The organism is Enterobacter cloacae complex sp. I2, assembly GCF_014896205.1.
In the GTDB taxonomy this organism is placed as follows: Bacteria; Pseudomonadota; Gammaproteobacteria; order Enterobacterales; family Enterobacteriaceae; genus Enterobacter; species Enterobacter quasihormaechei.
On the sequence record NZ_JADBRA010000003.1, the window covers coordinates 57672 to 113434 of the forward strand.

Below are 55763 nucleotides of genomic sequence, written 5' to 3' on the forward strand. Positions count from 1 at the left end.
AGCGCGACCCTGACGGATGATTTAACCCATGTTGAAATCAAGGCCCGCCTGAATGCCGGCATGGAAAAACTGCTTCATGAAGATTCCGTTTTTTGGGTGGTGAAACCTCAGGTCGGAAGAGAAGGCATCAGCGGTTTAGGGACGCTGCTTTCAGGGGCTTACATTGAACTCCAGCCCGGCAGCAAAGGTACCCAGCCAGCAGACTATCAGCTGCTGGATTCACCGCCGCTTGCGCCGCCGGATGCAAAAGGGATCCGCGTTATTCTGGACAGCAAAAAAGCGGGTCAGCTCTCGCCGGGCGATCCGGTGCTGTTCCGTGGGTATCGCGTCGGTTCGGTTGAAACAAGCACCTTCGATCCGCAAAAACGGACCATCAGCTATCAGCTTTTTATCAATGCGCCTAATGACCGCCTGGTGACCAGCAACGTTCGCTTCTGGAAAGACAGCGGGATCGCGGTGGATCTGACCTCTGCGGGTATGCGCGTTGAAATGGGCTCGCTCACCACGCTGTTTGGCGGGGGCGTCAGTTTCGATGTGCCGGAAGGCATGGATCTCGGACAACCGGTGGCGGAGAAAACCGCCTTCAGGCTGTTTGACGATCAAAAAAGTATTCAGGATGCGCTCTATACCGATCACATTGACTACCTGATGTTCTTTAAGGACTCCGTACGCGGCTTGCAGCCAGGGGCGCCAGTCGAGTTCCGCGGTATCCGTCTGGGGACTGTGGGACAAGTGCCTTACTTTGTTCCGGGCCTTAAGCAGATGCTTGATGATGATTATCGAATTCCGGTGCTGATCCGCATTGAACCTGAGCGTTTGATTAACCAGATAGGTGAGGATCAGGATATCGGGGAGCACATCAGCGACCTGCTGAACCGCGGCCTGCGCGGCTCGCTGAAAACCGGCAACCTGGTGACAGGGGCGCTGTATGTGGATATGGACTTCTATCCTAAAGCGCCTGCCATGACGGGTATCCGCGAATTTGGCGGCTACAAAATCATTCCTACGGTCAGCAGTGGTCTGGCGCAGATCCAACAGCGTCTGATGGAAACGCTGGATAAGATTAATAATCTGCCGTTGAATCCTATGCTTGAAGCCGCGACGGGTTCACTGCATCAGAGCCAGGCGACGATGCAACGCCTGCAAACCACGCTGGATAATATCAACAAGATCACTGCTAACCAGTCCATGCAGCAGCTGCCGCAGGATATGCAGAAAACCTTGCGCGAGCTGAACCGCAGCATGCAGGGCTTCCAGCCGGGCTCGGCGGCCTACAACAAGATGGTGGCGGATATGCAACGTCTTGATCAGGTTTTACGCGAGCTACAGCCCGTTCTGAAAACGCTCAATGAAAAGAGCAACGCGCTGGTGTTTGAAGCGAAAGATAAAAAGGATCCTGAGCCTAAGAGGGCGAAACAATGAAAAAATGGCTAATCATCGTGGGCGCACTGGTATTAACGGCCTGTAGTTCCGGAAGCGACAACAAAAGCTACTACCAGTTGCCGCTAAGCGCGCAGCCGGGTGCGCAGAGCAGCACCTCGCAGGGCAGTCGTCTGCTGTGGGTTGAACAGGTTGCCGTGCCGGATTATCTGGCGGGCAATGGGGTGGTCTACCAGACCAGCGATGTGCAGTACGTTATCGCCAACAATAACCTGTGGGCCAGCCCGCTGGATCAGCAGCTTCGCAATACGCTGGTGGCGAACCTGAGCAGCCAGCTTCCTGGTTGGGTAGTCGCCTCACAGCCTCTGGGAAGCGATCAGGACACGCTGAATGTTAACGTGACGGGGTTCCACGGCCGCTATGACGGCGCCGTGGTTATCAGCGGAGAGTGGCTGTTGAATCATCAGGGACAGCTGATGAAGCGTCCTTTCCATCTGGAGCTTAAGCAGCAGAAAGATGGCTATGACGAAATGGTGAAAGTACTGGCACAGGGATGGGCACAGGAGTCGGCAGCCATTGCCAGAGAGATTTCCCGTCTGCCATAAGTAAAATTCATCGACAAAAGCCGCACTCAGCGACGCGCTGATGGCGGCTTTTTTTTCTTTTTGCGTTCAGGCTGTTACTTGTGCCGCATCACATTTTTTGTACAAACGATCTTCCATGTAGCTCACAAATATGACACCCGTATGAATTTTGAACGTTGACGCTGAAGCTGATTCGGGGTATTCGTTAACTGTGCTTGCACATATTGCAACCACTGTTTTCTTTCCACCAGACAAAAGAATGAGGGAAACGAGGCATGAAGAGACAGAAACGAGATCGCCTGGAAAGGGCTCATCAACGTGGTTATCAGGCTGGCATCGCCGGACGTTCTAAAGAAATGTGTCCCTATCAGGCCCTGAATCAAAGGTCCCAATGGCTAGGGGGCTGGCGAGAAGCCATCGGAGACAGGGCAGTACTTGCCTGATACCGTCTCTTTAAAAAGAAACCTCCGCAATGCGGAGGTTTCGCCTTTCTGGGAGGCGCTAAAAGCCGTTATCAGAAAGCAGAGGTATCCTGGAACAGACCCACTTTCAGATCATTTGCGGTATAGATCAGACGACCATCTACCAGCACTTCGCCATCCGCCAGGCCCATGATCAGACGGCGGTTAACGATACGCTTGAAGTGGATGCGGTAGGTGACTTTCTTCGCGGTAGGCAGAACCTGACCGGTAAATTTCACTTCGCCTACGCCCAGCGCGCGGCCTTTGCCTTCACCGCCAAGCCAGCCCAGATAGAAGCCTACCAGCTGCCACATGGCATCGAGGCCCAGGCAGCCAGGCATTACCGGATCGCCAATAAAGTGGCAACCGAAGAACCACAGGTCCGGGTTGATATCGAGTTCTGCTTCTACGTAACCCTTATCAAAGTTGCCGCCGGTTTCGGTCATTTTCACGACACGGTCCATCATCAGCATATTTGGGGCTGGTAACTGCGGGCCTTTCGCGCCAAACAGTTCACCGCGACCAGAGGCAAGAAGGTCTTCTTTCGTATAGGATTCGCGTTTATCTACCATGTTCTCAGTAAGCCTTATTTTAGTGAAGCACGCAGGATAGCTAACACGTGTACGCTGAACAAGTCCGATCAGTTTGAACTAAACCAACTTAACCAGCGCAACGGCCACGGATAACGATGACGAGCATCCTGCTGTGTCGCCTGAGCTATACGTTCCTGAATGGTCTGCATCAGGGTTGTCTGGCCTTCGCCGTCCCAGACCAGGTTCGTCAGTAAGGGTAGTGCATCCTCAACGCCTTCGATGGCCCAGACGGTGAATTGTTCCTGCTCTACCGCATCCAGAATCGCCTGGCTCAGGCTCAAATGGCGAGCGTTAGGTGCCGGAATAATCACGCCCTGTTTGCCGTTTAAACCGCGCTGCTGGCAGATAGCAAAGAACCCTTCGATTTTCTCATTCAGTCCGCCTACCGGTTGGGCACGACCAAACTGATCCACGGATCCGGTAATCGCAATGTTCTGGTTAATCGGCACGTCTGCAAGCGCGCTGATCACGGCGCACAGCTCCGCCATGGAGGCGCTGTCGCCGTCGACTTCGCTGTAGGACTGCTCAAAGGTCAAGGAGGCAGAGAAGGGGAGCTGCTGCTCAAGCTGGAGTTCAGACATCAGGAATGCCTGCATGATCATCATGCCTTTAGCATGAATATTTCCGCCCAGTTCCGCCTTGCGTTCGATATCGGTAAATTCGCCGTCACCAATGTGCACCACACAGCTGATGCGGGAAGGCTCGCCGAAGGCGCGCGGGTGTCCAGGGAACTCGATGACGGATAAGGCGTTAATTTGCCCGATACGTTCGCCCTCGGTCTCCACCAGAATCTGTTCCAGCAGAATTTCATCCTGCATACGGTCAGCAAGATAGCCTTCGCGCCATTCGCGCTGGGCCAGCATCTGGCTAAGCTGCTCGCCGGTAAACGTACCGTTGCCGCTGATTACGCCGACTTCACGCAGCTGTTTACCGATCCAGAGCGGGCAGAGCGGCAGGGTTTCCTGATCGCCGGTGTAGCGTACGGCCTCGCGGATTAAGCCAGGCCACGCATCGCTGGCAGGCGAGGGCAGCGCAAAACGTTCCGCCACGGCCATCACCCACTGACACCACTGCGCCATGTCATCGGCATCAGCAATCTGAATATTGTCTTCAAATTCGCTGTAAACAGCCTGCTCCGCGAGTTCTGGCTCCATTTCCTGGAAGTCCGCCAGCGATTCGCGATCGCCCGTCAGCACGACGGTCAGCGACAGCGGCATCGACGGGATGGAGACCGGCAGAGGACGTGAATCGTCGTAGCCTACCCAGTCAAAACGTTGCTGCGTCACTACCGTTTTCAGGCGCATCCACAGCAGCGGCTGCGCAAGCAGCGTACGCAGGGAAATGAGCAGCACGCCGCCGTTCGCGCGGTGTACCAGCCCGGGTTGCAGTGACACCTCGCCATTGAACTGACGAAGGCAGCCGAACAGCTGTTCGGCTTCCGCCCAGCTGGCAGTAATCACTTCGCCTTTGGCAGCGAACAGCCCGTCGGCCTGTGCGGCGGGTTCGAACGTCACGTCGCGTCCGGCAATATGATACTGACCACCAAAAACGGCGTTCGTTTTTGGCTGCAACTGGCGCATGGCATCACCGAGAAGCGTCAGATACTCGGCTTCTTCCGGGGCTTTGAGCAGCATGAAGGGAGATGTGGCCCATGGGGATGACATCTGCTCCAGCGCATAATGCAAACGCGGTTGTGTCTCGCTAAGTATGTATTCGTGTTCTTTTGTGAGGTCTGGCTGTGTAAACAGTTCCTGATAGCTTTCGGTATCCGGAACAAGGTCACGCCATGCAAGTTTCGTAATGGTCAAAGTTGATGTTTTTTAGTCAGAAGTAAAACCGTGGAGTATACCGTAAGCGGCGCACTCTGCCCAATCAGGATTCGGGTTTTCATCATGCGGACTGCCGCAGCGTTTCACAGGATATGATTTCTTTTCAGCAGATTGCTAAAAAACTGATATTCTGAACTGAGTTACACGGTAACACTGAGATCGCAATGAAATATCAACAACTGGAAAACCTCGAAAGCGGCTGGAAATGGAAGTACCTGGTCAAAAAGCACCGTGAAGGGGAGCTGATCACCTGCTACATCGAAGCCAGCGCGGCACAAGAAGCTGTGGATATGTTGCTGACCCTCGAAAACGAACCGGTACAGGTCAACGGCTGGATCGAGAAACATATTAATCCGGCCTTGTTGAACCGGATGAAGCAAACTATCCGTGCTCGTCGTAAACGGCATTTCAATGCCGAGCATCAGCACACCCGTAAGAAATCTATCGACCTGGAGTTTATGGTCTGGCAGCGTCTGGCCGGGCTTGCGCAACGGCGCGGGAAAACGCTGTCGGAAACGGTGGTGCAGTTGATTGAAGATGCCGAGCATAAAGAGAAGTATGCCAGCCAGATGTCGACGCTGAAGAACGATTTGCAGGCACTGCTGGGTAAAAAATAACGTTTTTGCTTTTGTTCAGATAATAAAAAACCCCGCATGGCGGGGTTTTTTTATAAGACGATAACTTATGCCGCAGGCTGAGTTACAACGTCTTTGATACCTTTAACTTCGATCTCTACGCGACGATCTGGTGCCAGGCAGTCGATCAGTGCAGCGCGTGGTTTCACGTTGTCACAGGTAGAACCGGTAACTGGGTTAGATTCGCCCATACCACGTGGGGAGATCTTGTTAGCTGGGATACCTTTAGATACCAGGTAATCAACTACAGACTGAGCACGTTTCTCAGACAGACCCTGGTTGTAAGCGTCAGAACCGATACGGTCGGTGAAGCCCAGAACCACTACAGAACCGTCTTTAGGATCCAGGTTGCTCAGCTGGGTGTACAGCTGATCCAGTGCCTGCTGACCTTCTGGTTTCAGAGTAGCTTTGTTGAAGTTGAACAGAACGTCAGACTTCAGAGTGAAGTGCTTGGTCTGTACTTCTGGAGCTGGAGCCGGCGCTGGAGCTACGACTGGCGCATCTTCCTGCTGACCGAAACGGTAAGAAACACCAACGCTCAGCATGCCGTTGTCTGGACGAACGCCAACGGTAGCACCGTCACCGATGTTGTTAACCCACTGGTATTCCAGACGGGTAGCGATGTCGCGGGTCATTGCCCACTCAACGCCGCCAGCGAATACTGGGGAAACGCCAGTGTCGTGGTCGTCACCAGCGATGCTGTTGCTGGAGTCTGCACGCCATACCATGCCGCCCAGACGGGTGTACACGTCCAGATCGTCAGTTACTGGGTAACCCAGTTTAGCGGTCAGCTGAACGCCTTGAGCTTTGAAAGCGCCATTTACGTTGTCGCCTTTGTACGGCATACGACCTAACCAGTCGTAACCCATTTCAAAGCCAACATACGGGTTAACCTGATAGCCACCGAACGCACCTGCACCCAGCTGGCTCTCGTGAGTAGGGCCATCGTTGTTCAGGCTGCTGTTGTACCAACCGGTGTCATGGAACTGAGACCAGCCCAGTTTACCACCTGCATACCAGGTATTATCTTTCGGAGCGGCCTGCGCTACGGTAGCGAAGCCAGCCAGTGCCACTGCAATCGCGATAGCTGTCTTTTTCATTTTTTGCGCCTCGTTATCATCCAAAATTTGCCATGAATATCTCCATCGGAGAAATCACGGTTAAATCCTTCACCGGGGGGCGTGGTCAAATATAAACCTACCGATATCTTCGGCTTAGGCCGAGCACCCCTGGCGATGTAAAGTCTACAACGTAGCTGAAAACTTACAAGTGTGAAGTCCGTCAGGCATATGAAAAAAAAAGTTCCGTATACCTAATATTTAACATTTTTTGAACGATTTTTGTGCAGTAAAATTAACGAGAACCGCGTCAGACAAGCCTTGCCGCAGTTTTGGCGCATTGAACTTTTTTTGCATACTGCGGTCGAAAAAAATTCCAGGAAAACTCTTAAAATGACTCAATGGTACACATTTGAGTGAATTTTTAGCCCGGGATGTTGTCCTCTGCGATAGGAATCTTCACGAACCGGCCGCATGATGAACCCCATCGCGTTACCTTCTTCAGCAGCTTCAGACAGACGCAAATGTTCCTCTTGCGACAGATCTTCAGGTAACCATCCAATCACGACGCTATAGTTCCCGGTACGTAATGCCCGAACCATCGACTCAACCGTATCGCAAGGGGAGAGTTGATTGATCTGCATTACCTTCGCCAACGGCAGACCCGCCGACTGAACCCATTCACGACTTAGTTTCTGCTGTGGCGTCAGCCAGAGCTGCCAGCGAGACTGTTGGCCGAGCTGCTGCAAAAGCGGCAGGAGTAACAGTTGTGTTAACAGCGGCTGGTCTTCACGGTAAACCACTTCACTGATAAGCCCTGTCGATACACGCCCGATAGAATTCTGCGCAACATTGCCTGCGGCAGAAGTAGAAGGTGTTAAGTGATTTGCATAGCCTGAAGTGTACATGTTCATTCCAGCCCTGTAGTTACTGTATGGATATACAGTAACCCCTGTGTGCATAAAGATCAACCTCATTTTCGGAAAGCGACTCGCAAATTTCATCCATTCCCGGTGAACCTGAAAAAATCATCTTGCCCAACGGCAATAAGTTGCCTATTTTCCTGCTAACGGATCCGTTAGTAAGAAATATCGTGTTTACTCTATGATTTTAAATGGAATTATCATGAAAAAGATATCCTATGAGCGGATTTATCAATCGCAGGAATACCTCTCTCCGCTGGGTGAAATTCACCATCGAGCCCTGTTTGGCGGTTATACCCTGGCCGTGGATGAAGCGGTGTTTGCAATGGTGTCTGACGGTGAGCTTTATCTTCGCGCCTGTGAGCAGAGTGCAAAATACTGTGTAAAAAATGCCTCCTCTTTTCTGACGCTGATGAAACGAGGACGTCCTGTTCTGCTTAATTACTATCGTGTGGATGAGGGGCTTTGGCAAAACAGGGAAAAACTGCTTCAGCTCTCCTCGTTTGCGCTCGATGCTGCCAGGAAAGAGCGCTACCAGCGCCATCAGCGTAACCGGCTAAAAGACCTGCCAAACCTGACTTTTCAGATTGAGGTCCTGCTGATGGAAGCGGGCATCACCAATGAAGAGACGCTACGACAGCTGGGTGCGAAGACGAGCTGGCTGAAAATGCGCTCCAGGAATAAGGCGCTGAGCATCCGGGTTTTGTTCGCGCTTGAAGGCGCCATCGAAGGGCTTCACGAAGCGGCACTCCCGGCGGATATTCGCCGGGAGCTTACGGAGTGGTTTAATGCGCTGCCTGAGTCGCAGGGGCATCATTCCGCCAGGTAGCAATCTGCTGTCGCAGTCGACAAATTTCCGGCAGCAAAGCGATAAGCAGGCCAATTTGCTGTAGGACCAGCGGAGCTTTGTTGTCGGTGCCCGGATCCAGGTGTGCAATACGCTGCACCAGTTCATCCAGTGCCTGGTGCACCCGCGGCTCATCCGCAGGTTGATGATGAAGCGCATCATCAACGTAGCAAACGGCATCGTCCAGCAGCGCCAGGATCCCCGGATTGGTCAGCTTCTCACGGTGGGCGCCCAGGGTAGAGATATAGCTGGTGAACGTATGGTTCAGGCACAGCAGCCGGAAGGCCGTTTCGCGAATTTCTGCCGTGGCGCGCGGCTCTGTTGACATATTAGAGACGACTGAAGCCAGCTCTGCGTCAGTATTATGCGCGTCGCGGCGGGCAATGCGATAGGCCAGACGGTTATCGCGGCCCTGATGGTACTGCTCTAGAATGGCGTCCAGATAGCGGCAGTTAGCGTTCATTGCTCTGTCGGAGACGCGCGGTAAGTTTCGAAAACGCCAGTCAGGCCAGATGAAGCTCACCGCTGCCCAGGCAATGGCGCAGCCGATTAGCGTGTCGATCACGCGGGGGAGGGCCACTTCAAATCCTTCCCCCAGCAAATTGAAGCAGAGCAGCACCAACAACGTGATGAACATTGTGGCGTGAGCGTACTGCACATTGCGGAAGGCGAAGAACAACACGCCGGTGATCACAATAAGGATAAGCTGTCCTTCTACAGAAGGCACAAAATAGAGCACCGGCAGCCCGATGGCGACCCCGACTAACGTCCCGACAATACGCAGCGCGAGTCGATGGCGGGTAGCGTTATAGTTCGGCTGGCAGACGAACAGGCTGGTCAGCAGGATCCAGTATCCGTGATGCAGCCCTGTTATCTGGATAAACGCATAGCCCACGCACAGCACCAGCGACATCCTCACCGCATGGCGAAAGAGGGCGGAATCCGGCGTAAAATGACGGCTCAGGCGCAGCCAGATATCGCTGAAGCCGTTCAGACTGTCATCCGCAAGCCGGTTGTCAGCATCGTTGGCCGGCATCGCCATCGCCTGTTCAGACTCAATGGTGGCCAGCTGGGCATCAATGGCTCGCAGGTTGTTGAGCAGGAATCCCAGGGCTTTGAACTGCTCCGGAGAGGTTCCGCTGGCCTGAACGCGATCGAGCGCCGCATCCAGGTGACTGAACGCGCGCTCAAAGCGAGGATCATGCTGATAGGGCGTGCGCAGCAGTATTGAGCGCGCAAGCTGCTGGCAGGCCTGAGACTGCATCGACAGCAGGCGCTGGAAGCGAAACATCACGTCGCTGTAGCGGAATTTCTCGCGCAGGTCAGCGTACTGCACATGCGAGGAGCTGGCGCGCTCGTGAATATCCTGGGCGACAAAGTAGTAGTGGAGGGTGCGTCGGGTACCGCGCTGACCGCGATCGCCGCGCAGACGGGTGAGCAGAGACGCTTTGGTCTGGTTCAGCGTAGCGACCAGTTGGCCATTTGCCAGCGCCAGATCGTACAGCGGCGCCTGGCTATCCTCTTCGATATCCGGATCGAACAGCCGCGACTTCAGCTCCAGATAGTGGGCCAGCTGCTCATAGCTGCGGGCAAGGTTGTCCTGCAAGGCACGGACCGGAAAAATAAGATGCCCGGTTAAGGTCAGCAGGTTATACCAGATAGCACCCAACAGCAGCAGGACTGGCTGCTGATACCACTGATCGTAAAGGGAGACCCCCAGCATGGTGTAAATGGCAATCAGCAGGGCGCCGAACGCGATAGTGGCGTAGCGTTGCCCGAGGCCGCCGAGCAAAATGAAGCCGCTGGTCGACACCGTCAGCCCTAAGGCAAACAGCCAGGGCCAGGGGAAAAGCAGCTCCACGGAGGCGGAGGCAATAAAGAAGCAGACCAGCGTGATGACCAGGTTACGCAAACGTCCGGCCAGGCGGTCGTCGAGATCGGCCAGCGCGCCGGCCACCACCCCAAGCGTGAGGGGAATGGTGAGCTTAACGTCATTCAGCCACCACGGCAGCGCCACGGTGCCGCAGAGAGCGATAAAGATCCTGACGTTATACAGCCAGTTACTGTTCCACGTATAGCGACGAATCAGGGGGCTTAGCATGAGAGCGGCCAGTCCTTATTACTGAAAACGACGACGGGCATTGGCTTCACGCGCGGCTTGCGCCACTTCGACCGGGACAACGCGGCGTCCGACCGGCCACAGGGCGATGGTGGCAATCTTGAAATTAGCGATGCCAACCGGAATGCCAATAATCGTAATGCACTGGGCGATACCGGCGAAGATATGCATCAGACACAGCCACCAGCCAAAGAAGATCAGCCACAGAATATTCAGCAGCGTGCCGCCGGTATTCATCAGGGCATTTTTTCTTTCCGGCTCCAGCTCATCCACGTGTACGGCTTCGTTTCCATAAGGAACGAGGGACAGTTTGGTGATTTCCCAGCAGGAGCGCGTCAGCGGAAGCGTAAAGATGAGCACAATGCTCACCAGGGTGGCGAAAAGCCAGGAAAGGGTGGTGGCAAAACCGCCAAGGACAAAATTCAACACATTCAGAACGGTACGCATAAACCCTCATTTCCTTCGATATGATTAACGCCTGGTGATTGTAACGTTTTTTTGGGCTGGAGCACCTTAAAACTGGCAGTTAAACTGTCTGACAAATTATTACCTCGTGGATCCGGCAGGATATGGAACTGAAAGCTACTTCAATGGGCAAACGCCTGGCGCAGCACCCTTACGACAAGGTTGTCCTCCTCAATGCGGGAGTGAAAGTCTCCGGTGAACGCCACGAATACCTTATTCCGTTTAATCAGCTGCTCGCCATCCACTGCAAGCGTGGGCTGGTGTGGGGCGAGCTGGAGTTCGTCCTGCCGGCAGAGAAAGTGGTGCGACTCCACGGGACGGATTGGGCTGAAACCCAGCGCTTCCATCATCATCTGAACGCGCGCTGGCAGCAGTGGAGCCAGGAGATGAGCGTGATTGCCGCACAGGTACTGCACCAGGTGCTGGACGATATCGCGTTAAGCAATACCCAGCAGAAGTGGCTGACGCGTCAGCAAACCGCCGGGCTTCAGCAAAAAATCACCCAGGCGCTGACGGCGTTGCCTTTACCCGTGGCGCGGCTGGAGGAATTTGATAACTGCCGTGACGCGTGGCGGCAGTGTCAGGCATGGCTCAGCGATATTGAGAAAAGCCGTCTGGCGCACAACCAGGCCTGGACCGATGCGATGCTTACGCAATATGCCGATTTCTTCAGCACGGTGGAATCATCGCCCCTCAATCCTGCCCAGGCGCGCGCCGTGGTGAATGGCGAGCAGTCTTTGCTGGTGCTGGCAGGGGCCGGTAGCGGCAAAACATCGGTGCTGGTGGCGCGCGCGGGCTGGCTTCTGACGACGGGCGAGGCGGTTGCCGACCAGATTTTGCTGCTGGCCTTTGGCCGCAAAGCGGCGCAGGAAATGGACGAACGCATTCAGGCGCGTTTGCATACCCAGGATATCTCGGCGCGCACGTTCCACTCTCTCGCGTTACATATCATTCAACAGGGCAGCAAAAAAGTTCCTGTGGTCAGCAAGCTGGAGAATGATGCTCAGGCTCGCCAGGCGCTGTTTATCAAGACATGGCGTCAGCAGTGCAGCGAGAAAAAGGCGCAGGCGAAAGGCTGGCGTCAGTGGCTTGAAGAGGATCTGAACTGGGCGGTGCCGGAGGGCAGCTTTTGGCAGGATGAAAAGCTGGCGCGCCGGCTGGGTTCCCGTCTCGACCGGTGGGTAAGCCTGATGCGGATGCACGGCGGCTCTCAGGCCGAGATGATAGAAAGCGCACCGGAAGCGATCCGCGCCGTCTTCTCTAAGCGGGTTAAGCTGATGGCGCCGATGCTCAAAGCGTGGAAAACCGCGCTGAAAGAGGAAAACGCGGTCGATTTTTCCGGGCTGATCCATCAGGCCATTATCATTCTGGAAAAAGGGCGCTTCGTTAGTCCGTGGAAACACATTCTGGTGGATGAGTTTCAGGATATCTCGCCGCAGCGCGCTGCGCTGCTTTCGGCGCTGCGGGCGCAGAATAAACACACGTCGCTGTTTGCCGTGGGCGATGACTGGCAGGCAATCTACCGTTTCAGCGGGGCGCAGCTTTCCCTCACCACGGCTTTCCACCACTATTTTGGTGAAGGCGACCGCAGCGATCTCGACACCACCTACCGCTTTAACGCGCGAATTGGTGAAATTGCCAACCGCTTTATTCAGCAGAACCCGCATCAGCTGTCGAAGCCGCTTAACAGCCTGACGCCGGGGGATAAAAAGGCCGTCACCCTGCTGGCCGAGGATCAGCTGGAGCCGCTGCTGGACAAACTGAGCGGCTATGCGAAACCCGATGAGCGGATCCTGGTGCTGGCGCGTTACCACCACCTCAAACCCGCGGCGCTGGAAAAAGCGGCGACGCGCTGGCCAAAACTACAGCTCGATTTTATGACCATTCACGCCAGTAAAGGGCAGCAGGCTGATTACGTGATTGTGGTAGGTCTAAAAGAGGGGAGCGACGGTTTCCCGGCACCCGCGCGGGAATCCGTGATGGAAGAGGCGTTACTGCCGGTTCCCGAAGATTTCCCGGATGCCGAAGAGCGGCGTTTGTTGTACGTGGCGATAACCCGCGCGCGGCATCGCGTGTGGCTATTGTTCAACAAAGAGGAGCCGTCGGTGTTTGTCGATATTTTGAAGAGTATTGACGTGCCGGTAGCGAGAAAGCCGTAACATGTCGGCCCGGTAAGCGCAGCGCCACCGGGCAAAAAACTACTTCAGCCTTTCCGCAAGATAGCGCGGGTAATCCGGGATCAAAATCTCTACCGGATCGTTAAACTGCGGTGATTCAATGATGAAATCGGCCGTTGAAAGATTTGTCGCCACCGGAATGTTCCACACTGTCGCCAGACGCAGCAGCGCCTTAACGTCCGGGTCATGCGGCACCGCGTTCAGCGGATCCCAGAAGAAAATCAGTACGTCGATTTTGCCTTCCGAAATCTGAGCGCCGACCTGCTGGTCACCCCCCATCGGGCCGCTCAGCATGGCATTCACTTCCAGACCGGTTTCGCGGTGGATCAAATTACCGGTTGTCCCCGTGGCGGAAAGGGCATGATGCTGGAGAAGAGGCTGATGGCGACGAACCCAGTTAAGCAGCATTTGTTTACAGTGATCGTGCGCAACCAGAGCAATGTGCTTGCGCGCCGGAAGTGTGCGTGTTGTCAGTTCCATAATCTTATCCGTGAAGTTACCTCGCTACACGATGACGGGAACTGACTGATGCTGCAAGAGAAAGGACGAAAAAATGTGGCTTACGAAGACGGTTGTCGTTTCACCCATTGCAGAAAACGGGCCCGCGTATCCGTATCGGCATTCTGGAACCAGAACCTGAGGCGTTGCTCGGTGAGCGTCTGCGACTGAGGGGGAAGCACATCCAGTTCCGATACGCCCGAAAGCAGGGTGCTGCCGTCTGCCATCACGGTAGCGAACTGAGGCAGGGAGGCGGGCCGGCTGGCTCTGTTATAGATCGCCGTGTCTGCTTCGTAATCCGTTCCTTTGGGCCTGTTTGTCAGCGCCAGGATATCCAGCTTTACCGGGATGGGCATGGAATCCCCGTCCACCAGTTCAATGCGTGGCGAAGCGTCAAAGGCCTGTGACTCTTTCTCTGTATTGAGACGCGGAAGCCTGAAGTTGACCTTACTGATACGCTGCGTGTTAAAGCTGACGACCAGAGGCGGAGAAATGTACATATGCTGTTCGTTGTCGGCGAGGCGAATCGTCTTTTCCACCCGAAAAACGACCTGATGCGGACCGTTATCCAGCTCGATGCTGTCTGCGCCTCGCAGCAGGGAGCTGGAGACTTTTTTCCCGTCCAGCACCAGCAGGTCAACGTCCGGTGAGAGTCTGAGGGTGGTTGCGAAAACACACACCGGCATGATCAACGCAACCACAGCCGAGGCAATGCCGGTTTTCATAGCAGACTCCTGTAGACAAACTACCCATGTAAGAATGTATCAAATTTTTTCGATAATCACGTTTACTAACATATAGACATATTCTGCCGTTTTGCCCTCATACTTCTGTAGGGACAGCGTGGTTGAGATGGCTGCTTTGACGTACACTTTGAAAAAAACCAGGAGGAAGAGCATGAAAGAGAACGACATTGTCGAGATCCTGACGTCCACGCGCACTATCGCGCTGGTTGGCGCGAGCGACAAACCGGATCGTCCAAGCTATCGGGTAATGAAATACCTTCTGGATCAGGGTTATCACGTGATCCCAGTCTCGCCGAAGGTGGCGGGAAAAACGCTGCTGGGCCAGCAGGGCTATGCGACGCTCGCGGACGTGCCGGAAAAGGTGGATATGGTGGACGTGTTCCGCAATTCTGAGGCGGCCTGGGGCGTGGCGCAGGAGGCAATCGCCATTGGTGCGAAAACGCTGTGGATGCAGCTGGGCGTGATCAATGATCAGGCGGCCGTGCTGGCACGCGATGCCGGGCTTAAGGTGGTAATGGATCGCTGTCCGGCAATCGACATCCCCCGTCTGGGGCTCGCAAAATAAAAAAAGCCCGCTTGACGGGCTTTTTTACACCTTTAATTTCGCAGTCTTGGTGCCTGTAACTGTTTGCGGATGGTCTGAGCAAGCTCGTCCATAGTGGGTTGTTCCGGATGCTCATCCTGTAATTCACCACTCAACTGCGCTTCGGCAAGATAGGTATGGACAGGCTGACCATCGTCGCCCTCCATGACCACATGATACCAGGGCGCGGCGCGAAGCTCTGCGTCAACCGCCAGCTCGTCTGCTGACGGTTCATCAAGGGAATACTCCGGGTCGATATCCACGACCACACCCAAATATCCAAGCAAGGTGTGGCGGACCTGCTGGCCGATACCGAATTTGCTGGCAATCATAGTCACCTCCCGGGAAACATCACATACACACTATGTGCGGGCAATATTTCTCTTTTCAAGTTACATGACGCGACAGGCAAACCCTTTCAGATACAGCCCTTCCGGGTAGGTGGCGATCACCGGGTGATCGGCGGCCTGACGGAACTGCTCTATAAATTGTACATCACGACCCGCATCTATTGCGGCATCGGCGATGATTTTTTGGAATAAATCTGTCGTCATCAGGCCAGAGCAGGAGAATGTCAGCAGTACGCCGCCCGGGTTCAGCAGCTGGATCGCCAGCATGTTAATGTCTTTATAGCCACGGCAGGCGCCCATCAGCTGGCTTTTGTTTTCCACAAATTTCGGCGGATCCATTACGATGACGTCAAATTTCTCGCCCTGATCGCGGTATTTACGCAGCAGCTTAAACACGTCGTCGCGCACAAACTCCGCTTTGCTCAGATCCAGCTTGTTCAGCTCGACGTTCTGCTTCGCCACGTCCAGCGCTTCCTGGGAGGTGTCGACGCTGACAACCTGGGCACAGCCGCCCATCAGAGCAGAGACCGCAAAGCCGCCGGTATAGGAGAAGCAGTTCAGCACGCGCTTATCGGCAACGTACTGGCGCGTTGCCAGACGGCTGTCACGCTGGTCGAGGTAATAACCGGTCTTATGGCCGCCCTGGATGTCCACCAGCAGCTTCATGCCGTGCTCCTCGATAGGCAGCAGGGCAGGCGGCAATTCACCGGTGACCGGGCCTTGCGTCAGCTCCATGCCCTCTTTTTTACGTACCGCCACGTCGCTGCGGTCGTAAATGGCGCATGACGGGAACAGCGCTTGCAGGGCGCTGATCAGCGCAGCACGCTGGTATTCCGCCCCGGCGCTCAGCAGCTGCAACACCAGGAAATTGCCGAAGCGGTCGATGGTCACGCCCGGCAGGCCGTCAGACTCACCGGCAATCAGACGATAGCTGTCCAGTCCGTCGCGCTTTGCCAGCCACTCGCGCCACTGCTGCGCCTGTTGCAGACGGCGGACAAAGAAATCGATATCGATGGTTTCATCTTTATCGAACGTCCAGACGCGCGCGCGGATCTGAGAGGCGGGCGAGTATGCGCCGCGTGCTAACCATTTCCCCTGATGGTCAACAATATCGATGGTTTCGCCGAGGCTGGCTTTGCCTTCCATGCGGGCAACCGCGCCGGAGAAGACCCAGGGATGGCGGCGCAGTAATGACTTCTCGCGCCCTTTGGCTAACACTAAACGTACGCTCATAATTTGCTATTCTGTCGATTCCAGTAAAATGGCCGCCATTTTCCCGACTTCAGTGAGGAAATGCAACGCGCCAGTCGGATAAGGAGAAGGATGATGTCAAATGTTTGCACCATTGCCTGGGTCCACGGCCTCGTACAGGGCGTCGGTTTCCGCTACAGCACCCAGCGCGAAGCTCTTCAGCTCGGGCTGACGGGGTATGCACGTAACATGGATGATGGCAGCGTGGAGGTAGTCGCCTGCGGTGATGCGGATAAGGTTGAGAAGCTGGTGGCGTGGCTAAAAGCGGGCGGACCGCGAAGCGCGCGGGTTGATAAGGTTTTAACGGAACCGCATCAACCCGGCCGGGAATACGCTGACTTCAGTATTCGCTATTAAATGCATTTTACCGGTTTTGGCAGGCCGGCAATTTTTGTCGCCTGTTTTGCCGGGCCTTTCGGAAACAGGCGATACAGATAACGGCTGTTGCCTTTCTCTTCGCCAAACTTATTCGCCATGGCTTTGACCAGCATGCGGATCGCCGGCGACGTGTTGAATTCAAGGTAAAACTCGCGCACAAAGCGCACCACTTCCCAGTGCTCAGGGGAGAGGGTGATTCCTTCGTTTTCCGCAATTTTCTCCGCCAGCGCTTCGCTCCACTGGCGGCTCTCTTTCAGATAACCGTCGTTATCGGTTTCGATCTCTTTGCCTTCAAAACTCAACATAATCATTCACGCGTTAGTCAAAAACCGCATCAGTTTACCAAAAAAACAAAGCCCCGCATAAGCGGGGCCATGTTCACAGCACGGTGGGTTAATCGCGGCTGGCGAAGCCCAGGATGCTCAGCAGGCTGACGAAGATGTTGTACAGCGACACGTACAGGCTCACGGTCGCGCGGATGTAGTTTGTCTCACCGCCGTGAATGATGTTGCTGGTTTCATACAGGATTGCGCCGGATGAAATCAGGATAAACACCGCGCTGATTGCCAGATGCAGAGCAGGCAATTGCAGGAAGATGTTCGCCAGCATACCGACCAGCACAATCACGATACCCGCCATCAGCATACCGCCGAGGAAGGACATGTCCTTACGGGTGGTCAGCACGTAGGCCGAGCAGCAGAAGAACACCAGCGCGGTGCCGCCCAGCGCCATACCGATCACGTCGCCCATTCCGGCAGACAGATAGGCGTTCAGGATTGGCCCCAGGATGTAGCCCAGGAAGCCCGTAAAGGCGAACGCGGAGAGAATACCCACCGGCTTATCCGCAGTTTTATAGGTCAGGAACATCAGACCATACATACCCACCAGCGTCAGGATCAGGCCCGGAGAAGGCAGCATCAACACGGTGCTGGCCGTCGCGGTGATCGCTGAAAACGCCAGCGTCAGGCTGAGCATGAAATAGGTATTGCGCAGCACCTTATGCGTGCTGAGTAGCGATGTGCGGTCGCGTGAAGAAGAAATTATACGATCCATGAGTCACTCTCTTATGACAGATGTAATTAGCGCAAAGAATAAGAAACGGCGCGGCAGACGCAAAGTGGTTTTACCCATCTTTACTCAGCCCCTTAGGGATTATGCTGGTTTTTTCTTCTGAAAAATCGCTTGTCCTCAGAATGAAGTGCGGTTTGCAAAGCGGATACAGATCAACCTCTTATAGGTTACTGAAAAATATTGCGTTATTTCCCTAAGGCCGCTAAGAGTTATTTCCGGATCGTCATAAAAACAGACAATAAGGCGAAGGAAATGAAACCACAAACATGCACGCACTTTACGCTCTCTTTGTTAACCGCGGGGATCCTGTGCGCCAGCACGGCAACCTGGGCGGCTAACGTGCCGGCAGGAACCCAGCTGGCAGACAAGCAGGAACTGGTCAGGAACAACGGCAGTGAACCCGCCTCGCTCGACCCGCATAAAGTCGAAAGCGATGTCGAATTTAATATTATCAGCGATTTATTCGACGGGCTGGTCAGCGTCTCTCCAACAGGTGAAATCCAGCCGCGCCTGGCGGAGAAATGGGAAAATAAAGATAACACCGTCTGGACCTTTCATTTGCGCCCGGGCATCACCTGGAGCGATGGAACCCCCATCACCGCAGAAGATATCGTCTGGAGCTGGCAGCGACTGGTCGACCCGAAAACCGTTTCACCGTATGCCAGCTATCCCGGCAGCATGCGTATCGTTAACGGCACCGATATCGCAGAAGGCAAAAAAGCCCCCGAGTCGCTGGGCGTAAAAGCCATCAATGACGCCACGCTGGAAGTTACGCTCACGCAGCCAAATGCCGCTTTCCTGGCGATGCTGGCTCACCCGTCTCTGGTGCCGATAGATAAAGTCCTGGTCGGTCGTTTCGGTGAGAAGTGGACTAAACCGGAGCACTTCGTCAGCAGCGGGGCCTATACGCTGTCACAGTGGGTGGTTAACGAACGCATCGTGGCGGTGCGGAACCCACATTACTGGGATAACGCACATACCGTCATCAACAAGGTGACCTATCTGCCCATCTCCTCTGAAGCCGCAGACGTCAACCGCTACAAAGCGGGGGAAATCGACATTGTTTACACGGTACCGATCAACCAGTTTGCTCAGCTGAAGAAAACGCTGGGGAGCGAGCTGGACGTTTCTCCGCAGCTTGCCACCTATTATTATCAGTTCAATACCACCCGGCCGCCGTTCAACGACGCCCGCGTGCGCAGGGCGCTGAACCTGGCGCTGGATAAAGACATTATCGCTGGGAAAGTGTTAGGGCAGGGGCAGCGGCCGGCATGGCTGATCAGCCAGCCGGACATTGGCGGCGTCAAGCTACAGAACCCGGATTACGCCAGCTGGCCGATGGATAAACGCATTGCCGAGGCGAAAAAGCTGCTGGCCGAAGCCGGATTTAACGATAGCCATCCGCTCAGCTTTAATCTCCTCTATAACACCTCGGAATCGCACCAGCGCATTGCGATTGCCGCCAGCTCAATGTGGAAGAAGAACCTCGGCGTGGAGGCGAAGCTGCAAAACCAGGAGTGGAAAACCATGCTCGATACCATGCACACCCACAACTTTGACGCGGTGCGCTACGCCTGGATTGCCGATTACGACGATGCGGCAACCTTCCTGAATACCTTCCGTACCGGGGACAGCCAAAACACCACTCAGTACAGCAATCCGGACTACGATCGGGCGTTAGTGAATGCGGCGAAATCGAAAACGGCTCAGGAGCGCGGTAAGTTCTACCAGCAGGCAGAAGATCTGCTGGGACGTGACGTACCGGCGATCCCTGTCTATCACTACGTGCGCACACACCTGGTCAAACCGTGGGTAGGGGGATTCACGCCGGACAAGCTTGGGTACTACTACACCAAAGATATGTACATCAAAAAGCACTCGCGCTAAGCCGGGGATAGTATGCTGCCAAAATGGCCAATCTGTCGTCAATTCAACCGATTAAACGCATTTTGGCTATTTTTAAAGCGAACGAATGCCCGCACTCTTTACAGCGCGCGGTGAGGTGTTTATAGTTCGCCTCACTTAGGAAGCGTGGCCGAGCGGTTGAAGGCACCGGTCTTGAAAACCGGCGACCCGAAAGGGTTCTAGAGTTCGAATCTCTACGCTTCCGCCAAATTCGAAAACCCTGCGATAGCAATATCGCAGGGTTTTTTGCTTTTGCGCCTGGTCTCTGCCATGCCACCCATGCTGTAGCTGATCGTTATCCCGTCGTCGGTCTTGTAGACCTGAGCTTTTACGCACCAGGTGTTCTCGATGTTCGCTGGGGTCAACACCTCTTCGGGCACGCCCGTGGCTGATATCTGTCCGGCTTTCAGGAGGATCAGCCGCTGGCAGAAATTGGCCGCAAGACTGAGATCGTGCAGCGCAACCACGACGGTAAGCGGCAGGCGCGAAATCAGCCGCATCAGCTCCAGCTGGTGCTGTATGTCCAGGTGGTTTGTCGGCTCATCGAGCAGCAGCACCTGCGGCTGCTGTGCCAGCGCGCGGGCAATCTGGCTTCGCTGACGTTCCCCGCCGGACAAATGCTGCCAGCGCCGCTGGCGTAATCCGCCCAGCTGCATCAGGCTTATCGCCTCTTCAACCGCCTCATCATCCTCGCGTGTACTTCTTTGAAACGCCTTTCGGTAAGGGGTACGTCCCAGCCGTACGATTTCTTCGACGGTCAGTTCCCCATCGACTTCAGCATGTTGCGGGACAAACGCCATGTGCTGCGCACGTTTTTTCAGCGGCAACATGTCAAGCGTCGTGCCATTAAGCGCAACACATTCGCTCAGTCGCGGAAACAGCCCGGCAAGACAGCGCAGCAGCGTAGACTTGCCCGAGCCGTTTGGTCCTAACAGGCCGACAATCTGCCCGGATGACAGTTTGAAATCGATCTCCTTAAGCACCGTCTGCGCTTGTCGGGTTACGGTTAACCCGGCCACGGTAATATTCATCTATGCTCCTTCCGGTTCTGATAAAGCAACGCCATAAAGACGGGGGCACCCACCAGCGCAGTCACCACGCCGATGGGCAGCACCTGGTGCACAATCAGCGTGCGCGACACGATATCGGCCAGGATCATAAAGTGTGCGCCGATAAGAAACGTCAGCGGGAGCGTGCGCCGATGGCCCGGACCGCTCAGCATGCGCGTCACATGGGGAATGACCAGCCCCACAAAGCCGACTGCACCAATAGCGCTCACCAGCGTTGCGGTAACGACGGCACAGGTCAGCAACAAAAGAATACGCACGGCGGTGACCGGTATGCCCAGCGTTGTAGAGACCTCATCCCCGAAGGTAAAGGTGTCCAGCGCACGCGAAAAGAGAAGAACCACCAGTAAACCCGCAAGCGTCACGGTCAGGGCCAGCAGCGCGTCCGGCCAGCGCACGCCGCTCAGGCTACCCATTAACCAGAACATAACGCTACGGGATTGCTCGGCATTCGCGGAGGTGCTGACGATATAAGCGGTCATAGCGTTGAAGAGCTGGGTGCCCGCAATGCCGGCCAGCAAAATGCGCGACGGGCTTTCACTCATGCCGTTGGTAATCAACATGATGAGCGCAAAGGCGGCGCAGGCGCCCACAAACGCACCGCTGCTCACGCCAATCACGCTTCCTCCGATGCCGAGAAGCATCACGCAGACGGCCCCCAGCGAGGCACCCGCGGAAATGCCCAGCAGATAGGGTTCCGCCAGGGGGTTACGCAGGATCGACTGTAACACCAGCCCGCACAGCGCCAGGCCGCCGCCGCTGCACGCAGCCATCAGCGCCCGGCTCATGCGGTACTGCCAGACGATACCTTCCTCTGGCTGCGGCAGATCGTATGACGTCAATCCCAGGCCGTTGAGGATCGCTTTTCCGGTAATGGCATACGATACCGGCATATCGCCGAGACTCGCGGCAAAAACCAGCATCAGCGGCAGCGCCAGGAGGCCTGCCGCCAGTAACCCCTGCTGGCGGCGGTCAGTGAAGAAATGACGCATTATTCGTCCTGAAATGAAGCCAGCCGATCGCTGATAAGCTCAACCGCATCGACGTTACGCATTGAAGGGTTTAACGACATTGCCGGCACCACAATAATGTGGTTGTTCCTGACCGCAGGCAGGTTCTTTGTCACCGGGTCACTTCGTAGGAACGCCTGTTTTACCGCAACGTCATCGGCAGGGTAGAGCCTGCGGGACATCTCTGCGATGACAATCACGTCCGGCTGCGATTGGGCAATATGTTCCCACGTTACGGCAGGCCATTCGTCGTGGGAGTCAATAATGTTCTTCAACCCCAGCGTACGGCTGATCCAGCCCGGCGCGCCATAATTTCCCGCCACCCAGGGATCGCCATTCAGACGGCTGCTGGAGAACCAGAAAACGACGCTAAGCGGTTTTGCGGAGACGCGCGCCCGGGCCTTTTCGATACGTGCCGTCAGGGCGCGGTTGAGCTGATCACCCCGTGCGGAAACATCAAAAATCGTCGCCAGCTCTGTCACTTCCCGCGTGATTTCCGCCAGCGAAAACGGCGCGCTTCGTGCCCCGTCTGCGTTTGACGTTTCCGTCACCGCTTTATCCGTGCAGTCGGCAGGGGAGATCCACGTATTAATCCCCAGCGACGCAAACTGCTCACGTGTCCCCACTTCGCCCTGCGGACCAATGTGCCAGTGATACTGCGCGAGAACGAGCTCAGGCTTCTGTCCCACTACGGCTTCAAAGGATGGTGAGTTATCCGCAAGCCGGGGAAGGTGTTTCCCGGCCTCCGCCAGCGGAGCCGGAAGTTTGCCAAACCAGACCGACGTCGCGGCTATCTTTTTGTCCAGCCCCAGAGCGAGCAGTAATTCTGTTTCATGCTGACCTACGGTCACGACGCGCTGAGGAGCCTTCGCAAAGGTCTGCTTTATGCCGCAATTTTCAACCGTGAGGGGCCAGGAGGTCACTGCAAAAGCGGCAGGCGTAGTGGAAAGCAGCGACGCCAGTAATAACCCTTTATTAAGAAACATAGAACGCAATCCAGTAATTGTTATGTTATAACATAATACAGGTATTGTGATTGAGAGCAACCGCAGTTGCCCGCAATGAACTGCATGGCCGGAGACAGGGGGCGTTTGAGGAATTTAACGGGCAGATCGGGTCACAGCTTCTGATCGACAATCGCCGATTTCACCCGGGACATCGCGAGAATGTTTTTAGCGCGCATATTTAATTTTTCGAGGATCTTCACGCGGTAGGTGCTGGTCGTTTTTTGTGACAGTTGCAGCTTTTTTGCAATTTCATGGTTTTCCAGATGAAAAAGCTTCAGCACGTCATATTCGCGTCGCGTAAACGAGTGCGTTCTGAGCGCCCGATAAAATCGCATCAGCTGTTGAAAAGGATGAACGCTAAAATGCATTGATGAATAGATAATATTGTCGATTCTCACCGCGCGATTCGCTTCTATCTCATGCATCAGGACAATGTAATCACGCCTGATTTTTTTGACCTGCTGGATAGTGCTATTGCGTAACGTATCCTGTTCAATCGCAATGATAAAATCCAGCGTCGGATCGACCTCATCAAGATCGTGAATATCCTTCTTATCGCGTATTAAATGGGTCGATGTCATGGCGCTTGAGACCCCGCGGCACAGGTAATAGTTATCACTGATAAAAATAAAATTCATAATTGCCGTTGAATAAAGTCATGGGGGCTCACTTATCGCAGTGAGGCTGGGTTAACGGGTGTTGTACGAAAAAAAGTCTAAATCACACCCGGTAAAACTGATAAAAGTAATGAATGTAAAAATAAATGTTTACATTTTAGCCAGTCGATGATGAAGAAATCATCTGGGCGGAAGGGAACGACGCAAGATGCTCAAGGTAATGCAATTTCCTGCTTTACATCATGCTCAGAGATGTTTATAGTGCGCCTCACTTTGGAAGCGTGGCCGAGCGGTTGAAGGCACCGGTCTTGAAAACCGGCGACCCGAAAGGGTTCTAGAGTTCGAATCTCTACGCTTCCGCCAAATTCAGAAACCCTGCGATAGCAATATCGCAGGGTTTTTTCGTTATTCCAGCCCCAGCGTATACTGCGCGATTTTGAAGTAGATAATCAGCCCGGTACCGTCGATCAGCGTGGCGATAAACGGCGCGGAGACGACCGCCGGGTCGATTTTGCAGCGTTTCAGTACCATCGGGATCACCGACGAGACGATGGCGCTCCACAGCGTAATGCAGACCAGCGTCAGGCTGACGATAAGCGTGATTTCCATCCCGATACCCATCATCCAGGCGCGAACGCAGCCCGCCAGACCCAGCGTGGCGGCAATCATCAACGACGTGCTCATCTCTTTGCGCAGCACGCGGCCCACATCGCGAAGGTGGACTTCACCCAACGCCATGGCGCGCACCAGCGTGGAGGTGATCTGCGTTCCGCTGTTCCCGCCCGTGCCAATCAGCAGCGGAATAAAGAACGCCAGCGCAATGGCGGATTCCAGCGCCTCTTCAAAATGCTGGATCACCGAGCTGGTATACGCTTCCGCAACAAACAGCAGCAGCAGCCAGACGGAGCGCTTCTTCCACAGGCTGAAGGCGCTGGTTTCCAGGTAGGGTTTTTCCAGCGGCAGGGTCGCCCCCTGAAGCTGCGCATCTTCGGTGACGTCATCTTCCAGCAGGTGGGCGATTTCGCGCTCGGTGAGGCAGCCCACCAGCTTGCCATGGGTGACCACCGGCACGACATCCGCACCCGCGTGCGCCAGCACCCCAGCGACATCCGCCCGCTCATCTTCCGGTTTAAGCTGGATAAAATCCGATATCATCAGTCGCTTAACCGGCTGCACGGTATCCGTGGCCTGCAATAATTTGCGAACGGCAATCAAACCCGCCAGGCGACCGTTATCCTCGATAAAAATATGTGAAGGAATATCATCGTCTTTCAATTTTTCGAAAAACTGCTCGCGTGCCAGAGCCACGCATAATGAAATATCGATAACAATAAAATCGGTATTCATATATTGCGCGATGGCGCTGTCATTAAAAGCCGGGTTTTGGTTGTGAATAGCGTAAGACATAGTAAATTCCCTTTGAATAATAAAATCTCTCAGGGGCGAGCAAGACAGGGCATGTCGGAAAGGAGATCCCCACGTCCTGGGTTCAGCACTGTACACCGTATCCCGTAAGGGAAGTTATACTGACAAAGCCTTGATTCGACAGTGCCTGTTTTACCCTGTGCCGGTTCTCTCGAACCCACCAGAGCGATAACGTGTATTTGTACAGGAGCCTCGCCATAACGAGATCGTTGTAAAACGTGAGGGATAATACGCTTATTTAAAACCGCTGCTGAGGAATTTTAATAATGTTTAAGAACGGTTTAAATGAATAGTATTAACCGCATGTTGAGGTTTTATTTAACTGTTTTCTTTTTAAATGGAGAATTCATTTGTTACCGGAGAGAGTGAAATGGCATGGCTGGACACGCTGCTGGATCATTTTGCGCATTATCCGACGCATCTGTTCGCGCTGCTCGTTGTTATGGCGTTGAGTAAATCGACGGTGCTGGTCTCGTCGGTGCTGCCGCCCGCATCGGTCATGCTGATGGCGGGGATCGCCGTCAGCCAGTCGAGTCTGCATCCCGGCATGACGTGGCTGGCGGTGGTGATGGGCGCTACGGCAGGTTCGGTGCTGAATTACCATATCGGCCAGCTGATGGGGCATACCCGGCTGGTGTCACGCCTCACCGCAAAACATGCCGATAAGTTTCTGCGGGTACAGCATCAGTTGCAAAAGAACGGCGTAGTCGCGCTGTTCACGTCGCGTTTCCTGGCGGTGCTGCGTTATATCGTGCCGCTGGCGGCCGGCATGCTCAGGATGAGCGCGATGAAGGTTTACGTCGTTAGCCTGCTGTCAGCCTGCGCATGGGCGGCGCTGTATGTCGGTATCGTCACCGGCATCAGCGTCTGAACGTATTCATCAGTTTGAGAAATGCTTCCCGAAAAAACGGTTACCAGTCTGTCACACTCAGCGTAACGATAAAAACGCATGAGGAAAAAGGGATGAGAAAAGCACTACTCGCTGTCGCCGTGGCAGGAACGCTTTCAGTGACGTTTGGGGCGCAGGCACAGGACGCGCCGGAAGGTTATCAGTTACAACAGGTGCTCATCATGAGCCGCCATAACCTGCGCGCGCCGCTCGCCAATAACGGCAGCGTGCTGGAGCAGTCCACGCCGAAGCAGTGGCCGGAATGGGACGTACCCGGTGGACAGCTGACCACCAAAGGCGGCGTGCTGGAAGTATACATGGGCCACTATATGCGCGAGTGGCTGGCAGAGCAGGGGTTGGTGAAGACGGGAGAGTGCCCGCCAGCGGATACCGTCTATGCCTACGCAAATAGCCTTCAGCGCACCGTGGCGACCGCGCAGTTCTTTATCACCGGCGCGTTCCCGGGGTGCGACGTTCCTGTGCATCATCAGGAAAAAATGGGCACCATGGACCCCACCTTCAATCCGGTCATTACCGATAACTCCCCTGAGTTTCGTGAGAAAGCGCTGAAGGCGATGGAGACGGAACGGCAGAAAATGCAGCTGGATGAAAGCTACAGGCTGCTGGAACAGCTGACAAACTACAGCGACTCGCCGTCCTGCAAGGAGAAAAACGTCTGCTCCCTGACGGAGGCAAAAGATACGTTCAGCGCCGACTATGAAAAAGAGCCGGGCGTATCGGGGCCGCTGAAGGTGGGTAACTCACTGGTGGATGCCTTCACCCTGCAATATTACGAAGGCTTCCCGGCCGATCGGGTGGCCTGGGGAGAGATCAAAACCGATCAGCAGTGGCGGGTGCTGTCGAAGCTGAAAAACGGCTATCAGGACTCGCTGTTTACCTCGACGGAGGTGGCGCAAAACGTGGCGAAACCGCTGGTGAAGTACATTGATAAAACGCTGGTGACCGAACAGGCAAACGCGCCCAGAATCACCCTGCTGGTGGGACATGACTCCAACATCGCCTCGCTGCTGACCGCGCTGGACTTCAGGCCGTATCAGCTGCACGACCAGCAGGAACGCACCCCGATTGGCGGCAAAATTGTTTTCCAGCGCTGGCATGACAAAAACAGCAACCAGGAGCTGATGAAAATTGAGTATGTCTACCAGAGTTCAGCCCAGTTGCGGAACGCCAGCTTACTGTCGCTGCAATCCCCTGCTCAGCGCGTAACGCTGGAGCTGAAGGGGTGTCCGGTTGACGGAAACGGCTTCTGTCCGATTGATAAATTCAATGCGGTGATGAATAACGCGGCGAAATAGAAGAGACCCCCCGCGCGAGCGGGGGGAAACGTTCAGACGTTTTTACGTTCGATGGTTTGCTCGCCCCAGAACAGCGAGTCTTTGTCGGTTTTTTCGAAGGCGCGAATCAGCACCTCATCGTTGCCTTCTTCCCAAATCTGCTCGGCCAGCTTTTCGTCATAATTGGCGACTTCAAAGATGGCTTCGGCAATCTCCGGAGAGGTATTGCGTAAACTTGCCCATTCGCCCACGTGATGAGCTTTGGATTCTTGAGTTGGCATACTTGTCCTCCTGTTGGGTTAGCCGTTCAGTTTTTTGGCAAGACCCGCGACGTATTCACCCTGGTAGCGGGCGATTGAAAGTTCTTCATTGCTTGGCTGACGTGAACCATCCCCACCGGCAATCGTTGTTGCGCCATAGGGCGTACCACCACGGACCTGGGAGACATCAAACAGTTCCTGCGCGGCGTAGCCAATCGGCACAATGACCATCCCATGATGCGCAAGCGTTGTCCAGGTGGAAGTGATCGTCTGCTCCTGGCCGCCGCCCGTGCCGGTAGAGCTGAACACGCTGGCCAGCTTGCCGTACAGCGCGCCGGAGGCCCATAGCCCGCCAGTCTGGTCGAGGAAGGTGCGCATCTGGCCCGACATATTGCCGAAGCGGGTTGGGGTGCCGAAGATAATGGCATCATAGTCCGCGAGCTCCTGCGGGGTGGCCACCGGGGCATTCTGTGTTTTCCCGCCGGCTTTGGCGAAGGCTTCCGCCTGCATGGTTTCCGGTACGCGTTTAACCACGACCTCAACGCCGTCTACTCTGTTAGCGCCTTCTGCTACAGCGTGAGCCATGGTTTCAATGTGTCCATACATGGAATAATAGAGCACCAGAACTTTTGCCATTTTGCATCACTCCTCGTTGGTTTTTCTGACAGCGGATCGCTGCGTTACTTTAAAGATATGACATCACGGCCAGACTGCAAAAATGAACGGCATTTATTTGATATATAACAATATCTTCTGGATACGTGCTTTGTAGCAAAATGAAACAACTTTCGCAGCGCGGATTTTTCAAAATATAAGAACGGCTTATGAATAACCCGCGCAATATTTCATACGAAAGGCTGAGATCATGTTGCAGAATATTACCTCTCGCTTGCCGGATAGCCGCATTACACTAAGCTTAACTTCACGCGGCACAGATAAAGGCACTGTCCTTGAGCCGCGAGGTGAAAGAATCCTCTTTTACTGAATGCAATATGATGTCTAATGTTTCACACTCTGGAGGTTAGAGATGGCAAACCATCGTGGTGGTTCAGGTAATTTCGCTGAAGACCGTGAAAGAGCATCAGAAGCAGGTCGTAAAGGTGGCCAGTCCAGCGGGGGCAACTTCAAAAATGACCCTCAGCGCGCATCAGAGGCTGGTAAAAAAGGGGGTAAAAATAGCCACGGCAGCAACAAGTAGTACGCCGGGTTAACTCTCTGCCGCCGGGTTTCCCGGCGGTTTTTTTATGTCTGTCACATTGAACTGTCGCCAAAGGCATCGCACACTACAGGATTGAATCTTCGTGCTGGTGTCTCATGTCCGTTTCCCGTTTTACCTTCTCCATAAAGCCTCAGGAAGCCATCCTGATCCTGATCACCATGTTCTGGGGCGGAACCTTTCTCGCCGTTCAGTACGCGGTCACGCTCAGCGATCCCTTTTTCTTCGTCGGGCTGCGCTTTGCAACGGCGGCCATTGCCGTGGCGCTTATCTCGCTGAAAACCCTGCGCGGGTTGACCCTGCGGGAGCTTAAAGCCGGCGTGGCCATAGGCGTGGCGATTGCCATGGGCTACAGCCTGCAAACGTGGGGACTACAGTCTATCTCCAGCAGCAAATCCGCCTTCATCACCGCCATGTACGTGCCGCTGGTGCCGCTATTGCAGTGGCTGTGCCTCGGCAGGATCCCGGGCCTGATGTCGTGCATCGGCATCGTGCTGGCGTTCATCGGTCTGATTTTATTAGCCGGGCCGGAAAATAATCTGCTGGCGCTGGGGCCGGGGGAGATCATCACCCTGGTGGGGGCCGTTGCCATTGCGGCAGAAATTATTCTGATTAGCGCCTGGGCAGGAAAAGTGGACGTCAAGCGGGTGACCGTTGTGCAGCTTGCCACCGCGTCGCTGGTGGCGTTCGCGACAATGGTACCGGCGGGGGAGTCTGTCCCGCCGATGTCCACCGGACTGATCGTGGTGGCGCTGGGACTGGGCATTTTCAGCGCCATTATTCAGGTCACCATGAACTGGGCGCAGCGCAGCGTGTCGCCGACGCGGGCGACGGTGATTTACACCGGTGAACCGGTGTGGGCGGGGATATTCGGGCGTATTGCCGGGGAGCGTCTGCCGCTGCTGGCGCTGTTGGGCGCGGCGTTTATTATCGCCGGGGTGCTGGTAAGTGAGTTGAAGTTAAAAAAACGACGTAAGGCGACTGCCGGATTGAGCGCTGAACAAGGGGCAGATAGCTAACAATGCGCATTCTGCCCGTTTAGCCCGGCGGCGCTTCGCTTGCACGGGCCTACAATTGGCATGTAGGCCGGATAAGCGTAGCGTCACCCGGCTATTTCAGGTTCAGGGGGTGATGGCTTCCGCTTGCGGTACATCCCTTTTCCGGCGGCAAAGCAGGGCGTTGAGCAGGATCGCGCCGAACGTCGCCGTGCCAATCCCGCCAACCGTAAATCCGCCCAGCGTCAGGGCGAAATCCCCCGCACCCAGCACCAGCGTCACCGCCACCATGATCAGGTTACCGTTCTGGCTCAGGTCAACATGGTTCTGCACCCAGATGCGTGCTCCCGCGACGGCAATCAGACCAAATACCACAATCGAGGCGCCGCCAATGATGGGGGCCGGAATGGTGTGGATCAGCGCGCCGAATTTCGGTGAGAAGCCGAGCAGCATCGCCATGACCGCTGCCGCCACGAAGACCAGCGTGGAGTAGACTTTGGTCACGGCCATGACGCCGATATTTTCCGCGTAGGTCGTGACGCCGCTGCCGCCGACCGAGCCGGAGAGCATGGTCGCCAGACCGTCGCCCACAAACGCCCGTCCCATATACGGGTCCATATTGCGCCCGGTCATTCCCGCTACGGCTTTCAGGTGACCCAGGTTTTCAGCCACCAGAATCACCGCGACAGGCGCGATGAGCATCATCGCCTGAGCGTTAAAGGTGGGCGAGGTCAGCTGCGGCATGCCGAACCAGGCGGCCTGATGAATCAGCGTGAAATCAACCGGCTTGCCAAAACCGAACGCGTTCGTCAGCAGCGCGTAGATCAGACAGGCCGCAATCAGCCCGACCAGGATCAGCAGCCGCTGGATCATCCCGCGCGTAAAGACCGCCACCACGCCGATGCACAGCACCGTCATCACCGCCATCCAGCTTTCAAACGGCGAGCCGGAAACGCTCTTCACCGCTATCGGCGCCAGGTTCAGGCCAATCGCCATCACCACCGCCCCGGTGACGACGGGTGGCATCATCCGCTCGATCCAGCGCGTGCCGACTTTCATTACCACCAGACCGGTCAGGGTGTAGACCAGCCCGCAGGCGATAATGCCGCCGAGGGCCACGCTCAGGTTGGGGTTAATGCCCTGGCCGTTAAATCCGGTCGCTGCAATGACCACCCCCACGAAGGCGGCGCTGGAGCCCAGATAGCTGGGCACGCGCCCGCCGGTGACAAAAAAGAACAGCAGGGTACCGATACCCGACATCAAAATGGCGAGGTTAGGATCCAGCCCCATTAGCATGGGCATCAGCACCGTCGCGCCAAACATCGCGACCGCATGCTGTACGCCCATCACCATCGTCTGCCCGAGCGGGAGCCTTTCATCCGGCGCGACCACGCCTGCGTCTGTGGAGGTCGATTTCAACTGCCAGTGGGGAAGTCCGAACATGATCTGTCTCCTCATACGGGTTAACAGGCGGGTCGCATAAGCGCGTGGTAGCCGCGGTCGAACCACACCAGCCCTTGCGGCGCAGGGTGGCGAACAATGGACACAATGTCGCAGAACAGAATGTCGTGGGTGCCGACGCTGACCACCTGGCTGATGCGGCAGTCGAACGAGGCCAGCGCCGCCTCCAGACGCGGGCAGCCCGTCTCACCCGTCTCCCATTGCGCGGCGGCAAAGCGTTCCTCCATCGGGGTTTTGCCGCCAAAAAGAGTGGATAACGGCTCCTGTCCGGCGGTGAGCGTGTTTACGCACAGGGTGCGGTTTTCGCTAAACGTCGGCCAGACGGACGCGCCGCGGTTGAGGCAAACCAGCAGCGTCGGCGGCGAATCGGTCACGCTGCATACCGCGCTGGCGGTAAAGCCCGCCATTCCCGCCGGGCCGTCGGTGGTGATGATATTGACCGCCGCACCGACGCAGGCCATGGCGTCGCGGAACGTTTGTTGGTCGGGTGTCGTCATGATGGCTCCTTACGCCAGTCCGCAGGCATCTTCGAAGGTCAGACGCGGTAAGCGTCCATAGACTTTGCTCATATCGCCATAGCCGATGTTGATCAGCAGGTTGCTTTTCAGCAGCGTGCCGGTGAAAAAGGCATCGTCGACCTTTTGCCGGTCAAAGCCGGACATCGGCCCGGTGTCCAGCCCCAGCGCGCGGCAGGCGAAAATCAGGTAGGCGGCCTGCATTGCGCTGTTGCGAAAGGCCGTTTCTTCGGCGTGTGCGGGGCTGGAGGTAAACCAACGCTTTGCATCGGCGTGCGGAAACAGTTCGGGCAGGCGCTCATAGAATTCGCTATCCCAGGCGACAATCGCCGTGACCGGGGCAGTGAGCGTTTTTTCCAGGTTGCCGCTGGAGAGTGCCGGGCGCAGCTTCGCTTTCCCCTCAGCGCTTCGCACAAAGACAATGCGCGCCGGTGAGCAGTTGGCAGACGTCGGGCCCCATTTCATCAGGTCATATATCTCGCGCAGCGTCTCGTCGCTGACCGGTATATCCAGCCAGCCGTTATAGGTGCGTGCGCCGGTAAACAGCGTTTCCAGCGCGGCGGGCGTAATGGCTTCGCTCATTAAAACTCCTTACAAAGCGGGTTCAGGGCTGTGCAGCAGGCTGGCAAGCCCGTTCAGCAGCAGGGTGTTAAAGGTGTCCGGCTCGGTCACGTTGCAGGCATGCCCGCCCTGGCGCATAACCGTTTTACGGGCATGCGGAAGGGCGGCGTGCAGTTCAGCAGAGCAGACGGACGGCACCAGCAGATCGTCGGTTGAACAGATAATCTGCACGGGGCAGCGAACGCGTGCAGCGTGGCGGCTAAAATCGGCCTGTTTCAGCGCATGCAGCCGGCGCAGCAGGTTGGCTTTGCCCTGAAAATGGGCCAGCGCCAGCGCTTCCTCAGCCTCCAGGCGCGGGGCGCGGGCGACCATCCAGTCTGCCGGGTAGAGGAATAGCGGCTGCGCCTCGACCCATGCCTGCGCGCCACCCGCATGCAGCAGGCGTTCGCGGACGTCAAAACAGCGGCGGGTATGGGCATTGAGGGTCAGCCAGCCGTTGACGCAGACCAGCGCGGTAAGGGCATCGTGCTTATCGATGGCCAGCCGCAGGCCCACCAATGCCCCCAGCGCGTGGCCCACCACGCAGTAACGGGCGAACCCGGCCCCGGCTAACGCCAGCGCAAGCTCGTCGGCCATCTGCGCCAGGGTGTAGTCTTCCGGCAGGGTATCCGGGTTATTTCCCGTGCCCCGCTGGTCATAGCACACCACCTGATACTCTTGCCCCAGCACGGCGAGCTGGGGCAGCCAGTAGCTCCCGCTGCCGCCGAGCCCGGCAATCAGCACCACCACGGGTGCGCCCTCGAAGGGGGGCGGTGAAATAGACAGTTTCATGGCCGCCTCACTGTGCAATGTGCGCCACGGTGGCGATTTCAACCAGCGCGTCCGGCTTCACCAGCCCGCACTGAATGCAAAACCGCGCCGGTTTATCCCCGGGGAAAAACTCCGCGTAGATTTCATTAATCGCGGCGTAGTTTTTCCAGTCGGTGATAAAGATGCTGTTGAAGGTCACGTCCTCCATCGTGCCACCCGCCGTTTCGATCACGGTTTTGATCGTCTCCAGCACGTGGCGGGTTTGCGCCTTTGGGTCGTTGATAAACACCACGTTGTTGTCTTTATCAAACGGCAGCGTGCCTGAGACATACACCACGCCGTCGGCGAGGGTGCCGGGAACGAAGGGGGCAATCGGAGTGCTGGTGCCCGGCGGAATAATCACGGATTTCGGCATAGCGGTTCTCCTCAGGCGATACGGGCGAGCGGGGGATCCAGCGCGTCGCAGAAATCGGCGATGTTACTGACCCAGCCAAAAAAGGTTTCGATATTGAACAGGGCGGCTTTCTGGGCGAAATCTGGCCCGGCCTGGTGGGTAGCGTCTTCCAGCACCACGCCAAAATACTCGAGGAAAAAGCCGTCGCGCAGGGTCGACTCCACGCACACGTTGGTGGCAATGCCCGTAAAGACCAGATGACGAATGCCCCGGCTGCGCAGCAGGCTGTCGAGCGGGGTATTGAAAAAGCCGCTGTAGCGCGGTTTCGGCAGCACGATATCGCCAGCTTCCGGTACCAGCTCATCCACAAGCTGATAATCCCAGCCGCCTTTCGCCAGCAGCGTGCCCTGGAGTTCAGGCCGTTTGCGCATGGTTTTCAGGGCGTTGGATTTGTGAAAGTTGGGTGAGCCGGGGCCGCCGGCTTCGACGTACTGGTCGTCCCAGCCGTTCTGGAACCAGACGATGAGCATGCCCGCAGCGCGCGCGGCGTGCACGGCGGTGTTGATGTTCTCGATCACCGGCCGCGTGGCGGAGACGTCAAACCCCGCCAGATCCAGATAACCGCCTTTGCTGGCATAGGCGTTTTGCATGTCCACCACGATAAGCGCGCTCTGCTGCGGCGCAAAGGTGATGGCTTCCGGGCGAGCGTTTAACGTCGTCATTACGCCACCTCCTTCGTGACGGCAGGGATATGGGCGCGGCACTGCATAAGCGGCTGAATGCGCTCGCCGAAGGTTTCCACGCCGCTAAGAAAATCATCGAAGGTCAGCAGCACGCCTTCCGCGCCGGGCACGGCAGCCACTTCGTCGAGCATTCTGGCGACGCTGGCATACGAGCCCACCAGGGTGCCCATGTTGATATTGACGGCGGAGGTCGGGTCGGCCATCTGGCGCACGTTGGTGTCCGCGCCGGAGCGGGTGTCTTTCTGACTCTGCTCGGTAAGCCAGCTCAGGGCGTCGTCGTCAGCGCCGTCCTTGTACCGCTCCCATTTGGCGCGTGCGGCGTCGTCGGTTTCGTCGGCAATGACCATGAACAGCACGTACGAGCCCACGTCGCGCCCGGTTTTGTCGGCGGCCTCTTTCATGCGCGCGGCTGTCGGGGCGAAGGCAGCAGGGGTGTTAACGCCTTTGCCGAAGCAGAAGTTGAAGTCAGCATATTTCGCGGAGAATTCCATCCCCGCGTCGCTCTGCCCGGCGCAGATCACCTTCATCGGTACTGACGGCTGCGGGCTGACGCGGCAGTCGTTCATGGTGAAGAAGTCGCCTTTGAAGTCGCTTTTGCCGGTGCCCCACAGATCGCGCAGCACCTGTACGTATTCGGTCAGGTAGTCGTAGCGGCGGGAGAAGTAATCATCCCCCGGCCAGAGACCCATCTGCTCGTACTCCGGCTTTTGCCAGCCGGTGACCAGGTTAACGCCAAAGCGTCCGCCGGAGATGGAGTCAATGGTGGAGGCCATCCGCGCCACGATCGCCGGGGGCAGGGTGAGGGTGGCGGCGGTGGCGTAAATCTGGATGCGGGAGGTTACCGCCGCCAGGCCCGCCATCAGGGTAAAGGACTCCAGGTTGTGGTCCCAGAATTCGGTCTTGCCGCCGAAACCGCGCAGCTTAATCATCGAGAGCGCAAAATCGAAATGGTAGTGTTCCGCCTTCTGCACGATAGCTTTGTTCAGCTCAAAGGTCGGCATGTACTGCGGGGCAGTGGTCGAGATAAGCCAGCCGTTGTTGCCGATCGGTACAAATACGCCAATTTTCATCACGAACCTCTCTTCATTACGTCGCAGGTGTAACGGCGTTTTTGCAAAGGGAGTGCCAGTTTTGAAATCTGCTTTGTTATTAATGTGTTAACTATTGGTTGATTAACTGGGTGCTAAAAATGTGGACTGACTGGTCAAAAACATTGCACAGAAAACAGGCGCTCATGCGCGATGGGAGTGCAGAAGGTCGTGGCGAGGCGGGGGTTTTGCTATGCTGAGCGCAGGAAAGAAAATGGAGAGCGGAAATGACACAAGGCGCAGTGAAAACACCCGGAAAACGTTCGCAGGCGGTGAGCGCCAAGAAACAGGCGATCCTCAGCGCCGCGCTGGAGACCTTTTCGCAGTTTGGTATTCACGGCACGCGCCTTGAGCAGGTGGCCGAGCAGGCCGGGGTCTCCAAGACCAATCTGCTCTACTACTACCCGTCGAAAGAGGCGCTGTATGTGGCGGTGATGCAGCAGATCCTCGATATCTGGCTCGCGCCGCTCAAGGCATTTCGCGAAGAGCTGGCCCCGCTGGTGGCGGTTGAGGAGTACATACGCCTGAAGCTGGAGGTGTCGCGTGATTATCCGCAGGCTTCAAGGCTGTTCTGTCTGGAGATGTTACAGGGCGCGCCGCTGTTGCAGGCGGAGCTGACCGGCGATTTAAAGCAACTGGTGGACGATAAGTCGGCCATTATTGCCGGATGGGTCGCCAGCGGAAAGCTGGCGCCGGTCGACCCGCAGCACCTGATCTTTATGATCTGGGCCGCTACCCAGCACTACGCTGACTTCGCGGCTCAGGTTGAGGCGGTGACCGGTAAAACGCTTCAGGACGAGGCATTTTTCCAGAGCACCCTCGAAAACGTGCAGCGGATGATTATCGAAGGGATCCGCGTGCGTTAATTGCCCGGCGGGAGAGGGCAGCTTAGGTCGCCCTCTTCACACTGCATCAGCGAGGCCAGAAACGCTTCTCGCTCCACGGTTTTCTCCGCCAGACACTGGTTCACAATCATTGGCTGAACGCTCCCGCCTTCCGTGCCCGAACCGATAAACGCGCAGTCCGCGTCGCGCAGGCTAATCCACGCCTGCTGCGCTTTTTTCAGCAGGTCGCGCTGGGGTGCTGCCGCCCGCTTGATGGCGGCCTGATACGTCTCGTTAAGCTTTTTATCGGCGGCCTGATACTGCTGCGCGCTACAGGTGTTTAGTTCAAACTGCGTAGTGGCGTTGTCGCACTCGTTGGCCAGCGCGCTGGTGCTGAGCAGCAGTGCTGCCCCTGCGAGAAATACTCTTTTCATCATCCCCTCCATGTAAAAAAGCCGGATGCGCTGTGCTTATCCGGCCTGCGGTTATTGTGTAGCCCCGGTAAGCGTAGCGCCACCGGGGAGTTTACACGATTATCCGATTGTCATCAGGCTGGCGTTACCGCCCGCCGCCGCCGTATTGACGCTGAGAGAACGTTCAACGTACAGGCGCTCCAGCAGCAGGTTGGTTTCTCCGCGGGCGAAGCCCTGCACCGAAACAATCGCGCCGCTGCGGGCCGCGACCTGCTCACACAATTCGCGCAGCTGGTCGGAATCACCGTGGTAGATCACCGCGTCAAACGGCTGGGTCAGCAGGGCGTCAGCCTTGGCAAAGCGAATGCGCGCCGAGACCGCTTTTGGCAGCTGTTTGGCGAGGTCGCGATGCAGGTCATCTTCCGGCCACAGCACCTCACAGCCCGTTGCCGTCGCGGCAGCCAGCTGCACCAGCGCGTCCTGCTCGTTATCCGCCACGCACAGCACGCGCTCACGCGGCATCAGCGTCCAGGTGTTGCGCTCGCCGGTAGGGCCCGGCAGCAGACGCTGCGTACCGGCCTGTGCCAGCTCGCCGTACTGCTGCGCAATTGCACGCAGTTCAGGACGGTTATCAGCCCACTTAATCAGCGCGTCCAGCGGCTGGGTCAGCACGGCTTTCACCTGCGCGTCCACCGGATATTCAGCGTCCTGACGCGCCAGCGTCACGCCCAGCGCATTTTCCGGACGGTTTGCCAGCAGACGGTACAGATAGAGCGGACCGCCCGCTTTCGGACCCGTACCGGAAAGACCTTCGCCGCCGAACGGCTGTACGCCCACGACTGCGCCAACCATGTTACGGTTGACGTACAGGTTACCCACTTTGGCATTGCCGGTTACCTGGGCAATGGTTTCGTCGATACGGGTATGCACGCCGAGCGTCAGGCCATAACCCGAAGCGTTGATCTGATCGATAAGCGCGTTGAGGTTGTTACGGCTGTAGCGCACCACGTGCAGCACCGGGCCGAAGACCTCTTTTTTCAGCTCGTCGAAGCTTGCCAGCTCAATCAGCGTTGGCGGCACGAAGGTGCCGGTCTGCCACTCGCGGGCATCTTCACCGTTCTCGCGCACCGCCTGGAACACCGGACGGCCTTTGGCACGCATGGTCTGAATGTGGTTTTCAATGTTGGCTTTGGCTTCCGCGTCGATCACCGGCCCGATGTCGGTGGTGAGACGGCCCGGGTTGCCCATACGGCATTCCGCCATTGCGCCGCGCAGCATCTTCAGGGTGTGGTCAGCCACGTCATCCTGTAAGCACAGCACGCGCAGGGCGGAACAGCGCTGGCCTGCGCTGTCGAAGGCGGAGGCCAGCACGTCAACAACCACCTGTTCGGTCAGCGCCGAGGAGTCCACGATCATGGCGTTCATGCCACCAGTTTCGGCGATCAGCGGCGTCGGACGGCCCTGTGCATCCAGACGGGTAGCAATGTTGCGTTGCAGCAGGGAGGCCACTTCGGTCGACCCGGTAAACATCACGCCGCGCACGCGGTTATCGGAGGTGAGTTTGGCACCCACCGTTTCACCGCGCCCCGGCAACAGTTGCACCACGCCCGCCGGTACGCCGGCTTCCAGCAGAATGTTAATGCCCTGAGCGGCAATCAGCGGGGTTTGCTCCGCCGGTTTCGCCAGCACGCTGTTGCCTGCGGCAAGGGCCGCGGCAATCTGGCCGGTGAAGATTGCCAGCGGGAAGTTCCATGGGCTGATACAGACCACCGGACCGAGCGGGCGGTGCGTTTCGTTGTCGAAATCATCGCGCACCTGACCGGCGTAGTAGTGCAGGAAGTCGACCGCCTCACGCACCTCGGCGATGGCGTTGCTGAAGGTTTTCCCCGCCTCACGCACCAGAATGCCGATGAGCTGCTGCATCTGATCTTCCATCAGCACCGCGGCACGTTCCAGAATGGCGGCACGCTCCTGCGGCGGGGTGGCAAACCAGATTGGCGCGTTATTCACCGCGCTCTCCAGCGCCTGATCCACTTCCGCTTCCGTGGCTTCGCGCACGTAGCCGACGATATCCTTCGGCTCTGCCGGGTTGATCACCGGCTGCATTTCACCGTCCTCAACGGACTGCTCAAGGATCGGTTTGGCCTGCCATTTCTGCAATGCGCTGTTGAGCAGGGCAGAAGAGAGCGACGCCAGGCGGTGTTCGTTCGCCAGATCCAGGCCCGACGAGTTGACGCGGCCCGCGCCGTACAGCTCGCGCGGCAGGGCAATTTTCGGATGCGGCAGACCAATCTGGCCTTCCTGCGCCGCCAGCTTCTCTACGGCCTGTACCGGATCGGCCACCAGTTCGTCGAGCGGCAGCGTGGTGTCGGCAATCCGGTTAACGAAGGAGGTGTTTGCCCCGTTCTCCAGCAGACGACGCACCAGGTACGCCAGCAGGGTTTCGTGGGTGCCCACCGGGGCATAGATACGGCACGGACGGTTCAGCTTGCCGTCGGCCACTTTCCCGGTCACCTGTTCGTAGAGCGGCTCACCCATGCCGTGCAGGCACTGGAACTCGTACTGGCCCGGATAATAGTTTTGCCCCGCCAGGCTGTAAATGGCCGCCAGGGTGTGGGCGTTGTGGGTGGCGAACTGCGGATAAATCAGGTTCGGCACGCCGAGCAGTTTTTTCGCACAGGCGAGGTAAGAGACGTCGGTGTACACCTTGCGGGTATAGACCGGATAACCTTCCAGCCCTTCCATCTGAGCGCGTTTGATTTCGCTGTCCCAGTAGGCGCCTTTCACCAGGCGGATCATCAGGCGGCGACGGCTGCGGCTGGCCAGGTCAATCAGGTAATCAATGACGAACGGGCAGCGTTTCTGGTAGGCCTGGATAACGAAACCAATCCCGTTCCAGCCCGCCAGCTCCGGCTCGAAGCACAGTTTTTCCAGCAGATCGAGGGAGATCTCCAGACGGTCAGCCTCTTCGGCGTCGATGTTGATGCCGATGTCGTACTGACGCGCCAGCAGGGTCAGGGATTTCAGGCGCGGATAGAGTTCTTCCATCACCCGGTCATACTGCGCACGGCTGTAGCGCGGGTGCAGGGCAGAAAGCTTGATAGAGATGCCCGGACCTTCATAAATACCGCGGCCGTTAGACGCTTTACCGATGGCGTGGATCGCCTGCTGGTAAGAGACCATGTAGGCCTGCGCGTCGGCGGCGGTCAGCGCCGCTTCACCCAGCATGTCGTAGGAGTAGCGGAAACCTTTGTCTTCCAGCTTGCGGGCGTTCGCCAGCGCTTCAGCAATGGTCTCCCCGGTGACGAACTGCTCGCCCATCAGGCGCATCGCCATGTCCACGCCCTTGCGGATCAGCGGCTCGCCGCGCTTGCCGATAATGCGGTTCAGCGAGCGTGACAGGTTAGCTTCATTATGGGTAGAAACCAGCTTGCCGGTAAACAGCAGGCCCCAGGTGGCGGCGTTAACGAACAGCGACGGGCTGCGGCCAATGTGGGACTGCCAGTTGCCGTTGCTGATTTTGTCGCGGATCAGCGCGTCGCGGGTGGCTTTATCCGGAATACGCAGCAGCGCTTCTGCCAGACACATCAGCGCCACGCCTTCCTGAGAAGAGAGAGAGAACTCCTGCAACAGGCCCTGCACCATGCCGGCTCGTCCGCTGGCGGTTTTCTGGTTACGCAGCCTGTCGGCGAGCTGATACGCCAGGCTGTGCGCCTGAGCGGCCACGGCTTCCGGCAGGCGTGCCTGCTCCAGCAGCATCGGAACGGCGTCGGTTTCGGCACGGCGGTAGGCGCCGGTAATGGCGGCACGGCTGACGGACTGCGGCAGGATCTGCTCGGCGAAGTCGAGGAAGGGCTGGTGGTTCTCTTCAACGGCCGTTACGGCCTCTTCGCTTTCGTTCGCTGCGCCCGCAAGCAGGGCAGGCAGCTCCGGCAGACCTTCTTCACTCTCCAGTCTTTCCAGATAGTTAAAAATCGCCTGCTTGATTAACCAGTGCGGTGTGCGGTCGATGCGGGTCGCAGCGGTTTTAATCCGTTCGCGGGTAGCGTCATCCAGCTTAACCCCCATGGTGGTCATCCCCATGCCAAAACTCCTGTTGTTCTGTAATAGCGTTCTGTTGATAGCGTGAAATATCCACCATGTTGCAACTTTGTGCAACCGTGTTAAATGTGACCTGGGCTGCAAGCTGGAAAATGAATGGATTGTTAACGATTAGTTAGCTGAGAAAAAGAACGCGCAGCGGTTTACGAAGCCAGTTTTTATGCGGTGCTTAACACTTTTTAAAGGTGCAACCCGCAAAAGCGTGAGCGAGTGCAACCTATAGGAAAGACGTATAAAACCAGGGATGAAATTCATGTAAATGCAGTGTTAAATCGTTTGTCAGTGGGAAGCGTATACGGCAGGATAGCGCGCCCAACGGAAACACATACACACATCACTACGTTCCGGTGATGACATAACAAGGCAACCCGGACGGTTGTCGCTCGACATTTTGGAGAATTTGAATGGCTATTAGCACACCGATGCTGGTGACATTTCTCGTTTATATTTTTGGCATGATCCTGATAGGGTTTTTGGCATGGCGTTCCACTAAAAACTTTGACGACTACATCCTTGGCGGGCGCAGCTTAGGCCCAATGGTTACGGCACTCTCTGCGGGCGCATCCGACATGAGCGGCTGGCTGCTGATGGGGCTGCCGGGCGCGATTTTCATCTCCGGTATCTCCGAAAGCTGGATCGCCATCGGCCTGACCGTCGGCGCGTGGATCAACTGGAAGCTGGTGGCAGGCCGTCTGCGCGTGCATACCGAAGCCAACAACAACGCCCTGACGCTGCCGGATTACTTCACCGGGCGCTTTGAGGATAACAGCCGCGTTCTGCGTATTATCTCTGCGGTGGTGATCCTGTTGTTCTTCACCATCTACTGTGCCTCCGGCATCGTGGCGGGCGCACGCCTGTTCGAAAGCACCTTCGGCATGAGCTACGAAACGGCGCTGTGGGCCGGTGCGGCGGCGACCATCCTTTATACCTTCGTGGGCGGGTTCCTGGCGGTAAGCTGGACCGACACCGTGCAGGCGAGCCTGATGATTTTCGCCCTGATCCTGACCCCCGTGATTGTCATTTTCACCGTCGGCGGCTTTGGCGAATCGCTGGAAGTGATCAAGCAGAAGAGCATTGAAAACGTCGATATGCTGAAAGGGCTGAACTTCGTGGCCATCGTCTCCCTGATGGGCTGGGGCCTGGGCTACTTCGGTCAGCCGCACATTCTGGCGCGCTTTATGGCGGCGGATTCTCACCACACCATCGTTCACGCGCGTCGCATCAGCATGACGTGGATGATCCTGTGTCTGGCGGGCGCCTGCGCGGTTGGCTTCTTCGGCATTGCGTACTTTAACAACAACCCGGCGCAGGCGGGCGCGGTGAACCAGAACGCCGAGCGCGTGTTCATCGAGCTGGCGCAGATCCTGTTCAACCCGTGGATTGCCGGTATCCTGCTCTCCGCGATCCTGGCGGCGGTGATGTCCACCCTGAGCTGCCAGCTGCTGGTGTGCTCCAGCGCCATTACGGAAGACCTGTACAAAGCATTCCTGCGTAAGGGCGCGAGCCAGAAAGAGCTGGTGTGGGTAGGGCGCTTTATGGTGCTGCTGGTGGCGCTGATTGCCATTGCGCTGGCGGCTAACCCGGAAAACCGCGTGCTGGGGCTGGTAAGCTACGCCTGGGCGGGCTTTGGCGCCGCGTTTGGTCCGGTAGTGCTGTTCTCCGTGCTGTGGTCACGCATGACCCGCAACGGCGCGCTGGCGGGGATGATCATCGGTGCGGTGACCGTCATCGTCTGGAAACAGTTCGCGTGGCTGGGCCTGTACGAAATCATCCCGGGCTTCATCTTCGGCAGCCTCGGTATCGTGGTGTTCAGCCTGCTGGGTAAAGCGCCGTCTGCCTCTATGCAGAAGCGCTTTGCGGAAGCGGATGCGCACTATCACTCTGCACCGCCAACGAAGCTTCAGGCTGAGTAATTTTCCCCTCACCCTAACCCTCTCCCCAAAGGGGAGAGGGGACAGACCGTTCACCCGTTCGAGATGATAAATGATGATTAAAACAGGGTTGATGATGGCAGCATTACTGCTGCTGGCGGGGTGTAACGCTCCCACGCAGCATGCGGCGGTGGAGACCTGCAAAGCGGATAACCAGATGCAGCAGACCACGCTCTATTTTGGCTTGAATCGCCCGGCAGGGGCGCAGATTACCGGCAGCGAGTGGCAGCAGTTTGTTGACCAGGACGTGACGCCGCGTTTTCGCGATGGCTTAACGGTGGTTGATGCCCGTGGGCAGTGGCTGGGGAACGACGGAAAAGTGGCGCGTGAACCCAGCAAAGCGTTAATGCTCATCCACGGTAAAGACGCGCAGAGCGAGAAGAACATCGAAGCGTTGCGCGGGATCTATAAGTCTCGTTTCGCGCAGGAATCGGTGATGCGGGTCGACCAGCCGGTGTGCGTGCAGTTTTAATGAAAACGGCGGGAATTCCCGCCGTTGTTGTTTTGTAGGCCGGGTAAGCGAAGCGCCACCCGGCATTGCATCAGAGCACCAACCCCGCAAAGCTCGCCGACAGCAGGCTCACCAGCGTCGCACCGTATACCAGGCGCAGACCAAACCGCGACACCACGTTGCCCTGCTGCTCGTTCAGCCCCTTAATCGCCCCGGCGACGATGCCGATGGAGGCGAAGTTAGCAAACGACACCAGGAACACGGACAAAATACCCAGACCGCGCGGGGACATTTGATGGGCTATTTTTTGCAGCTCAATCATCGCCACAAATTCATTCGCCACCAGTTTCGTTGCCATAATACTCCCCGCGTTTAAGGCATCGCTCAGCGGAATACCGATAAGCCACGCCAGCGGATAAAATACGTAACCCAGGATCTGCTGGAAGCTCATGCCAAATACGCTGGAGAAAAGGGCGTTAACGGCGCTAATAAGAGCGATAAAGCCAATCAGCATCGCCAGAATAATCATCGCCACCTTAAAGCCCGCCAGAATATATTCGCCCAGCATTTCAAAGAAGCTCTGGGATTCATGCAGCTTTTCCAGTTTGATATCGGGTTCGGCTTCCGGGCGGGCCGGATTAATGACCGAAAGAATAATAAAGGTGCTGAACATGTTCAGGATCAGCGCCGCGACGACAAATTTGGCGTCGAGCATGGTCATGTAGGCGCCAACAATCGACAGCGAAACCGTCGACATCGCCGTTGCGGCCATCGTAAACAGGCGACGCGAGGAGAGATCGCCCAGCACGCCCTTATACGCAATGAAGTTTTCAGACTGACCGAGGATCAGCGAGCTCACCGCGTTGAAGGATTCCAGCTTGCCCATGCCGTTGAGCTTTGAAAGGAGCGTTCCGATAACGCGAATAAAAATCGGCAGAATGCGCCAGTGCTGAAGAATACCAATCAGTGCCGAGATAAAAATAATGGGGCAGAGTACACCCAGGAAAATGAACGCCAGCCCTTTCTCACCCATCCCGCCAAAGACAAAATTTGTCCCTTCGGCAGCGTATTTAAGCAGAGACTCAAAGAAACCTGAGACATATTTAATAATGAACAGACCGCTTTGCGCATGCAGAAAAAAGAATGCCAGCACGATTTCAATCACGATCAGCTGCAATACAAAACGAATACGAATTTTTCGGCGGTCGAAACTCACCAGCCAGGCAAGCGCAAGAATAATCACCAGCGCCAGCAGGAAATGAACAATCTTAAACATGGGTTATTTTCAGTTGGTTTTCGAGGCGGACATTTAGCCACAGCCCCGGTTAACCGTAAATGGGCATTTTTGTTATACCTTATAAACGTAACGGTTACTAATGCAATTATTACTCCGCAATGCGTTTACATCTGGTCATCAAAACTCCACATATTTCGCTTGTTTTTCTTTGTGCCGTAATGATAATCACTATCACTAGAATTTACGTTTCTTTGCATCAGTTGACCGCGATAAACATTTAAGGTGTCGGCATGTTTGTTCCTTTTCTCATTATGTTACGTGAAGGCCTTGAAGCGGCCCTGATCGTGAGCCTTATCGCCAGTTATCTGAAGCGTACCCAGCGCGGTCGCTGGATCGGCGTGATGTGGGTTGGCGTTTTCCTTGCCGCGGCGCTGTGCCTGGGGCTGGGTATTCTTATCAACGAAACCACCGGTGAATTTCCTCAGAAAGAACAAGAGCTTTTTGAAGGCATTGTCGCCGTAATAGCCGTGGTGATCCTCACCTGGATGGTGTTCTGGATGCGCAAAGTCTCCCGTAACGTGAAGGTGCAGCTGGAGCAGGCGGTGGATAACGCCCTGCAAAAAGGCAACCACCACGGCTGGGCGCTGATCCTGATGGTCTTTTTCGCCGTGGCGCGTGAGGGTCTGGAGTCCGTTTTCTTTCTGCTCGCGGCGTTTCAGCAGGACGTGGGCATCTGGCCGCCGTTGGGCGCGATGCTCGGGCTGGTCACGGCGGTTGTGCTTGGCTTCCTGCTCTACTGGGGCGGCATTCGGCTTAACCTGGGCGCGTTTTTCAAGTGGACCAGCCTGTTTATTCTGCTGGTGGCCGCGGGCCTGGCGGCAGGGGCGATCCGTGCCTTCCACGAGGCGGGCCTGTGGAACCATTTCCAGGACGTGGCGTTCGATCTCAGTAACGTTCTGTCCACCCATTCACTGATCGGCACCCTGCTTGAAGGGATCTTCGGCTACCAGGAAACGCCGACCGTCAGCGAAGTGGCAGTTTACTTTATCTATCTGGTTCCGGCGCTGATCCTGTTCGCTATGCCGCCGCGTACCGGCTCGCAGGCGTCGCGCGTCGCGCCGTAAGTGGTGTATTAGTTACAACATACTTTTTAAGGGAAGAGTCATGACCAGTCAGTTCCGTCGTAGTGCGTCAGGCGCAGGCATTGCCGCGCTGTTCGTGTCTGCCTTCGCCGCTCAGGCAGCAGATATCCCGCAGGTAAAAGTTACCGTCAACGATAAACAGTGCGAGCCGATGACCATCACGGTTAACAGCGGTAAAACCCAGTTTATTATTCAGAACCACAGCCAGAAGGCGCTGGAGTGGGAGATCCTGAAAGGCGTGATGGTGGTGGAAGAGCGCGAAAATATCGCGCCGGGCTTCAGCCAGAAGATGACCGCCAATCTACAGCCGGGCGAATATGATATGACCTGCGGCCTGCTGACGAACCCGAAAGGTAAGCTGATCGTCAAAGGCGCAGCGACGGCAGACGCGGCCAAAGGCACGGCGCTGTTAAGCCTTGGCGACGCCATTACCGCCTATAAAGCCTACGTCACTAAAGAGACGGCGGACCTGGTGGCGGGCACCCAAGCCTTTACCGACGCGGTGAAAGCGGGCGATATCGAAAAAGCGAAATCGCTGTATGCACCTACCCGTCAGCACTACGAGCGCATCGAGCCTATTGCCGAGCTGTTCTCCGATCTCGACGGCAGCATTGATGCCCGCGAAGACGACTACGAGCATAAGGCCGCCGATCCAAAATTCACCGGCTTCCACCGTCTGGAAAAAGCGCTGTTTGGCGATAATTCCACCAAAGGAATGGAGAAATATGCCGCTCAGCTGAACACCGACGTGCTGGAGCTGCAAAAGCGCATCAGCGAGCTGGCCTTCCCGCCGTCGAAAGTGGTGGGCGGCGCGGCGGGCCTGATTGAAGAAGTGGCCGCAAGCAAAATCAGCGGTGAGGAAGATCGCTACAGCCACACCGACCTGTGGGACTTCCAGGCGAACGTTGACGGCGCGCAGAAAATTGTCGATCTGCTGCGGCCTCAGCTGCAAAAAGAGAACGGCGAGCTGCTGGCGAAAGTGGATGCCAACTTCAAAAAGGTCGATACCATCCTGGCGAAGTACCGCACCAAAGACGGGTTCGAAACCTACGACAAACTGACCGAAGCCGACCGTAACGCGCTGAAAGGCCCGATTACAACGCTGGCGGAAGATCTCTCCCTGCTGCGCGGCGTTCTGGATCTGGATTAAGCACGATGAACAAGCATGACGAGTACGACGTCGCTGAACCTTCCCGGCGTCGTTTGTTGAAAGGGGTAGGGGCGCTGGGCGGCGCGCTTGCCCTGGCAGGCGGCTGTCCGGTGGCGCACGCGGCAAAACCGCAAAGCGCGCCCGGCACGCTGTCGCCGGATGCGCGCAGGGAGACGCAGCCGTTTTATGGCGAGCACCAGGCAGGGATTTTGACGCCGCAGCAGGCCTCGATGATGCTGGTGGCTTTCGATTCGCTGGCGAGCGATAAGGCCGACCTGGCGCGTCTGTTCAGGCTGCTGACCACGCGCATTGCCTTCCTCACCGCGGGCGGTCCGGCGCCGGAAACACCGAATCCGCGCCTGCCACCGATGGATTCCGGGATCCTTGGGGCGTTTATTGCTCCCGATAACCTGACCATCACCGTGTCGGTGGGGGAATCGCTGTTTGATGACCGCTACGGCCTGGCAAAGCAGAAGCCGAAAGCGCTGCAAAAAATGACGCGTTTCCCGAATGACTCTCTCGACGCGGCGCTGTGCCACGGCGATGTGCTGTTTCAGATTTGCGCCAATACTCAGGATACGGTGATCCACGCCCTGCGCGATATCATCAAGCACACGCCGGATCTGCTCAGCGTGCGCTGGAAGCGGGAAGGATTTATCTCTGACCACGCTGCCCGCAGTAAAGGGAAAGAGACGCCGGTGAACCTGCTGGGCTTCAAAGACGGCACTGCCAACCCGGACAGCAGCAATGCCGCGCTGATGAAAAACGTGGTCTGGGTGACGGCGGATCAGGGCGAACCGGCCTGGGCCGTGGGCGGCAGCTACCAGGCGGTGCGCATTATCCAGTTCCACGTGGAGTTCTGGGACCGCACGCCGCTGAAAGAGCAGCAGACGATTTTCGGTCGCGATAAGCAAACCGGGGCGCCGCTCGGCATGAAGCATGAGCACGATGAACCCGACTACGCGCGCGATCCAAACGGCGATGTCATCGCCCTGGACAGCCATATTCGTCTCGCCAATCCTCGCACCCGGGAGACGCAATCCAGTCTGATGATGCGAAGGGGTTACAGCTACTCGCTGGGTGTGACCCACTCCGGTCAGCTTGATATGGGGCTGCTGTTTGTCTGCTATCAGCATGACCTGGAAAAAGGATTTCTTACCGTACAGAAGCGGCTGAACGGCGAAGCGCTGGAGGAGTACATTAAGCCCATCGGCGGCGGCTATTTCTTTGCTCTGCCCGGAGCGCGTGACGCGAACGCCTGGCTCGCTCAGGGTCTGATAGAAGCCTGATAATCGTCCCTGCGACAGTTCGCGGGGACATTATTTTTTTCCTGGACTATCTTATTGTTATATTTCTGTAATATTTCTATATGAGACTGATTTTCCATGTAGGGGCAGTCTGAAAAGTTGCATTCAGGTAAAATAAATGTTGCATTTATGATAATCCCTGATGTACTTAAGATAAGACAGCGGTAGTTCCCGGCAGTGATGTTACTCACTATGGAGATCGCGAATGGTTGCGTCCTGTACTGGACAAGGTAAACACAACAACCGCAGTACCCGGCGCGGAGGCTCAGACTCCGGCAGCGATTTCCTCACCACTAAATTCTCTCCTTCACCTCAAGAACCTGTTTCGACCGACGTGCATAGCGGTGCGCGTAGCCGTTCTGTATCGTCATCCGGTAATGCAAGCAATGGCTTACAAGGAAGCCAACCCTCTGATGTTCGTGCGCATAATCGTGCCGATGCTGGCGCGTGTGATGAATACCAACAACTCAAGGTGCTATCCATGGGAAGACAAAAAGCAGTGATCAAAGCTCGTCGTGAAGCAAAACGTGTGCTGAGACGGGATTCACGTAGCCATAAACAGCGTGAAGAAGAATCGGTCACCTCGCTTGTGCAGATGAGCGGCGTAGAATCCATTGGCATGGCGCGGGACAGCCGCGACGCATCGCCAATTGTGGCGCGTAATGAGGCTCAGGCGCACTACCTGAATGCTATCGAGAGTAAACAGCTCATCTTTGCAACCGGTGAAGCCGGATGCGGGAAAACCTGGATCAGTGCCGCCAAAGCGGCGGAGGCGCTGATTCATAAAGACGTGGAAAGGATCATCGTTACCCGTCCGGTACTGCAAGCTGATGAAGATCTGGGCTTCCTGCCCGGCGATATTTCGGAGAAGTTTGCCCCATACTTCAGGCCCGTCTATGACGTGCTGGTGAAGCGGCTGGGCGCTTCCTTTATGCAGTACTGCCTGCGACCAGAGATTGGCAAGGTGGAAATCGCGCCGTTCGCCTATATGCGCGGACGTACATTTGAAAATGCGGTCGTTATTCTCGACGAGGCTCAGAATGTGACCGCTGCGCAAATGAAGATGTTTTTAACGCGCCTCGGGGAGAACGTGACGGTGATCGTCAATGGCGATATTACCCAGTGTGACCTGCCGTCGGGCGTGAAGTCCGGCCTCAGCGATGCCATGTCACGTTTTGCGGAAGATGAGATGATTGGGGTGGTCCGCTTCACAAAAGAAGACTGCGTCCGCTCAGCGCTGTGTCAACGCACGCTGGAAGTCTATTCCGATTAAGATCATTCTTTCAAGCCATTTCTTCCCGGCGTCATGCCGGGAAGCTTCGTTTATTCCCACTGAAACAGTGACGTTTGTTTGAATCATATTTATTTCCTATAGCATTCAACAGGATTTAGAAATCGTTTTGCGGTATTAATAATATTACCGCCCATTATTTATGCGCGTTTTTTATACAAAAAGAAAAAGTGTGATATGTATTTATAATACCCACAAAATATCTATAAATATAATGATCGCGCTAATTGTTCGTTAAAATCAAACGTGAATGTTGTCACAGAACATGACTAAGCAGCAAAAATTAAGTTGGTGTCTTCTGGGTAATTATCTATGTTTCGTACTTGTTCAAACAAAATTCTAACAAGAAACACGCCGGGGGATCGTTTCCTCTGGAACATCACGCTGAGGGTCATACATGAACGAACTGGTTAGTGCAATTAACGGTGTTATCTGGAGCCCGGCGTTAATATTTTTATGTCTGGGTGTCGGCCTCTATTTCTCACTACGTAGTCGCTTTCTGCAATTACGCCATATTAAACATATGATTACACTGATGTTTGAGGGACGCCCTACCGAGGCAGGCGTATCATCGTTTCAGGCGCTGACGATGACGCTGGCCGGTCGCGTGGGGACGGGGAATATCGCGGGGGTAGCAACCGCCATTACTTTTGGTGGACCGGGTGCGCTTTTCTGGATGTGGGTTGTGGCTTTTTTAGGGGCCAGTTCTGCTTTTGTCGAATCCACCTTAGGTCAGGTTTATAAAGAAAAAATTAACGGCGAATATCGTGGCGGCCCTGCCTTTTATATTGAAAAAGGGTTAGGCGTGAAGTGGTACGCATGGTTATTTGCTATCGTAACCATTTTCTCCTGCGGATTATTACTGCCAGGCGTGCAGGCAAACTCTATTGGTGCGAGTCTGGATATTGCCTTTGGCCTGAGTCCGAACGTCACGGCGGCATTACTTGCCCTGTTGTTAAGTTTTATTATTTTTGGTGGCGTGAAAAGGATCGCCAGTTTTAGCAGTATGGTGGTTCCGTTTATGGCGCTGGGCTATATTATTGTCGCCTGCGTGATTATCGCTATCAATATCGATCAGCTTCCCGCGGTTATTCTGCTGATCTGGAAAAGCGCTTTCGGGCTTGAAGCTGGCTTTGGCGCTATTCTGGGCCAGGCTATTATGTGGGGCGTGAAGCGCGGCGTCTATTCTAACGAAGCGGCGCAGGGTACCGGGCCGCATGCTTCATCCGCGGCGGCCGTAAGCCATCCGGTGAAGCAGGGGCTGGTTCAGGCGTTCTCCGTTTATATCGACACGCTGTTTGTCTGCTCCGCGACCGGCTTTATGCTGTTGATTACTGGGCTGTATAACGTCCAGGGTGTCGACGGTGCTGCCCTCTATACCGGTATTGCTGGCGTGGCGGCCGGTCCTGGCTATGTGCAGACGGCGATGGAAAGTATGATGCCTGGCTTTGGTAATTACTTTGTTGCCATCGCGCTGTTCTTCTTCGCCTTCACCACAATCATTGCCTACTACTACATCGCTGAAACCAATATCGCCTACATCAACCGTAAAATTCACCGCCCGTGGCTGACGTTCCTGCTGAAATTATGTCTGATGGCTTCCACCGTCTATGGCACCGTCCGCACTGCGGATCTGGCATGGGGATTAGGCGATATTGGGGTAGGGCTGATGGCATGGCTCAACATTATCGCCATTGTTCTGTTGCATAAAAAAGCGTTTGCCAGCCTGAAAGACTATGAAACCCAGAACGCGCAGGGGTTGGATCCCCAGTTTGACCCGGTTCGGCTTGGGATAAAAAATGCCGATTACTGGCTGGAGGATCGCAGGGATGAAGAGGGTTTGAATAGCGGCCAGAGTCCTGCTCCCGAGGGAAAGCAACCGGCTGGAAAGCTGAATAGCTGAGGAATGGTTAAGACGGGCCCGTACTTTGTACGGGCTTTCTTTTATCGGTGAGGCGGCTCAGTCTGCCCTGGGGGGGATTGACTCGCTTCGCTCGCCCTGCGGGCAGCCTGTTCGCTTCGCTCTCAGTCTGTCCAACTGGCTGCGCCAGTTGTCTAACCCGGTCGGGGGTTCTCATCCCCCCCCTTACGGAGAATATAAAAGAAAAAAGCCCGTACTTTCGTACGAGCTCTCATCTTAAATATGGCGGTGAGGGGGGGATTCGAACCCCCGATACGTTGCCGTATACACACTTTCCAGGCGTGCTCCTTCAGCCACTCGGACACCTCACCATATTGTTTTGCTGCCTGACCGCTTGGGGGGCAACGGGGCGCTACTATAGGGAGTTGCGCGAAAGCGGTCAAGCAGATTTTCTGCATTCGTGCCTGTTCGGTTAAGCCTTAATCAGCTTATGGCGCACCGCGCAGCATTAACGCTGCGAATCGAGCACTTCGCTGTTTTTCACCACCTCCTGCGCTTTGCCGTAGCTTTCGATCAGCAGCTGATAGGCCGGGAAGATATGGGTGTAGACTTCCGCCCACGCCGCCGCATCTTCACGATTCCATGTCCGCTGAATTTCGGAGGCAACGGCTGCCGTGTCCATCGGCACCACGCCTGCCTGTACCACGCGTGCCAGGGTGATCTCCTGCGCCATTTTGCTGTACGTGCCGGAGGCATCAATCACCGCAAACACTTTATATCCGTCCGCCACCGCGCTGATAGACGGAAATGCCATGCAGACGCTGGTGATCGTACCGGCGATAATCAACGTTTTACGCCCGGTGGCTTTTACCGCCGCCACAAACTCCGGGTTATCCCAAGCGTTGATCTCACCTTTACGTGCAACGTACTGGGCGTGCGGCGCGTTGGCGTGGATCTCTGGAATAAGCGGGCCGTTCGGCCCCTGTGGAACCGACGCCGTGGTGATCACTGGGATCTCCGCCAGCGTGGCGATTTTTGCCAGCGCCGCCGCACGGGCGCGCAGCTCAGGCATCGGCATATCGCCAACGGTCTGGAACAGCCCGCTCTGGTGATCGATAAGCAGCATAACGGCATCATTAACGTCAATAACGGGACGCGCACCGTTGAAGTTAGCAGGTGTAGACATAATGCTCTCCTTTATCAGGTTTAGATCTGGCCAAAGCGGCCGGAGTTAAAATCGCGAATAGCTTCGGCGATCTCGGTTTTACTGTTCATCACAAACGGGCCGTAGCCCACAATCGGTTCATTCAGCGGCTCACCGGCCATCAGCAGCACTTTGGCATCGCTGCTGGCGTCGAGATGCAGTTTGTCACCGCTCTGACTCAACACGACCAGCTGCGCCTCACCGGCGGGCGTGGTACCGTTCACCGTCACGCTCCCCTCAAGTACAACCAGCGCCGTGCTCCAGCCTTCGGGCTGATTGAGCGTCAGGTGGCTGCCCTGGTGCAGCGCGAGATCCCACACGTTCAGCGGTGAGAAGGTATGCGCCGGGCCGGTGACATCGTCAAAGCGGCCAGCAATCACGCGCAATGTTCCGCTGTTATCCGGCAGGGAGATCACCGGGATATCTGCCTTAGTGATGCTCTGGTAGCCTGGCGTCGCCATTTTGTCTTTGGCGGGCAGGTTGACCCACAGCTGCATCATTTTTAGTTCACCACCTTTCTGCGAGAACGCGCTGGAGTGGAACTCTTCGTGCAAAATGCCGGCGCCTGCCGTCATCCACTGCACGTCGCCCGGGCCGATTACGCCGCCTCTGCCGGTGGAATCACGGTGCTCCACTTCACCTGAGTAGACGATGGTCACCGTTTCAAAACCGCGATGAGGATGCTCGCCCACCCCGCGTTTCGCGCCGTCTGCCGGAAAGGTGTAGGGACCGGCATAGTCCAGCAGCAGGAACGGGCTCAGCGGTTCGCCGTGTGTCTGGTAAGAAAACATTGAACGAACCGGGAAACCGTCACCGACCCAGTGCGGACGAGGGGCGGTATAGACGCCTGTTACGTTTTTCATGATTAACTCCTGATGTTCTGTTGATGTAATTAGCTTATATTCACGGTTAATACCCCGGTAGATAGCGAAAATGACATTCACTGTTCCTTAAATGGAACAATGGAGGCGTATGCAGGATCTCAATGATTTCGTATGGTTTGTGAAGGTGGTGGAGCATGGCGGCTTTGCGGCGGCAGGTCGGGCGCTCGATCAGCCTAAGTCAAAACTAAGCCGTCGGATCGCGCAGCTGGAAGAACGCCTGGGCGTTCGGCTGATACAGCGAACCACGCGGCAGTTTACGGTGACAGAGGTGGGGCAAACGTTCTACCAGCACTGTAAAGCCATGCTGGTTGAGGCCGAAGCGGCGGAGGAGGCGGTAGCGGCACTACAGGCTGAACCGCGCGGTATGGTCAGGATCACTTGCCCTGTAACCCTGCTGCACGTTCACGTGGGGCCGATGCTGGCGAGATTTATGGCGCGCTATCCGGGGATCAACCTCCAGCTCGAAGCGACCAACCGCCGGGTGGATCTCGTGGCGGAGGGGGTGGACGTGGCGATCCGCGTTCGTCCGCGCCCGTTTGATGACAGCGATCTGGTATTAAGGGTACTGGCGGACAGGGGACACTGTCTGGTTGCCGGGCCGGCACTGCTGGAACGGATGGGCAACCCGACGGCGCCTTCTGAACTCAGCGCATGGCCGGGTTTAAGTATGGGCGCGGGTAAGCATCTGCATAAGTGGGAGTTAAGCGGGCCGGAAGGCGCGAAAGCAGAAGTTCACTTCACGCCGCGCCTGGTGACCACTGACATGCTGGCGCTGCGGGAAGCGGCGATGGCGGGGGTAGGCCTGGTGCAGCTGCCCATTTTGATGGTGAAGGATCAGCTGGCGTCAGGCGAACTTATTCGAGTGCTAAATGCGTGGGAACCCAAACGGGAGGTCATCCATGCGGTGTATCCTTCAAGACGAGGTTTGCTGCCGTCGGTCAGGACGCTGGTGGATTTTCTCACCGAAGAGTACGCACGGATGGTGGAGGAGTAAAGTCCCTGTAGGTCGGGTAAGCGAAGCGCCACCCGACACGCGTTTCGCTCGGAGCCAAAGGGTTAGAATCCCCCCACTGACGTGCAATATGCGAAAAAAAAGCCCGCATTTTCATGCGAGCTCTTCTTCAAATATGGCGGTGAGGGGGGGATTCGAACCCCCGATACGTTGCCGTATACACACTTTCCAGGCGTGCTCCTTCAGCCACTCGGACACCTCACCATATTGTCATCCCGTTGTTGCCGGGACGGGCGCTAATGTAAGGAAAAGCCGTACTGCCGTCAACCCACTTTTTCAGTAATTTAGCGCGTTTATACAAACTTCAGGCAACCTGATTCCGAAATGTGCGAAAAGCGCCTCTTTTATCAGCAACGCGGTTCGCTGATAAATTTGTTATGCTGGCAATCCAGTTGAAAATGAAAATAAAACAGCGCAATAAAAGGCAGGAATGACTATGGATATTATCTTCTATCACCCCACTTTTGATACGGCTTACTGGATCAACGCGCTCACGGCGGCACTGCCTGGCGCACGCGTTCGCGAATGGAAGCGGGGCGATAATGAACATGCCGACTACGCGCTGGTCTGGCATCCCCCGGTCGAAATGCTACAGGGCCGCCGTTTGAAGGCGGTGTTTGCCCTCGGTGCGGGGGTAGACTCCATCCTGAGCAAGCTGAAGGCTCACCCTGAAATGCTGCCGGAAGATATTCCCCTGTTCCGACTGGAGGATACCGGTATGGGACAGCAGATGCAGGAATATGCCGTGAGTCAGGTGCTGCACTGGTTCCGCCGCTTCGACGATTATCAGGCCTTTAAGCAGCAATCCCACTGGGAACCGCTCCCGGATTATCAGCGCGAAGATTTCACCATCGGCATCCTCGGTGCAGGCGTCCTGGGCTCGAAAGTCGCAGAGGCACTCGCCCCGTGGGGCTTCCCGCTGCGCTGCTGGAGCCGCAGCCGTAAGGATTATCCGGGCGTCGAGAGCTTTGCGGGAATGAATGAACTCCCGGCGTTCCTGAAAGAGACACGGGTACTCATTAACCTGCTGCCGAATACCGCGGAAACGGTGGGCATAATCAATGGTGCGCTCCTCAACCAGCTGGCAGACGATAGCTACTTAATGAACCTGGCGCGCGGGGTGCACGTGGTGGAAGACGATCTGCTGAAAGCGCTGGACAGCGGTAAGCTGAAAGGCGCAATGCTGGATGTTTATAGCCGCGAACCGCTGCCGACAGAAAGCCCGCTCTGGGCTCACCCACGCGTGGCGATGACGCCCCATATTGCGGCCGTGACGCGACCGGCGGAGGCCGTGGCGTACATCTCGCATACCATCAGCGAGATAGAGAAGGGCAACGCGGTGACCGGGCAGGTCGACAGACAGCGAGGCTACTGAGATAAACCCGGCGTTCGCCGGGTTTTTGCTAATATTCGACGCTGATAACTGCTATCCTTTGGAAAAACCGCAGAGGAGAGAAAGATGTATCCCGTTGACCTGCATATGCACACCGTCGCCAGTACTCACGCTTACAGTAACCTCCATGATTATATCGCTCAGGCGAAGCTGAAAGGCATCAAACTGTTTGCGATCACCGATCACGGCCCGGATATGGCGGATGCGCCGCACTACTGGCATTTTGTGAATATGCGTATCTGGCCACGTCTGGTGGACGGTATCGGGATACTGCGCGGCATCGAAGCGAATATCAAAAATACCGACGGTGAAATTGACTGCACCGGCCCGATGCTGACCTCGTTAGATCTGATCCT

55 protein-coding genes, 4 tRNA genes and 1 riboswitch (2 of these 60 cut by a window edge) are annotated in these 55763 nt (G+C 56.2%); of the genes, 26 read left to right on the forward strand and 33 right to left on the reverse strand.

The genetic code is table 11. From position 1 onward, the window contains the following. From pqiB to rmf, 3 genes are all read left to right on the forward strand, one after another. A protein-coding gene (pqiB, locus tag IM300_RS03240; RefSeq protein ID WP_063866301.1) for an intermembrane transport protein PqiB crosses the window boundary here: on the forward strand, nucleotides 1-1422 show its 3' portion. 219 nt of this gene lie to the left of the window's left edge; 1422 of the gene's 1641 nt are visible here — the last part of the coding sequence; its start codon lies beyond the left edge, outside the window; it ends in the stop codon at nucleotides 1420-1422. Continuing rightward, nucleotides 1419-1985 carry a membrane integrity-associated transporter subunit PqiC gene (gene pqiC / locus IM300_RS03245; protein WP_112792841.1) on the forward strand — a complete coding sequence of 189 codons (567 nt, stop codon included), beginning with the start codon at nucleotides 1419-1421 and terminating at the stop codon, nucleotides 1983-1985. Before pqiB ends, pqiC begins: the two co-directional genes overlap by 4 nt. A gap of 254 nt (nucleotides 1986-2239) precedes the next feature. Further along, nucleotides 2240-2407: a ribosome modulation factor gene (gene rmf / locus IM300_RS03250; RefSeq protein ID WP_003858162.1), complete on the forward strand. Its 168-nt coding sequence runs from the start codon at nucleotides 2240-2242 to the stop codon at nucleotides 2405-2407. A 71-nt stretch (nucleotides 2408-2478) separates the two neighbouring features. On the opposite strand, the gene fabA is transcribed toward rmf, so the two are convergent. Together fabA and IM300_RS03260 are read right to left on the reverse strand one after the other, a co-directional pair. Further along, the gene (gene fabA, locus IM300_RS03255; protein WP_000227926.1) at nucleotides 2479-2997 is read right to left on the reverse strand and encodes a bifunctional 3-hydroxydecanoyl-ACP dehydratase/trans-2-decenoyl-ACP isomerase; all 519 of its coding nucleotides are present in this window, start codon (nucleotides 2995-2997) and stop codon (nucleotides 2479-2481) included. A 68-nt stretch (nucleotides 2998-3065) separates the two neighbouring features. After that, the gene (locus tag IM300_RS03260; protein ID WP_193032966.1) at nucleotides 3066-4826 is read right to left on the reverse strand and encodes a Lon protease family protein; all 1761 of its coding nucleotides are present in this window, start codon (nucleotides 4824-4826) and stop codon (nucleotides 3066-3068) included. 185 nt (nucleotides 4827-5011) lie between these two features. On the opposite strand from IM300_RS03260, the gene matP reads away from it, so the two are divergent. Further along, on the forward strand, nucleotides 5012-5464 hold the full coding sequence (gene matP / locus IM300_RS03265; RefSeq protein ID WP_006809347.1) for a macrodomain Ter protein MatP: 453 nt from the start codon (nucleotides 5012-5014) through the stop codon (nucleotides 5462-5464). A 65-nt stretch (nucleotides 5465-5529) separates the two neighbouring features. Here the strand turns inward: matP and ompA are convergent, their stop codons facing one another. Next, entirely contained in the window at nucleotides 5530-6582 is a 1053-nt protein-coding gene (ompA, locus tag IM300_RS03270; RefSeq protein WP_017694761.1) for a porin OmpA, read from the reverse strand. A 356-nt stretch (nucleotides 6583-6938) separates the two neighbouring features. After that, nucleotides 6939-7448 (reverse strand): SOS-induced cell division inhibitor SulA, encoded by a 510-nt coding sequence (gene sulA, locus IM300_RS03275; RefSeq protein ID WP_131637223.1) that lies wholly within the window; start codon nucleotides 7446-7448, stop codon nucleotides 6939-6941. A gap of 217 nt (nucleotides 7449-7665) precedes the next feature. On the opposite strand from sulA, the gene IM300_RS03280 reads away from it, so the two are divergent. Then, on the forward strand, nucleotides 7666-8292 hold the full coding sequence (locus tag IM300_RS03280) for a TfoX/Sxy family DNA transformation protein (RefSeq protein WP_063449134.1): 627 nt from the start codon (nucleotides 7666-7668) through the stop codon (nucleotides 8290-8292). On the opposite strand, the gene yccS is transcribed toward IM300_RS03280, so the two are convergent. Next, on the reverse strand, nucleotides 8249-10411 hold the full coding sequence (yccS, locus tag IM300_RS03285; RefSeq protein WP_112792843.1) for a YccS family putative transporter: 2163 nt from the start codon (nucleotides 10409-10411) through the stop codon (nucleotides 8249-8251). The two genes, IM300_RS03280 and yccS, sit on opposite strands and share 44 nt — an antisense overlap. A gap of 18 nt (nucleotides 10412-10429) precedes the next feature. Beyond that, nucleotides 10430-10876, reverse strand: a complete 447-nt coding sequence (locus tag IM300_RS03290; protein ID WP_003858149.1) for a YccF domain-containing protein — start codon at nucleotides 10874-10876, stop codon at nucleotides 10430-10432. Between the two features lie 122 nt (nucleotides 10877-10998). Between IM300_RS03290 and helD the strand changes: the two genes are divergently transcribed. Next, complete coding sequence (gene helD / locus IM300_RS03295) at nucleotides 10999-13053, forward strand: DNA helicase IV (RefSeq protein ID WP_193035294.1); 2055 nt, start codon at nucleotides 10999-11001, stop codon at nucleotides 13051-13053. A gap of 39 nt (nucleotides 13054-13092) precedes the next feature. Here the strand turns inward: helD and mgsA are convergent, their stop codons facing one another. Continuing rightward, nucleotides 13093-13551, reverse strand: a complete 459-nt coding sequence (gene mgsA / locus IM300_RS03300; protein WP_006809340.1) for a methylglyoxal synthase — start codon at nucleotides 13549-13551, stop codon at nucleotides 13093-13095. 80 nt (nucleotides 13552-13631) lie between these two features. Beyond that, nucleotides 13632-14294 (reverse strand): DUF2057 family protein, encoded by a 663-nt coding sequence (locus IM300_RS03305; RefSeq protein ID WP_193035296.1) that lies wholly within the window; start codon nucleotides 14292-14294, stop codon nucleotides 13632-13634. A gap of 172 nt (nucleotides 14295-14466) precedes the next feature. Here IM300_RS03305 and IM300_RS03310 point away from each other — a divergent pair, with 172 nt between their 5' ends. Next, a complete protein-coding gene (locus IM300_RS03310; protein ID WP_193035298.1) occupies nucleotides 14467-14880 on the forward strand; it encodes a CoA-binding protein in 414 nt (137 codons plus the stop codon). Nucleotides 14881-14912: 32 nt separating this feature from the next. Here the strand turns inward: IM300_RS03310 and hspQ are convergent, their stop codons facing one another. Together hspQ and rlmI are read right to left on the reverse strand one after the other, a co-directional pair. After that, nucleotides 14913-15230, reverse strand: a complete 318-nt coding sequence (gene hspQ / locus IM300_RS03315; protein WP_006809336.1) for a heat shock protein HspQ — start codon at nucleotides 15228-15230, stop codon at nucleotides 14913-14915. A 60-nt stretch (nucleotides 15231-15290) separates the two neighbouring features. Then, nucleotides 15291-16481, reverse strand: coding sequence for a 23S rRNA (cytosine(1962)-C(5))-methyltransferase RlmI (gene rlmI / locus IM300_RS03320; RefSeq protein WP_063866307.1), 1191 nt, complete (start codon nucleotides 16479-16481; stop codon nucleotides 15291-15293). 93 nt (nucleotides 16482-16574) lie between these two features. Here rlmI and yccX point away from each other — a divergent pair, with 93 nt between their 5' ends. Next, nucleotides 16575-16856 carry an acylphosphatase gene (yccX, locus tag IM300_RS03325; RefSeq protein WP_173937209.1) on the forward strand — a complete coding sequence of 94 codons (282 nt, stop codon included), beginning with the start codon at nucleotides 16575-16577 and terminating at the stop codon, nucleotides 16854-16856. Here the strand turns inward: yccX and tusE are convergent. Together tusE and yccA are read right to left on the reverse strand one after the other, a co-directional pair. After that, the gene (tusE, locus tag IM300_RS03330) at nucleotides 16853-17182 is read right to left on the reverse strand and encodes a sulfurtransferase TusE (RefSeq protein ID WP_193035300.1); all 330 of its coding nucleotides are present in this window, start codon (nucleotides 17180-17182) and stop codon (nucleotides 16853-16855) included. The two genes, yccX and tusE, sit on opposite strands and share 4 nt — an antisense overlap. A gap of 88 nt (nucleotides 17183-17270) precedes the next feature. Next, nucleotides 17271-17930, reverse strand: coding sequence for an FtsH protease modulator YccA (gene yccA, locus IM300_RS03335; RefSeq protein ID WP_047726838.1), 660 nt, complete (start codon nucleotides 17928-17930; stop codon nucleotides 17271-17273). Nucleotides 17931-18200: 270 nt separating this feature from the next. Between yccA and IM300_RS03340 the strand changes: the two genes are divergently transcribed. Together IM300_RS03340 and IM300_RS03345 are read left to right on the forward strand one after the other, a co-directional pair. After that, the gene (locus IM300_RS03340) at nucleotides 18201-19835 is read left to right on the forward strand and encodes an ABC transporter substrate-binding protein (RefSeq protein WP_193035302.1); all 1635 of its coding nucleotides are present in this window, start codon (nucleotides 18201-18203) and stop codon (nucleotides 19833-19835) included. 138 nt (nucleotides 19836-19973) lie between these two features. After that, nucleotides 19974-20061, forward strand: a tRNA-Ser gene (locus IM300_RS03345). Here the strand turns inward: IM300_RS03345 and IM300_RS03350 are convergent. The 4 genes from IM300_RS03350 to IM300_RS03365 all read right to left on the reverse strand — a co-directional run bounded on the left by IM300_RS03350 (nucleotide 20048) and on the right by IM300_RS03365 (nucleotide 23518). Beyond that, nucleotides 20048-20884 carry an ABC transporter ATP-binding protein gene (locus IM300_RS03350; RefSeq protein WP_193035304.1) on the reverse strand — a complete coding sequence of 279 codons (837 nt, stop codon included), beginning with the start codon at nucleotides 20882-20884 and terminating at the stop codon, nucleotides 20048-20050. The genes IM300_RS03345 and IM300_RS03350 overlap by 14 nt on opposite strands. Beyond that, nucleotides 20881-21912, reverse strand: a complete 1032-nt coding sequence (locus IM300_RS03355) for an iron ABC transporter permease (protein ID WP_112792849.1) — start codon at nucleotides 21910-21912, stop codon at nucleotides 20881-20883. Before IM300_RS03355 ends, IM300_RS03350 begins: the two co-directional genes overlap by 4 nt. Beyond that, a complete protein-coding gene (locus IM300_RS03360; RefSeq protein ID WP_193035306.1) occupies nucleotides 21912-22916 on the reverse strand; it encodes an ABC transporter substrate-binding protein in 1005 nt (334 codons plus the stop codon). Before IM300_RS03360 ends, IM300_RS03355 begins: the two co-directional genes overlap by 1 nt. A 131-nt stretch (nucleotides 22917-23047) precedes the next feature. After that, on the reverse strand, nucleotides 23048-23518 hold the full coding sequence (locus IM300_RS03365; protein ID WP_226842023.1) for a LuxR C-terminal-related transcriptional regulator: 471 nt from the start codon (nucleotides 23516-23518) through the stop codon (nucleotides 23048-23050). Nucleotides 23519-23829: 311 nt separating this feature from the next. Here IM300_RS03365 and IM300_RS03370 point away from each other — a divergent pair. Continuing rightward, nucleotides 23830-23917, forward strand: a tRNA-Ser gene (locus IM300_RS03370). Nucleotides 23918-23959: 42 nt separating this feature from the next. Here IM300_RS03370 and IM300_RS03375 read toward each other — a convergent pair. Beyond that, nucleotides 23960-24961: a magnesium transporter gene (locus tag IM300_RS03375; RefSeq protein WP_102749645.1), complete on the reverse strand. Its 1002-nt coding sequence runs from the start codon at nucleotides 24959-24961 to the stop codon at nucleotides 23960-23962. 60 nt (nucleotides 24962-25021) lie between these two features. Further along, nucleotides 25022-25191, reverse strand: a riboswitch (M-box (ykoK) riboswitch). Nucleotides 25192-25349: 158 nt separating this feature from the next. Between IM300_RS03375 and IM300_RS03380 the strand changes: the two genes are divergently transcribed. Both IM300_RS03380 and agp read left to right on the forward strand, forming a co-directional pair. After that, complete coding sequence (locus IM300_RS03380) at nucleotides 25350-25850, forward strand: DedA family protein (RefSeq protein WP_063866315.1); 501 nt, start codon at nucleotides 25350-25352, stop codon at nucleotides 25848-25850. A 92-nt stretch (nucleotides 25851-25942) separates the two neighbouring features. After that, entirely contained in the window at nucleotides 25943-27184 is a 1242-nt protein-coding gene (gene agp, locus IM300_RS03385) for a bifunctional glucose-1-phosphatase/inositol phosphatase (protein ID WP_193035308.1), read from the forward strand. 32 nt (nucleotides 27185-27216) lie between these two features. On the opposite strand, the gene IM300_RS03390 is transcribed toward agp, so the two are convergent. Continuing rightward, nucleotides 27217-27444, reverse strand: coding sequence for a YccJ family protein (locus tag IM300_RS03390; protein WP_028012649.1), 228 nt, complete (start codon nucleotides 27442-27444; stop codon nucleotides 27217-27219). An 18-nt stretch (nucleotides 27445-27462) separates the two neighbouring features. Then, a complete protein-coding gene (gene wrbA / locus IM300_RS03395) occupies nucleotides 27463-28059 on the reverse strand; it encodes an NAD(P)H:quinone oxidoreductase (RefSeq protein WP_193035310.1) in 597 nt (198 codons plus the stop codon). Between the two features lie 391 nt (nucleotides 28060-28450). On the opposite strand from wrbA, the gene IM300_RS03400 reads away from it, so the two are divergent. Together IM300_RS03400 and IM300_RS03405 are read left to right on the forward strand one after the other, a co-directional pair. Next, the gene (locus IM300_RS03400) at nucleotides 28451-28621 is read left to right on the forward strand and encodes a general stress protein (protein ID WP_001273664.1); all 171 of its coding nucleotides are present in this window, start codon (nucleotides 28451-28453) and stop codon (nucleotides 28619-28621) included. Nucleotides 28622-28737: 116 nt separating this feature from the next. Then, nucleotides 28738-29658: a DMT family transporter gene (locus IM300_RS03405; protein WP_063866317.1), complete on the forward strand. Its 921-nt coding sequence runs from the start codon at nucleotides 28738-28740 to the stop codon at nucleotides 29656-29658. A gap of 102 nt (nucleotides 29659-29760) precedes the next feature. Here IM300_RS03405 and rutG read toward each other — a convergent pair whose 3' ends face one another. From rutG to rutA, 7 genes are read right to left on the reverse strand one after another with little or no spacing between them, the layout of a single operon-like run. Then, the gene (gene rutG, locus IM300_RS03410) at nucleotides 29761-31077 is read right to left on the reverse strand and encodes a pyrimidine utilization transport protein G (protein ID WP_193035312.1); all 1317 of its coding nucleotides are present in this window, start codon (nucleotides 31075-31077) and stop codon (nucleotides 29761-29763) included. A gap of 20 nt (nucleotides 31078-31097) precedes the next feature. Further along, a complete protein-coding gene (gene rutF / locus IM300_RS03415; RefSeq protein WP_193035314.1) occupies nucleotides 31098-31592 on the reverse strand; it encodes an NADH-dependent FMN reductase RutF in 495 nt (164 codons plus the stop codon). 9 nt (nucleotides 31593-31601) lie between these two features. Continuing rightward, nucleotides 31602-32192, reverse strand: a complete 591-nt coding sequence (locus IM300_RS03420) for a malonic semialdehyde reductase (protein WP_193035316.1) — start codon at nucleotides 32190-32192, stop codon at nucleotides 31602-31604. A gap of 9 nt (nucleotides 32193-32201) precedes the next feature. After that, nucleotides 32202-33002: a pyrimidine utilization protein D gene (gene rutD / locus IM300_RS03425; protein WP_193035318.1), complete on the reverse strand. Its 801-nt coding sequence runs from the start codon at nucleotides 33000-33002 to the stop codon at nucleotides 32202-32204. A gap of 7 nt (nucleotides 33003-33009) precedes the next feature. Then, nucleotides 33010-33396, reverse strand: a complete 387-nt coding sequence (rutC, locus tag IM300_RS03430) for a pyrimidine utilization protein C (protein ID WP_063449116.1) — start codon at nucleotides 33394-33396, stop codon at nucleotides 33010-33012. An 11-nt stretch (nucleotides 33397-33407) separates the two neighbouring features. Next, complete coding sequence (gene rutB, locus IM300_RS03435) at nucleotides 33408-34097, reverse strand: pyrimidine utilization protein B (protein ID WP_193035320.1); 690 nt, start codon at nucleotides 34095-34097, stop codon at nucleotides 33408-33410. Then, nucleotides 34097-35188: a pyrimidine utilization protein A gene (gene rutA, locus IM300_RS03440; RefSeq protein WP_063866322.1), complete on the reverse strand. Its 1092-nt coding sequence runs from the start codon at nucleotides 35186-35188 to the stop codon at nucleotides 34097-34099. The genes rutB and rutA overlap by 1 nt, the downstream gene beginning before the upstream one ends. Before the next feature lie 245 nt (nucleotides 35189-35433). Here rutA and rutR point away from each other — a divergent pair, with 245 nt between their 5' ends. Next, the gene (gene rutR, locus IM300_RS03445) at nucleotides 35434-36072 is read left to right on the forward strand and encodes an HTH-type transcriptional regulator RutR (RefSeq protein ID WP_193035322.1); all 639 of its coding nucleotides are present in this window, start codon (nucleotides 35434-35436) and stop codon (nucleotides 36070-36072) included. Here the strand turns inward: rutR and IM300_RS03450 are convergent. Continuing rightward, nucleotides 36069-36464, reverse strand: a complete 396-nt coding sequence (locus IM300_RS03450) for a lysozyme inhibitor LprI family protein (protein ID WP_193035450.1) — start codon at nucleotides 36462-36464, stop codon at nucleotides 36069-36071. The two genes, rutR and IM300_RS03450, sit on opposite strands and share 4 nt — an antisense overlap. 99 nt (nucleotides 36465-36563) lie before the next feature. Then, nucleotides 36564-40526: a trifunctional transcriptional regulator/proline dehydrogenase/L-glutamate gamma-semialdehyde dehydrogenase gene (gene putA / locus IM300_RS03455; RefSeq protein ID WP_193035324.1), complete on the reverse strand. Its 3963-nt coding sequence runs from the start codon at nucleotides 40524-40526 to the stop codon at nucleotides 36564-36566. Nucleotides 40527-40948: 422 nt separating this feature from the next. Here putA and putP point away from each other — a divergent pair, with 422 nt between their 5' ends. Beyond that, the gene (gene putP / locus IM300_RS03460) at nucleotides 40949-42457 is read left to right on the forward strand and encodes a sodium/proline symporter PutP (protein WP_063866325.1); all 1509 of its coding nucleotides are present in this window, start codon (nucleotides 40949-40951) and stop codon (nucleotides 42455-42457) included. Between the two features lie 70 nt (nucleotides 42458-42527). Then, nucleotides 42528-42947, forward strand: coding sequence for a DUF3574 domain-containing protein (locus tag IM300_RS03465; protein WP_045307917.1), 420 nt, complete (start codon nucleotides 42528-42530; stop codon nucleotides 42945-42947). 70 nt (nucleotides 42948-43017) lie between these two features. On the opposite strand, the gene IM300_RS03470 is transcribed toward IM300_RS03465, so the two are convergent. Beyond that, nucleotides 43018-44202, reverse strand: a complete 1185-nt coding sequence (locus tag IM300_RS03470) for a NupC/NupG family nucleoside CNT transporter (protein WP_193035326.1) — start codon at nucleotides 44200-44202, stop codon at nucleotides 43018-43020. Nucleotides 44203-44453: 251 nt separating this feature from the next. Between IM300_RS03470 and efeU the strand changes: the two genes are divergently transcribed. The 5 genes from efeU (at nucleotide 44454) to IM300_RS03495 (ending at nucleotide 50956) form a co-directional block, all read left to right on the forward strand. Then, nucleotides 44454-45287 carry an iron uptake transporter permease EfeU gene (gene efeU / locus IM300_RS03475; RefSeq protein ID WP_193035328.1) on the forward strand — a complete coding sequence of 278 codons (834 nt, stop codon included), beginning with the start codon at nucleotides 44454-44456 and terminating at the stop codon, nucleotides 45285-45287. A gap of 40 nt (nucleotides 45288-45327) precedes the next feature. Beyond that, nucleotides 45328-46455, forward strand: a complete 1128-nt coding sequence (efeO, locus tag IM300_RS03480) for an iron uptake system protein EfeO (RefSeq protein ID WP_193035330.1) — start codon at nucleotides 45328-45330, stop codon at nucleotides 46453-46455. 5 nt (nucleotides 46456-46460) lie between these two features. Beyond that, nucleotides 46461-47744, forward strand: coding sequence for an iron uptake transporter deferrochelatase/peroxidase subunit (efeB, locus tag IM300_RS03485; protein WP_193035332.1), 1284 nt, complete (start codon nucleotides 46461-46463; stop codon nucleotides 47742-47744). Between the two features lie 499 nt (nucleotides 47745-48243). After that, nucleotides 48244-49035 carry a phosphate starvation-inducible protein PhoH gene (gene phoH / locus IM300_RS03490; RefSeq protein ID WP_172807014.1) on the forward strand — a complete coding sequence of 264 codons (792 nt, stop codon included), beginning with the start codon at nucleotides 48244-48246 and terminating at the stop codon, nucleotides 49033-49035. 415 nt (nucleotides 49036-49450) lie between these two features. Next, nucleotides 49451-50956, forward strand: a complete 1506-nt coding sequence (locus IM300_RS03495; RefSeq protein WP_063866332.1) for a sodium:alanine symporter family protein — start codon at nucleotides 49451-49453, stop codon at nucleotides 50954-50956. A 241-nt stretch (nucleotides 50957-51197) separates the two neighbouring features. Here the strand turns inward: IM300_RS03495 and IM300_RS03500 are convergent. The 3 genes from IM300_RS03500 to IM300_RS03510 all read right to left on the reverse strand — a co-directional run bounded on the left by IM300_RS03500 (nucleotide 51198) and on the right by IM300_RS03510 (nucleotide 52981). Further along, nucleotides 51198-51285, reverse strand: a tRNA-Ser gene (locus IM300_RS03500). 137 nt (nucleotides 51286-51422) lie between these two features. Next, complete coding sequence (locus tag IM300_RS03505) at nucleotides 51423-52100, reverse strand: isochorismatase family protein (protein ID WP_064910751.1); 678 nt, start codon at nucleotides 52098-52100, stop codon at nucleotides 51423-51425. A 20-nt stretch (nucleotides 52101-52120) separates the two neighbouring features. Continuing rightward, complete coding sequence (locus IM300_RS03510) at nucleotides 52121-52981, reverse strand: pirin family protein (RefSeq protein WP_193035334.1); 861 nt, start codon at nucleotides 52979-52981, stop codon at nucleotides 52121-52123. A gap of 109 nt (nucleotides 52982-53090) precedes the next feature. Between IM300_RS03510 and IM300_RS03515 the strand changes: the two genes are divergently transcribed. Continuing rightward, nucleotides 53091-53996, forward strand: a complete 906-nt coding sequence (locus tag IM300_RS03515) for a LysR family transcriptional regulator (RefSeq protein WP_131637200.1) — start codon at nucleotides 53091-53093, stop codon at nucleotides 53994-53996. Nucleotides 53997-54130: 134 nt separating this feature from the next. Here the strand turns inward: IM300_RS03515 and IM300_RS03520 are convergent. Further along, nucleotides 54131-54218: transfer RNA gene (locus IM300_RS03520), tRNA-Ser, on the reverse strand. A gap of 232 nt (nucleotides 54219-54450) precedes the next feature. Here IM300_RS03520 and ghrA point away from each other — a divergent pair. After that, complete coding sequence (gene ghrA, locus IM300_RS03525; RefSeq protein ID WP_193035336.1) at nucleotides 54451-55389, forward strand: glyoxylate/hydroxypyruvate reductase GhrA; 939 nt, start codon at nucleotides 54451-54453, stop codon at nucleotides 55387-55389. Nucleotides 55390-55473: 84 nt separating this feature from the next. After that, nucleotides 55474-55763, forward strand: partial view of a phosphatase gene (locus IM300_RS03530; RefSeq protein WP_193035338.1) — the 5' end (the start) only. 448 nt of this gene lie beyond the right edge of the window; 290 of the gene's 738 nt are visible here — the first part of the coding sequence; its start codon is at nucleotides 55474-55476; the stop codon falls past the right edge of the window.

Bases quoted from the DNA above. Each gene is read 5' to 3' on its own strand.
- IM300_RS03505 (WP_064910751.1), bottom strand. From the start codon at position 52,100: ATGTCTACACCTGCTAACTTCAACGGTGCGCGTCCCGTTATTGACGTT.
- tusE (WP_193035300.1), bottom strand. From the start codon at position 17,182: ATGTTGAGTTTTGAAGGCAAAGAGATCGAAACCGATAACGACGGTTAT.
- IM300_RS03365 (WP_226842023.1), bottom strand. From the start codon at position 23,518: ATGACATCGACCCATTTAATACGCGATAAGAAGGATATTCACGATCTT.
- rutA (WP_063866322.1), bottom strand. From the start codon at position 35,188: ATGAAAATTGGCGTATTTGTACCGATCGGCAACAACGGCTGGCTTATC.
- IM300_RS03510 (WP_193035334.1), bottom strand. From the start codon at position 52,981: ATGAAAAACGTAACAGGCGTCTATACCGCCCCTCGTCCGCACTGGGTC.
- putA (WP_193035324.1), bottom strand. From the start codon at position 40,526: ATGGGGATGACCACCATGGGGGTTAAGCTGGATGACGCTACCCGCGAA.
- IM300_RS03340 (WP_193035302.1), top strand. From the start codon at position 18,201: ATGAAACCACAAACATGCACGCACTTTACGCTCTCTTTGTTAACCGCG.
- rutD (WP_193035318.1), bottom strand. From the start codon at position 33,002: ATGAAACTGTCTATTTCACCGCCCCCCTTCGAGGGCGCACCCGTGGTG.
- yccA (WP_047726838.1), bottom strand. From the start codon at position 17,930: ATGGATCGTATAATTTCTTCTTCACGCGACCGCACATCGCTACTCAGC.
- fabA (WP_000227926.1), bottom strand. From the start codon at position 2,997: ATGGTAGATAAACGCGAATCCTATACGAAAGAAGACCTTCTTGCCTCT.
- sulA (WP_131637223.1), bottom strand. From the start codon at position 7,448: ATGTACACTTCAGGCTATGCAAATCACTTAACACCTTCTACTTCTGCC.
- rutG (WP_193035312.1), bottom strand. From the start codon at position 31,077: ATGTTCGGACTTCCCCACTGGCAGTTGAAATCGACCTCCACAGACGCA.
- efeO (WP_193035330.1), top strand. From the start codon at position 45,328: ATGACCAGTCAGTTCCGTCGTAGTGCGTCAGGCGCAGGCATTGCCGCG.
- IM300_RS03280 (WP_063449134.1), top strand. From the start codon at position 7,666: ATGAAAAAGATATCCTATGAGCGGATTTATCAATCGCAGGAATACCTC.
- IM300_RS03290 (WP_003858149.1), bottom strand. From the start codon at position 10,876: ATGCGTACCGTTCTGAATGTGTTGAATTTTGTCCTTGGCGGTTTTGCC.
- IM300_RS03360 (WP_193035306.1), bottom strand. From the start codon at position 22,916: ATGTTTCTTAATAAAGGGTTATTACTGGCGTCGCTGCTTTCCACTACG.
- IM300_RS03390 (WP_028012649.1), bottom strand. From the start codon at position 27,444: ATGCCAACTCAAGAATCCAAAGCTCATCACGTGGGCGAATGGGCAAGT.
- rutB (WP_193035320.1), bottom strand. From the start codon at position 34,097: ATGACGACGTTAAACGCTCGCCCGGAAGCCATCACCTTTGCGCCGCAG.
- pqiC (WP_112792841.1), top strand. From the start codon at position 1,419: ATGAAAAAATGGCTAATCATCGTGGGCGCACTGGTATTAACGGCCTGT.
- IM300_RS03420 (WP_193035316.1), bottom strand. From the start codon at position 32,192: ATGAGCGAAGCCATTACGCCCGCCGCGCTGGAAACGCTGTTTACCGGC.
- putP (WP_063866325.1), top strand. From the start codon at position 40,949: ATGGCTATTAGCACACCGATGCTGGTGACATTTCTCGTTTATATTTTT.
- ompA (WP_017694761.1), bottom strand. From the start codon at position 6,582: ATGAAAAAGACAGCTATCGCGATTGCAGTGGCACTGGCTGGCTTCGCT.
- wrbA (WP_193035310.1), bottom strand. From the start codon at position 28,059: ATGGCAAAAGTTCTGGTGCTCTATTATTCCATGTATGGACACATTGAA.
- efeB (WP_193035332.1), top strand. From the start codon at position 46,461: ATGAACAAGCATGACGAGTACGACGTCGCTGAACCTTCCCGGCGTCGT.
- matP (WP_006809347.1), top strand. From the start codon at position 5,012: ATGAAATATCAACAACTGGAAAACCTCGAAAGCGGCTGGAAATGGAAG.
- rutF (WP_193035314.1), bottom strand. From the start codon at position 31,592: ATGACGACACCCGACCAACAAACGTTCCGCGACGCCATGGCCTGCGTC.
- IM300_RS03405 (WP_063866317.1), top strand. From the start codon at position 28,738: ATGTCCGTTTCCCGTTTTACCTTCTCCATAAAGCCTCAGGAAGCCATC.
- yccS (WP_112792843.1), bottom strand. From the start codon at position 10,411: ATGCTAAGCCCCCTGATTCGTCGCTATACGTGGAACAGTAACTGGCTG.
- ghrA (WP_193035336.1), top strand. From the start codon at position 54,451: ATGGATATTATCTTCTATCACCCCACTTTTGATACGGCTTACTGGATC.
- IM300_RS03355 (WP_112792849.1), bottom strand. From the start codon at position 21,912: ATGCGTCATTTCTTCACTGACCGCCGCCAGCAGGGGTTACTGGCGGCA.
- rmf (WP_003858162.1), top strand. From the start codon at position 2,240: ATGAAGAGACAGAAACGAGATCGCCTGGAAAGGGCTCATCAACGTGGT.
- IM300_RS03350 (WP_193035304.1), bottom strand. From the start codon at position 20,884: ATGAATATTACCGTGGCCGGGTTAACCGTAACCCGACAAGCGCAGACG.
- rlmI (WP_063866307.1), bottom strand. From the start codon at position 16,481: ATGAGCGTACGTTTAGTGTTAGCCAAAGGGCGCGAGAAGTCATTACTG.
- efeU (WP_193035328.1), top strand. From the start codon at position 44,454: ATGTTTGTTCCTTTTCTCATTATGTTACGTGAAGGCCTTGAAGCGGCC.
- IM300_RS03495 (WP_063866332.1), top strand. From the start codon at position 49,451: ATGAACGAACTGGTTAGTGCAATTAACGGTGTTATCTGGAGCCCGGCG.
- rutC (WP_063449116.1), bottom strand. From the start codon at position 33,396: ATGCCGAAATCCGTGATTATTCCGCCGGGCACCAGCACTCCGATTGCC.
- IM300_RS03400 (WP_001273664.1), top strand. From the start codon at position 28,451: ATGGCAAACCATCGTGGTGGTTCAGGTAATTTCGCTGAAGACCGTGAA.
- IM300_RS03515 (WP_131637200.1), top strand. From the start codon at position 53,091: ATGCAGGATCTCAATGATTTCGTATGGTTTGTGAAGGTGGTGGAGCAT.
- IM300_RS03310 (WP_193035298.1), top strand. From the start codon at position 14,467: ATGAAAGAGAACGACATTGTCGAGATCCTGACGTCCACGCGCACTATC.
- hspQ (WP_006809336.1), bottom strand. From the start codon at position 15,230: ATGATTGCCAGCAAATTCGGTATCGGCCAGCAGGTCCGCCACACCTTG.
- yccX (WP_173937209.1), top strand. From the start codon at position 16,575: ATGTCAAATGTTTGCACCATTGCCTGGGTCCACGGCCTCGTACAGGGC.
- rutR (WP_193035322.1), top strand. From the start codon at position 35,434: ATGACACAAGGCGCAGTGAAAACACCCGGAAAACGTTCGCAGGCGGTG.
- IM300_RS03465 (WP_045307917.1), top strand. From the start codon at position 42,528: ATGATGATTAAAACAGGGTTGATGATGGCAGCATTACTGCTGCTGGCG.
- IM300_RS03470 (WP_193035326.1), bottom strand. From the start codon at position 44,202: ATGTTTAAGATTGTTCATTTCCTGCTGGCGCTGGTGATTATTCTTGCG.
- IM300_RS03450 (WP_193035450.1), bottom strand. From the start codon at position 36,464: ATGAAAAGAGTATTTCTCGCAGGGGCAGCACTGCTGCTCAGCACCAGC.
- helD (WP_193035294.1), top strand. From the start codon at position 10,999: ATGGAACTGAAAGCTACTTCAATGGGCAAACGCCTGGCGCAGCACCCT.
- phoH (WP_172807014.1), top strand. From the start codon at position 48,244: ATGGGAAGACAAAAAGCAGTGATCAAAGCTCGTCGTGAAGCAAAACGT.
- IM300_RS03380 (WP_063866315.1), top strand. From the start codon at position 25,350: ATGGCATGGCTGGACACGCTGCTGGATCATTTTGCGCATTATCCGACG.
- mgsA (WP_006809340.1), bottom strand. From the start codon at position 13,551: ATGGAACTGACAACACGCACACTTCCGGCGCGCAAGCACATTGCTCTG.
- IM300_RS03375 (WP_102749645.1), bottom strand. From the start codon at position 24,961: ATGTCTTACGCTATTCACAACCAAAACCCGGCTTTTAATGACAGCGCC.
- agp (WP_193035308.1), top strand. From the start codon at position 25,943: ATGAGAAAAGCACTACTCGCTGTCGCCGTGGCAGGAACGCTTTCAGTG.
- IM300_RS03305 (WP_193035296.1), bottom strand. From the start codon at position 14,294: ATGAAAACCGGCATTGCCTCGGCTGTGGTTGCGTTGATCATGCCGGTG.